At 69.7% G+C, this 57,671-nt stretch carries 47 protein-coding genes and 3 pseudogenes (2 of these 50 cut by a window edge); 33 read left to right on the top strand and 17 right to left on the bottom strand.

Annotation, left to right across the window (positions count from 1 at the left end):
- On the top strand, positions 1-1,572 hold the 3' portion of the coding sequence (locus G6N56_RS07655; RefSeq protein ID WP_085254756.1) for an FAD-dependent oxidoreductase. Its footprint begins 18 nt before the window's first position; only the last 1,572 of its 1,590 coding nucleotides appear in the window; its start codon lies off the left edge, out of view; the stop codon is at positions 1,570-1,572.
- Between the two features lie 106 nt (positions 1,573-1,678).
- Here the strand turns inward: G6N56_RS07655 and G6N56_RS07650 are convergent, their stop codons facing one another.
- Genes G6N56_RS07650 through G6N56_RS07630 form a run of 5 tightly spaced genes read right to left on the bottom strand, consistent with a single transcriptional unit; the run spans position 1,679 to position 6,107 of the window.
- Complete coding sequence (locus tag G6N56_RS07650; protein WP_085254755.1) at positions 1,679-2,830, bottom strand: acyl-CoA dehydrogenase family protein; 1,152 nt, start codon at positions 2,828-2,830, stop codon at positions 1,679-1,681.
- A gap of 3 nt (positions 2,831-2,833) precedes the next feature.
- A complete protein-coding gene (locus tag G6N56_RS07645) occupies positions 2,834-3,985 on the bottom strand; it encodes an acetyl-CoA C-acetyltransferase (RefSeq protein ID WP_085254754.1) in 1,152 nt (383 codons plus the stop codon).
- A gap of 59 nt (positions 3,986-4,044) precedes the next feature.
- Entirely contained in the window at positions 4,045-4,719 is a 675-nt protein-coding gene (locus G6N56_RS07640; protein WP_085254753.1) for a TetR/AcrR family transcriptional regulator, read from the bottom strand.
- A 55-nt stretch (positions 4,720-4,774) separates the two neighbouring features.
- Positions 4,775-4,936, bottom strand: a complete 162-nt coding sequence (locus G6N56_RS07635) for a hypothetical protein (protein WP_158090690.1) — start codon at positions 4,934-4,936, stop codon at positions 4,775-4,777.
- A gap of 7 nt (positions 4,937-4,943) precedes the next feature.
- Positions 4,944-6,107 carry an acyl-CoA dehydrogenase family protein gene (locus G6N56_RS07630; RefSeq protein WP_085254752.1) on the bottom strand — a complete coding sequence of 388 codons (1,164 nt, stop codon included), beginning with the start codon at positions 6,105-6,107 and terminating at the stop codon, positions 4,944-4,946.
- A gap of 280 nt (positions 6,108-6,387) precedes the next feature.
- On the opposite strand from G6N56_RS07630, the gene G6N56_RS07625 reads away from it, so the two are divergent.
- The 3 genes from G6N56_RS07625 to G6N56_RS07615 all read left to right on the top strand — a co-directional run bounded on the left by G6N56_RS07625 (position 6,388) and on the right by G6N56_RS07615 (position 7,952).
- Complete coding sequence (locus tag G6N56_RS07625) at positions 6,388-6,891, top strand: cytochrome c oxidase subunit 3 (protein WP_232069247.1); 504 nt, start codon at positions 6,388-6,390, stop codon at positions 6,889-6,891.
- A complete protein-coding gene (locus G6N56_RS07620) occupies positions 6,891-7,160 on the top strand; it encodes a cytochrome C oxidase subunit IV family protein (RefSeq protein WP_232069246.1) in 270 nt (89 codons plus the stop codon). Before G6N56_RS07625 ends, G6N56_RS07620 begins: the two co-directional genes overlap by 1 nt.
- Before the next feature lie 129 nt (positions 7,161-7,289).
- On the top strand, positions 7,290-7,952 hold the full coding sequence (locus G6N56_RS07615) for a TetR/AcrR family transcriptional regulator (protein ID WP_085254750.1): 663 nt from the start codon (positions 7,290-7,292) through the stop codon (positions 7,950-7,952).
- Positions 7,953-8,042: 90 nt separating this feature from the next.
- Here the strand turns inward: G6N56_RS07615 and G6N56_RS07610 are convergent, their stop codons facing one another.
- On the bottom strand, positions 8,043-9,041 hold the full coding sequence (locus tag G6N56_RS07610) for a phosphotransferase family protein (RefSeq protein WP_232069245.1): 999 nt from the start codon (positions 9,039-9,041) through the stop codon (positions 8,043-8,045).
- 572 nt (positions 9,042-9,613) lie between these two features.
- Between G6N56_RS07610 and G6N56_RS07605 the strand changes: the two are divergent.
- Positions 9,614-10,147, top strand: a pseudogene (locus G6N56_RS07605) (LLM class flavin-dependent oxidoreductase); the annotation flags it as partial.
- A 70-nt stretch (positions 10,148-10,217) separates the two neighbouring features.
- Here G6N56_RS07605 and G6N56_RS07600 read toward each other — a convergent pair.
- The gene (locus G6N56_RS07600) at positions 10,218-11,312 is read right to left on the bottom strand and encodes an NADH:flavin oxidoreductase (protein ID WP_085254749.1); all 1,095 of its coding nucleotides are present in this window, start codon (positions 11,310-11,312) and stop codon (positions 10,218-10,220) included.
- Positions 11,313-11,519: 207 nt separating this feature from the next.
- Between G6N56_RS07600 and G6N56_RS07595 the strand changes: the two genes are divergently transcribed.
- Positions 11,520-13,208, top strand: a complete 1,689-nt coding sequence (locus G6N56_RS07595; protein ID WP_085254748.1) for an MFS transporter — start codon at positions 11,520-11,522, stop codon at positions 13,206-13,208.
- Between the two features lie 33 nt (positions 13,209-13,241).
- Here G6N56_RS07595 and G6N56_RS07590 read toward each other — a convergent pair whose 3' ends face one another.
- A complete protein-coding gene (locus G6N56_RS07590) occupies positions 13,242-14,876 on the bottom strand; it encodes a (2,3-dihydroxybenzoyl)adenylate synthase (RefSeq protein WP_085254747.1) in 1,635 nt (544 codons plus the stop codon).
- A gap of 101 nt (positions 14,877-14,977) precedes the next feature.
- On the opposite strand from G6N56_RS07590, the gene G6N56_RS07585 reads away from it, so the two are divergent.
- From G6N56_RS07585 to G6N56_RS07545, 9 genes and pseudogenes are all read left to right on the top strand, one after another.
- Positions 14,978-19,222: a non-ribosomal peptide synthetase gene (locus tag G6N56_RS07585; protein WP_085254746.1), complete on the top strand. Its 4,245-nt coding sequence runs from the start codon at positions 14,978-14,980 to the stop codon at positions 19,220-19,222.
- Positions 19,212-20,528, top strand: a complete 1,317-nt coding sequence (locus G6N56_RS07580; protein ID WP_085254745.1) for a beta-ketoacyl [acyl carrier protein] synthase domain-containing protein — start codon at positions 19,212-19,214, stop codon at positions 20,526-20,528. Before G6N56_RS07585 ends, G6N56_RS07580 begins: the two co-directional genes overlap by 11 nt.
- Positions 20,525-23,522: pseudogene (mbtD, locus tag G6N56_RS07575) on the top strand (mycobactin polyketide synthase MbtD). The gene G6N56_RS07580 and the pseudogene mbtD overlap by 4 nt, the downstream one beginning before the upstream one ends.
- Positions 23,515-28,680: a non-ribosomal peptide synthetase gene (locus tag G6N56_RS07570; protein ID WP_085254743.1), complete on the top strand. Its 5,166-nt coding sequence runs from the start codon at positions 23,515-23,517 to the stop codon at positions 28,678-28,680. The pseudogene mbtD and the gene G6N56_RS07570 overlap by 8 nt, the downstream one beginning before the upstream one ends.
- Positions 28,677-33,041 carry a non-ribosomal peptide synthetase gene (locus G6N56_RS07565; RefSeq protein WP_197746660.1) on the top strand — a complete coding sequence of 1,455 codons (4,365 nt, stop codon included), beginning with the start codon at positions 28,677-28,679 and terminating at the stop codon, positions 33,039-33,041. The genes G6N56_RS07570 and G6N56_RS07565 overlap by 4 nt, the downstream gene beginning before the upstream one ends.
- Positions 33,038-34,342 (top strand): NADPH-dependent L-lysine N(6)-monooxygenase MbtG, encoded by a 1,305-nt coding sequence (gene mbtG, locus G6N56_RS07560; protein WP_085254741.1) that lies wholly within the window; start codon positions 33,038-33,040, stop codon positions 34,340-34,342. The genes G6N56_RS07565 and mbtG overlap by 4 nt, the downstream gene beginning before the upstream one ends.
- Positions 34,323-34,550 (top strand): MbtH family protein, encoded by a 228-nt coding sequence (locus G6N56_RS07555; protein WP_085254740.1) that lies wholly within the window; start codon positions 34,323-34,325, stop codon positions 34,548-34,550. Before mbtG ends, G6N56_RS07555 begins: the two co-directional genes overlap by 20 nt.
- Before the next feature lie 138 nt (positions 34,551-34,688).
- The gene (locus G6N56_RS07550) at positions 34,689-35,198 is read left to right on the top strand and encodes an MTB12 family secreted protein (RefSeq protein WP_085254739.1); all 510 of its coding nucleotides are present in this window, start codon (positions 34,689-34,691) and stop codon (positions 35,196-35,198) included.
- 170 nt (positions 35,199-35,368) lie between these two features.
- Positions 35,369-35,887, top strand: a complete 519-nt coding sequence (locus G6N56_RS07545) for an MTB12 family secreted protein (RefSeq protein ID WP_085254738.1) — start codon at positions 35,369-35,371, stop codon at positions 35,885-35,887.
- 35 nt (positions 35,888-35,922) lie between these two features.
- On the opposite strand, the gene G6N56_RS07540 is transcribed toward G6N56_RS07545, so the two are convergent.
- The 3 genes from G6N56_RS07540 to G6N56_RS07530 all read right to left on the bottom strand — a co-directional run bounded on the left by G6N56_RS07540 (position 35,923) and on the right by G6N56_RS07530 (position 37,795).
- Positions 35,923-36,795, bottom strand: coding sequence for a sigma-70 family RNA polymerase sigma factor (locus G6N56_RS07540; protein WP_085254737.1), 873 nt, complete (start codon positions 36,793-36,795; stop codon positions 35,923-35,925).
- A gap of 3 nt (positions 36,796-36,798) precedes the next feature.
- Positions 36,799-37,401 carry a carboxymuconolactone decarboxylase family protein gene (locus tag G6N56_RS07535; RefSeq protein ID WP_085254736.1) on the bottom strand — a complete coding sequence of 201 codons (603 nt, stop codon included), beginning with the start codon at positions 37,399-37,401 and terminating at the stop codon, positions 36,799-36,801.
- Between the two features lie 79 nt (positions 37,402-37,480).
- On the bottom strand, positions 37,481-37,795 hold the full coding sequence (locus G6N56_RS07530) for a type II toxin-antitoxin system VapB family antitoxin (RefSeq protein ID WP_085254735.1): 315 nt from the start codon (positions 37,793-37,795) through the stop codon (positions 37,481-37,483).
- Between the two features lie 193 nt (positions 37,796-37,988).
- On the opposite strand from G6N56_RS07530, the gene hrcA reads away from it, so the two are divergent.
- The 8 genes from hrcA (at position 37,989) to G6N56_RS07490 (ending at position 45,292) form a co-directional block, all read left to right on the top strand.
- Positions 37,989-39,020, top strand: a complete 1,032-nt coding sequence (gene hrcA / locus G6N56_RS07525; protein ID WP_085254734.1) for a heat-inducible transcriptional repressor HrcA — start codon at positions 37,989-37,991, stop codon at positions 39,018-39,020.
- A gap of 53 nt (positions 39,021-39,073) precedes the next feature.
- Positions 39,074-40,222 (top strand): molecular chaperone DnaJ, encoded by a 1,149-nt coding sequence (gene dnaJ, locus G6N56_RS07520; protein WP_085254733.1) that lies wholly within the window; start codon positions 39,074-39,076, stop codon positions 40,220-40,222.
- A gap of 22 nt (positions 40,223-40,244) precedes the next feature.
- On the top strand, positions 40,245-41,030 hold the full coding sequence (locus G6N56_RS07515) for a 16S rRNA (uracil(1498)-N(3))-methyltransferase (RefSeq protein WP_085254732.1): 786 nt from the start codon (positions 40,245-40,247) through the stop codon (positions 41,028-41,030).
- Between the two features lie 110 nt (positions 41,031-41,140).
- Entirely contained in the window at positions 41,141-42,190 is a 1,050-nt protein-coding gene (locus tag G6N56_RS07510) for a PhoH family protein (RefSeq protein ID WP_085254731.1), read from the top strand.
- Between the two features lie 40 nt (positions 42,191-42,230).
- Entirely contained in the window at positions 42,231-42,764 is a 534-nt protein-coding gene (gene ybeY, locus G6N56_RS07505) for an rRNA maturation RNase YbeY (RefSeq protein ID WP_085254730.1), read from the top strand.
- Positions 42,761-44,071: a hemolysin family protein gene (locus tag G6N56_RS07500; RefSeq protein ID WP_085254729.1), complete on the top strand. Its 1,311-nt coding sequence runs from the start codon at positions 42,761-42,763 to the stop codon at positions 44,069-44,071. The genes ybeY and G6N56_RS07500 overlap by 4 nt, the downstream gene beginning before the upstream one ends.
- 64 nt (positions 44,072-44,135) lie before the next feature.
- Complete coding sequence (era, locus tag G6N56_RS07495) at positions 44,136-45,035, top strand: GTPase Era (protein ID WP_085254797.1); 900 nt, start codon at positions 44,136-44,138, stop codon at positions 45,033-45,035.
- Positions 45,036-45,091: 56 nt separating this feature from the next.
- Complete coding sequence (locus G6N56_RS07490; RefSeq protein WP_085254796.1) at positions 45,092-45,292, top strand: DUF2795 domain-containing protein; 201 nt, start codon at positions 45,092-45,094, stop codon at positions 45,290-45,292.
- A gap of 90 nt (positions 45,293-45,382) precedes the next feature.
- Here the strand turns inward: G6N56_RS07490 and G6N56_RS07485 are convergent.
- The 3 genes and pseudogenes from G6N56_RS07485 to G6N56_RS07480 form a co-directional block, all read right to left on the bottom strand.
- Positions 45,383-45,745 (bottom strand): annotated as a pseudogene (locus G6N56_RS07485) (DEAD/DEAH box helicase); the annotation flags it as partial.
- Positions 45,745-45,876 (bottom strand): hypothetical protein, encoded by a 132-nt coding sequence (locus G6N56_RS29435; protein ID WP_264020585.1) that lies wholly within the window; start codon positions 45,874-45,876, stop codon positions 45,745-45,747. The pseudogene G6N56_RS07485 and the gene G6N56_RS29435, both read right to left, overlap by 1 nt.
- A gap of 72 nt (positions 45,877-45,948) precedes the next feature.
- Positions 45,949-47,448: an amidase gene (locus G6N56_RS07480; RefSeq protein ID WP_085254728.1), complete on the bottom strand. Its 1,500-nt coding sequence runs from the start codon at positions 47,446-47,448 to the stop codon at positions 45,949-45,951.
- 61 nt (positions 47,449-47,509) lie between these two features.
- On the opposite strand from G6N56_RS07480, the gene recO reads away from it, so the two are divergent.
- The 3 genes from recO to G6N56_RS07465 are packed head-to-tail and all read left to right on the top strand — an operon-like array spanning position 47,510 to position 49,618.
- The gene (gene recO / locus G6N56_RS07475) at positions 47,510-48,307 is read left to right on the top strand and encodes a DNA repair protein RecO (protein ID WP_085254795.1); all 798 of its coding nucleotides are present in this window, start codon (positions 47,510-47,512) and stop codon (positions 48,305-48,307) included.
- Positions 48,300-49,190, top strand: a complete 891-nt coding sequence (locus tag G6N56_RS07470) for a decaprenyl diphosphate synthase (RefSeq protein WP_085254727.1) — start codon at positions 48,300-48,302, stop codon at positions 49,188-49,190. The genes recO and G6N56_RS07470 overlap by 8 nt, the downstream gene beginning before the upstream one ends.
- A complete protein-coding gene (locus G6N56_RS07465; RefSeq protein ID WP_085254726.1) occupies positions 49,190-49,618 on the top strand; it encodes a hypothetical protein in 429 nt (142 codons plus the stop codon). Before G6N56_RS07470 ends, G6N56_RS07465 begins: the two co-directional genes overlap by 1 nt.
- Positions 49,619-49,623: 5 nt before the next feature.
- Here the strand turns inward: G6N56_RS07465 and G6N56_RS07460 are convergent, their stop codons facing one another.
- Positions 49,624-50,016 carry a Fur family transcriptional regulator gene (locus tag G6N56_RS07460; RefSeq protein WP_085254725.1) on the bottom strand — a complete coding sequence of 131 codons (393 nt, stop codon included), beginning with the start codon at positions 50,014-50,016 and terminating at the stop codon, positions 49,624-49,626.
- Positions 50,013-50,441 (bottom strand): ArsR/SmtB family transcription factor, encoded by a 429-nt coding sequence (locus G6N56_RS07455; RefSeq protein ID WP_408632694.1) that lies wholly within the window; start codon positions 50,439-50,441, stop codon positions 50,013-50,015. Before G6N56_RS07455 ends, G6N56_RS07460 begins: the two co-directional genes overlap by 4 nt.
- A gap of 229 nt (positions 50,442-50,670) precedes the next feature.
- Here G6N56_RS07455 and G6N56_RS07450 point away from each other — a divergent pair, with 229 nt between their 5' ends.
- From G6N56_RS07450 to G6N56_RS07420, 7 genes are all read left to right on the top strand, one after another.
- On the top strand, positions 50,671-52,056 hold the full coding sequence (locus G6N56_RS07450) for a glycine--tRNA ligase (protein WP_085254724.1): 1,386 nt from the start codon (positions 50,671-50,673) through the stop codon (positions 52,054-52,056).
- 432 nt (positions 52,057-52,488) lie between these two features.
- The gene (locus G6N56_RS07445; RefSeq protein WP_408632671.1) at positions 52,489-53,697 is read left to right on the top strand and encodes a PPE family protein; all 1,209 of its coding nucleotides are present in this window, start codon (positions 52,489-52,491) and stop codon (positions 53,695-53,697) included.
- Positions 53,698-53,773: 76 nt separating this feature from the next.
- Positions 53,774-54,070 carry a WXG100 family type VII secretion target gene (locus G6N56_RS07440; protein WP_085254723.1) on the top strand — a complete coding sequence of 99 codons (297 nt, stop codon included), beginning with the start codon at positions 53,774-53,776 and terminating at the stop codon, positions 54,068-54,070.
- Positions 54,071-54,081: 11 nt separating this feature from the next.
- Positions 54,082-54,366: a WXG100 family type VII secretion target gene (locus G6N56_RS07435; protein WP_085254792.1), complete on the top strand. Its 285-nt coding sequence runs from the start codon at positions 54,082-54,084 to the stop codon at positions 54,364-54,366.
- Between the two features lie 307 nt (positions 54,367-54,673).
- The gene (locus G6N56_RS07430; RefSeq protein WP_085254722.1) at positions 54,674-54,934 is read left to right on the top strand and encodes a hypothetical protein; all 261 of its coding nucleotides are present in this window, start codon (positions 54,674-54,676) and stop codon (positions 54,932-54,934) included.
- Positions 54,935-55,006: 72 nt separating this feature from the next.
- Positions 55,007-55,303 carry a WXG100 family type VII secretion target gene (locus G6N56_RS07425; RefSeq protein WP_163645094.1) on the top strand — a complete coding sequence of 99 codons (297 nt, stop codon included), beginning with the start codon at positions 55,007-55,009 and terminating at the stop codon, positions 55,301-55,303.
- A gap of 37 nt (positions 55,304-55,340) precedes the next feature.
- On the top strand, positions 55,341-55,625 hold the full coding sequence (locus G6N56_RS07420; RefSeq protein ID WP_085254792.1) for a WXG100 family type VII secretion target: 285 nt from the start codon (positions 55,341-55,343) through the stop codon (positions 55,623-55,625).
- Positions 55,626-55,767: 142 nt separating this feature from the next.
- Here G6N56_RS07420 and G6N56_RS07415 read toward each other — a convergent pair whose 3' ends face one another.
- A protein-coding gene (locus G6N56_RS07415) for a TPM domain-containing protein (protein WP_085258832.1) crosses the window boundary here: on the bottom strand, positions 55,768-57,671 show its 3' portion. Its footprint extends 73 nt past the window's final position; only the last 1,904 of its 1,977 coding nucleotides appear in the window; the start codon falls outside the window, past its right edge; the stop codon is at positions 55,768-55,770.

The following is a 57,671-nucleotide window of genomic DNA, read 5'->3' as shown; positions in this document are numbered from 1 at the left end:
CAGAATTGTTGTACCGACGCCAGCTGCGTTCCGGCATGCCCGGTCGATTGCATCCGTCCCGTGCCGGGGGAGGACGGCGTCGAGGCGCCGATGCTGTACATCGATCCCGAGACTTGCGTCGACTGCGGCGCGTGTGCCGAGGTGTGCCCGGTGGATGCGATCTACCACGAGGACGAGTTGCCCAACGACCAAACGCGATTCAGGGACGTCAATGCCGCCTACTTCGCCGCTCGGCCATTGGCAATTCGGTCGACGACGCCGCCGAGGTCCCAGGATCCCGTCCAGCGAGAACCGTTGCGGGTGGCCGTCGTCGGTACCGGCCCCGCCGCCTGCTATGCCGTGTCCGACCTCGTACGCACCCGCGGCGTCGAGGTCAACGTGTTCGAACAGCTGCCCACTCCTTACGGTCTGATTCGCTTCGGCGTCGCCCCAGACCACCAGCGCACGAAGGACGTCATCCACGAATTCGAGTCGGCGTTCGCGCACCGCGACGTGAGGTGTTTCTTCAACGTCGCGGTGGGTCGAGACATCAGCCACGCAGAGCTGTCGACTCACCATGACGCCGTGATCTACGCGGTCGGCGCGCCCCGCAGCCTCGAACTGGGAATCCCCGGCGAGCAATTGGCCGGTAGCCACGCCGCCGCTGATGTGGTCGGTTGGTACAACGGGCATCCCGGGCGCGCCGGTGACGATCTAGACCTGTCCGGACCTCGGGCGGTGATTGTCGGCAACGGCAATGTCGCGCTCGACGTGGCGCGAGTACTGGTGATGAATCACGACGATTTGGTCACTACCGACGTCGCCGACCACGCGCTGGCCCGGTTGTGGCGCAGCGGGATCGAGGAAGTCGTCGTGATGGGCAGGCGCGGTGCCGCAGACGCCGCCTTCTCCGTGGGGGAGTTACTGGCCCTGGGCAACCTGCGTGACGTCGACGTGGTCGTCGAAGGCGATATCGGCGACCGGCCCGATGGTTTCGAACGGGCACTGAAATACGACGTGATCGTCGAATATGCCGTCCGCCCTCGCCGGGCCGGGAACCGGCGGATTGTGCTGCGGTTCGGCTCTCGCCCTGTGCGGTTCGCCGGACAGGACCGCGTCGAAGGCCTCGTCATAGAAGATCGCAGCGGCACAACGACGATCGCGACACCGCTGGTTTTGCGGTCGATCGGCTATCGGGGGACGCCGATCGACGGGCTGCCGTTCGACGATGCCACCGGCATAGTGCCCAACGAGGGCGGCCGAGTGATGCGCGACCGAGCCCCGGTGCCGGGCGTGTATGTGACGGGCTGGATCAAGCGTGGACCTCGTGGCGTGATCGGCACCAACAAAACGTGCGCCCGCGAGACAGTCGCCAACCTTGTCTCAGACGCTCGCGCTGGAATTCTGCCTACCGCGCCATCCAACACCGCTTCCCTTGCAGCGCTGATCTCCTCACGTCGGCTCAACGTCATCGATTGGCCAGGTTGGCGCTGCATCGACGCGTTCGAACGCCAGCGCGGGACGGAAGTCTCGCGTCCGCGGGTCAAGGTGATTGACATTGACGCGCTGCTCGCCGCGGCGACGGCTGGTTAGGGCGTGTGGCGGTCAGCCGTTTTGCGGCCCACGAAGAGGTCTGTTCGACGGGGGTTGCTTGACCACTCCCAGCCGTGGTCGACGGCGGGGCTCGACCATCGCCTCCTCATCCGGCGGCTATGTCGCGTCCGATGATCTCCTTCATGATTTCGGTGGTTCCACCATAGATGGTCTGCACACGCGTATCCAGATACGCACGGGCAACCGGGTATTCGGTCATGTATCCATACCCGCCGTGCAACTGCAGGCAACGATCGACAACGCGCTTCTGTAGCTCGCTCACATACCACTTGCCTTTCGCCGCGTCGACCGCAGTGAGTTCGCCGGCGTTGTAGGACAGGACGGATTTGTCTACGTAGGCTTGGGCGACGTCAATCTCGGTGGACATCTCCGCGAGCTCGAACCGAATGTGCTGCTGGTCGGTGAGCGGACCGCCAAAGGCCTTGCGTAGCTTGCAGTACTCGACGGTCGACTGATAGATGGCGCGTGTCGTTGCCAGAGCCTTGGCAGTGACTCCGAGTCGTTCGCGCGGCAGGTGACCCATCAGGTACTGGAGGCCTTCTCCGGCAGTCCCGAGCATATTGGCCGCCGGCACCCGTGCGTCACGGAAGTACAGTTCGGCGGTGTCCTGCGCGGGCAGCCCGATCTTGTCCAGCTTGCGGCCGCGCTCGAAGCCCGGGGTGTCACGCTCGACGACGAAGAGACTGAACGAATGTGAACCGCCGTCGGCGTTTGTGCGCGCGGCCACCACCACGACGTCGGCCATGATGCCGCTGGAGATGAACGTTTTCTGCCCGTTGAGAATCCAGGCGTCGCCGTCGCGCCGAGCGGTGGTCCGCATTCCCCGCAGGTCGCTGCCCGCGCCCGGCTCGGTCATCGCGAGCGCGCCGATGATCTCTCCCGTGGCAAACCCGGGAAGCCATCGCCCCTTCTGCTCGTCGGTGGTCAGATCGAGCAGGTAGTGCAGGACCAGGTCGTCTTGCAGACTCACAGTCAGCCCGAACGAGAGCGCATTGATGCGCGCGATCTCCTCACACACCACCATGCGGTAGCGGTAATCCGGCTCGCCGGACCCTCCGTATCGCTCATCGATCTGTAGGGCGTAGATGCCCGCCTTGGCGGCTCGGACGAATACCGCGCGGTCGATCCAGCGGTCACGATCCCAGTCGTGTTGATGAGGCGCCACTTCGCGGGCCAGAAACTCCCGGACGGTATTGCGGTACGTCTCGTGGTCCTCCTCGTACAGCAAACGCCGCACGGCTTAGATCCGTTCGATGATCGTGACGTTGGCCTGCCCGCCGCCTTCGCACATCGTCTGCAACCCGAACCGACCCCCGGTGCGTTCCAATTCGTGCAGCATCGAAGTCATCAAACGCGCGCCGGTGCATCCAATCGGATGGCCCAGTGCGATTGCACCGCCGTTCGGATTGACCTTTTCCGGGTCGGCGCCCAGTTCGGTCAGCCATGCCAGCACCACCGGGGCGAAGGCCTCGTTGATCTCGACGGTGTCGATGTCGTCGATCGAGAGTCCCGTGCGCTTCAGGGCGTGCTGGGTTGCCGGGATCGGCGCCGTCAACATCATCACCGGGTCCGCACCGCGCACCGACATATGGTGGATCCTGGCCCGCGGGGTCAACCCGAACCGGTCGACGGCGCCCTGAGACGCGACGAGCAGTGCGGCTGCGCCATCTGAGATTTGGCTGGCCGCCGCGGCGGTCAGCACACCTCCCTCGACGAGGGTGGGTAGCGACGCCATCTTCTCCAGGCTCGTGTCTGCCCGAGGTCCTTCGTCGGCAGTGAGCCCGACGAAAGGAGTGATCTCTCGGGTGAAGCGGCCTTCGGAGATCGCGCTGACGGCACGCCGGTGGCTGGCGAGCGCAAACCGCTCGTTGTCCTCGCGGGACAACTTCCATTGGGCAGCAATCAATTCCGCGCCGCGGAATTGCGAGATCTCCTGATCGCCGTAGCGCGCCCGCCACCCGTCGCACCCTCTCCACGGATCAGTCGAACCATACGGCTCGCCGGCGCTGAACGCACTGAGGATGGGGAACTGGCTCATTTTCTGGACACCGCCGGCCACGATCAGGTCGCACGTTCCGCTCATCACCGCCTGGGCGGCGAAATGCACTGCCTGCTGGGCGGATCCACATTGGCGGTCGATGGTCACACCGGGCACCGACTCGGGCAGTCCTGCGGCCAGAGCGGCGGTCCTGGCGATGTCTCCGGCCTGCGCCCCGATGTTGTCGAGGCACCCCAGGATGACGTCGTCGATAGCTGCCGGGTCGATATCGTGGCGGCCCACGACCGTCTTGATCACATGGGCGGCGATGTCGGCTGGATGCGCTCCGGCCAGGCCGCCACCGCGCTTCCCGACCGCCGTGCGAACAGCGTCAACGATGTATGCCTCAGTCATGGATATAATTTAACATAGAATCAAAAATGGGCTCGGCTGCGATAACGTGAGCCGGCGGTCTAGCGGGCGGCGGGAGCTTTCGGTCGGCGCTTGGATTGCCGCTTCTTCGGCCGCGCCGCCGGGGCGAGGCTGTGCCGTACGAACACCTGGGCGTTGGCAACCATGGCTTCGACCGAAGTTCGGCGGGGGTCCCACCACTCGGCGGCCCAGTTCAATGCGCCCAACACCAGGGCCTGAGCCAGGGGCGCATCTAAGTCGCTGCGGATCTGGCCTTCGGAGACGGCATCGTCGAGCAGATCGCGCCAGATGCGGTTGTAGGCCGCCTGCTCCTTTTTCTGCCGAGTCTTGAGTCGGTCGGGGATCTGACCGGAGTTGCGGATCGAAGCCCGTGCGTAGTCGGACAATTCAAGCTCGTGACGCAGATGCGCCGAGACTGCGGCCATGATGCGATCCATCGGCGCCGTATCCGGAGGCAGTTCGTCGAGTCGCTCCCGCAGGAACCTGCGCATATCGCCGATGCCGGTATGCATGACCTCTTCGATGAGGTCCTCCCGGGAAGGGAAGTAGTAGTAGATGGCCGGTGCCTGCAGCTGGGCATACTCGGCGACATCGGTCAACCGCGTTCCGGCGTACCCTTTGACGCTCAGCACGTGGGCTGCCGCATCCAGGATGCGCGATCGGGTGCGTTGCGACTTCGAGTCGTCGGTCTCAGCATCTGTCGGCTTCCGCGGCATCATTCGATGATAGGAGTGCCACCCTCCGACACCGGTCATTGTGGTCGCAACCGCGTCACGAAACGGGTTTCGCCGACCAGTCGACGGCTTGCACCGCGACGCCGCGCGCGTCCGGCATTCCCGGTTCGATCAGTTCGATCTGGCGGCGAACATGTCGGGCGAGCAGCCGTGCGATAAGTCCGTGTGCGGCGCGAAGGTCTTCAGGCGGATCGCCCACGGGCGGCCTAAATGCCACCACGGGCCACCAGTTGTGCGGCGATGACGTTGCGCTGGATCTCGTTGGTGCCTTCCCCGACGATCATCAGCGGTGCGTCCCGGAAGTAGCGCTCGACGTCGTACTCGCATGAGTAGCCGTAGCCGCCGTGAATGCGCACCGCGTTCAAGGCGATTTCCATCGCTGCCTCAGAGGCGAAGAGTTTGGCCATGCCCGCCTCCATGTCGGCCCGCTCGCCGGCGTCGTAACGGTCGGCGGCGTGCAGTGTCAGTTGTCGCGCGGCCGTCAGCTTGGTCGCCATGTCGGCCAGGTAATTGCCGACTGATTGGTGCTGCCAGATCGGCTTGCCGAAGCTCTGCCGTTCCTGGGCGTACGCCAGGGCGTCTTCGAGTGCGGCCGTGGCGACGCCGAGAGCGCGTGACGCGACTTGGATGCGGCCCGTCTCGAGGCCCTTCATCATCTGTGCAAAGCCGCGCCCCGGCTCGCCGCCGAGGACCGCCGACGCGGGAACTCGGCAGTCATCGAACGACAGCTCGCAGCTTTCGACACCCTTATAGCCGAGCTTCGGCAGGTCCCGGGAGACACTCAGCCCCTGGCCGTGCTCGACTAGGACGACCGATATCCCTTTATGCTTGGGCGTGGCATGGGGATCGGTCTTGCACAGCAGCGCGATCAGGCCCGATCGGCGGGCGTTGGAAATCCAGGTCTTCGACCCGTTGATGGTCAGTTCGGCGTCGTTGTGGCCGACGGGCAGCGCGGTGGTGGTCATGTTCTGCAGGTCCGAGCCGCCCCCCGGTTCGGTGAGCGCCATCGTTGCCCGTGTTTCGCCGGTGGCCATGGAGGGAAGGTATTTCTGCTTTTGATCCTCGGTGCCGAACAGCGTCAGCAGTTTGGCCACGACGGTATGCCCGCCCATTGCCCCGGCCAGGCTCATCCATCCGCGCGCGAGCTCTTGAGTGACGAGGACGTAGCAGCGCGTCGAGACCGGTGAACCGCCGTATTGTTCGGGTATCGCCAAGCCGTATATGCCGATGTGCTTCATCTGCTCGATCCACGCCTCGGGATAAATGTTGGCGTGCTCGGCCTCGCGCACGGTCGGCTTGACGTCGCGGTCGACGAACGCCCGAACCGTTTCGACCAGCATGGTTTCTTCATCGCTGAGAAGGGGCGCCATATTTCACACCTTAGCTCTTATTTTATTCTGTGTTAAATTGTGAATGGAGGATCACCTCGACGTCGAAGGACCGCAGGATGGCAGGGGACAGGATGCGTCGGATAGCGGGGTTGCCGATGCACGCAGTCTGGAATCGGGTCATATCCGGCCATGTCATCGGCACATGCGCGGCGCAGTGACACCCTCGGACATCGCATCATCGACCGCGCATGGCCGCCCGTCGGCACCCTCGCGTCATCTGCCCGGGGAGGAGGGTGTTTGGGTCTTGATCTTCGGGGACATGACCGTCTTCGCTGTGCTGTTCGGAGTCTATCTGTACTACCGCGCCGGTCAGCCCCAGCTCTTCGAACGCTCCCAGTCGCACCTGAACCAGGCGTTCGGCGCGGTCAATACGCTTGTGCTGTTGACCAGTTCGCTGCTGGTGGTGACGGCGGTACGCGCGGTCCGTGCCGGCGCGCCCCGATTGGCGCGGCGGTTGGTCTACGGCGCCATGACATGCGGCGCGATCTTCGTGGTGAACAAGGCGATCGAATACGGTCAGAAGATCTCGCATGGACTGGTGCCTTCCTCAAACCAATTCTTCATGTACTTCTACGTCATGACCGGGCTGCACCTGCTGCACGTGGTGCTCGGCATGGCCTTGCTCGGCCTGATGGCGCACCTGACCCGCCGGGCAACTCTTACGGGACGCGAGCAAGGCTATCTTGAAGGTGCCGGTTGCTTCTGGCACATGGTGGACGTGCTGTGGATCGTCATCTTCGCGCTGGTATATCTGGTGAAATAGTGCTGACAAGCCTTGTGCGAGAGAAAATCTCCGTCGTCTGGCTGGCGCTGATCGTGGCCACCCTGACATCGTGGCTGCTCGGGGTCGGCCATGAGCTGCCCACGGCCTACGCCGCCGTCAGCATCATCATCATCGCCTTCATCAAGGTGCGCTTCGTCGGGCGATACTTCATGGAACTGCGCCACGCGCCCGCCTTCCTACAGGCGATCTTCGAGGGCTGGACGCTGATTGTCGCGAGCGTCCTGACCGGCCTCTACCTGTTCGCCTGACGGCTGCGCAGCCCGCGGTCACAAGCGGGCCGCACCGAGACGTCCGGCGCTGTGCCCTGGATTTAATCGCTGTTAGCCGCGCGGCACCGCCGTCGTCACATGCGCCCACCGGGGTCGTATCATGAGCGGATGGCAAGGCAAAGCGCCCGGTCGACGACGGTTCCCGTCTCGATCGACCAGGAGGACGCGACGTCGGAATCGAAGTCGGCGTTGACTCGGTCGCGAATCCTGGATGCGGCCGCGCGCGTGCTCTCCGAGCGTGGCTACGCGGGGTTGCGGCTCACGGACGTTGCGGCCGCGGCGCATCTGCAGGCCCCGGCGATTTATTACTACTTTCCTTCGCGCGACGACCTTATCGAGGAGGTGATGTGGTCTGGCATCGCCGATATGCGTGAGCATGTCGCAGCGGCGCTCAACGATGTTGCGGACGGCACCCCGGCGCTCGAGCGCCTCCTGGTAGCCGCCGAAGCGCATTTACGTCACGAGCTGGAGATATCCGACTACACCACGGCGTCGATCCGCAACGCGGGCCAGGTCCCGCTGGCGATCCGCAAGAGGCAGATCCTCGAGGAGGAGCGCTACGGTGATATTTGGCGCCGGCTCATCAATGACGTGGCCCGCGAGGGCATGCTGACGCCGGAGCTGGACCTCTACATCGCCCAAATGCTCGTCCTCGGTGCGCTGAATTGGGCGGTGGAATGGTGGAATCCGCGTCGCGGCTCGATCGAAGCCGTGGTTCAGAACGCGCAGTCGATTATCCGTCACGGTCTGGCCGGCGATCCCGCCGCATAACAGAGCACGGCACACCGCCTGGCGGCTACACGACAAAGCCCCGTCGCTGCGTGGTCGCAGGTACCGTGCACGCGCGGCGCTTATGTCAACTTATGCCAAACACGCGCCTGCCGAAGCCAGCAGCACCCCGATCGAATGGTCGAGCTCGTCGCAGCCCACGGCAGCGTGCGTCCCCATCGCGCCCCGGCGCCGACGGACGAGAACGCCCTGCAGCAGGCTCGCGGCGCGCCACTGGGAAAACGCCCGATAGTAATCGAGCGCGTCGAGGTTGAATCCGGTGAGCTCGCGGTAGACCCCCACCATTTCGTCGCGATCGGGGAAGCCGCCGGCGCGAGTGGGACTGGGCATCACGATTGCCGGCTCCTCGGGAGGGCGCCAATCGTCAAGCAGCCAAGCCAAATCGGCGAGCGGATCGCCGATTGTGCACAGTTCCCAGTCCAAGACCGCGGTGATGACCCCGTTGCCGACCAACAGGTTTGACAGTCGGTAATCGCCATGCACGATGACAGGCGCCGGCGCCGCGGGCGCGCGAACCTCCAGTCGTGCGCGCAGCGCACGCCATTCACCGGCATGTTTGCTGCCCTCGCCGTGCCGCTCCCATGCCGCGGTCAGTCTACGCAGCTGCCGCACGACGTACGGAATGGTCGAGACCGGGATCCCAAGAATGCCCGGATCCAGGCGGTGCAGCCGCGCCAGCGTCGCCGCCACCGAAAGGCCCAGCCGGCGGCGGCTATTCAGGTCAAGAGTGCGGGCGTCGCCCTCCATTTCCAGCGCCACGCCCGCGACTTTCTCCATGACCAGGAACGGCACCCCGACGGGGCCGTGGCCCGTTCCGACGACGCGGGGGACCGGCACACCGCTGGCCGCCAGCGACCGCAAGATTCGTGCCTCGCGCTCGATGTCGTGTGCCGCGGAAGCCGCCTCTCCCGGTGGTGGTTCGCGCATTACCCATTGTCGGCCGTCCGCGTCGACAATGACAGTGGTTATGTTCGACTGGCCGACGCCCACCCGCGTGATTTCGATCGGGGCTCTCACCTGCTGGCCGTAACGGGTCAACCACTCCACCACACCCGCCGGATACCGCCACATTTGGTCAGGGACAAGACTCGATCGATCCGCCATCTTTTCCTCGCGCTCTCGGATGACTTGCATTGGGTTCTCGGTACGCCGCTTGCCCGCCAGACTGCTTGTGCGGTCGATATTTAAAGGCAATTAGAACCCGACTATGCCGGACGAGCGCCCTCACCTTCGGGTATCGATAGCCGATAAATATACTGGTAAATAGGTAGTCTCACTCAGGCCACCGTCCGCTCCGTTGCCTCCGATCGCAGGCAGACCAAGGCCAGAGAAATCAATATCTATTGACTATTAGAATAGATCGAGGACATCAGCAAACGCCTACGGTCTGACAATCGCTGTGCCGGTCTGCGACTCGGCGCTTCAGGTCACTCCCGTGCCATGAACGGGCGATGAAGTTTGCGGACGCCGCCCCCTACATTGTCGTGGGCTATGAGCAGGTGGCGCTTCGACCCGACCTACAGCGCCTGGAACTTATGCGGCCGCAACTGGAAGGCGCGCTCGCGCCCGCTTTTCCCGCCCGCTATGTCGCGGTCGGCGAGGCCATCGGCGGTCCAGGCGAACACAACACCGGAGGTGGAAATATGAAACTCGGCATGCCGCTGCGCTACTACGGCAGCGATTTCGGCGACGTGGTCGCGCAGCTGACTTCGTGCGAGGCAATCGGCCTCGACCGAGTGATGATCGCCGAGGCATACAGCTTCGACGCCGTCAGCCAGATGGGATATGTGGCGGCCAAGACGCATCGTGTCGAACTCGCGTTCGGTCTCTTGCCGATGTACTCATGGACACCCACCAACTTGGCGATGACCGCCGCCGGCGCGGACTACGTCAGCGGCGCTCGTTGCATTCTGGGCACCGGCGCTTCAGGCCCACAGGTCATCGAGGCTCTTCATGGGGTGAAGTACGACGCGCCAGTCGCGCGTGCCCGCGAACACGTCGAGAGATCTGTCGTCGGATCTGGCGGAGGGAACCCAGCGAGTACCGCGGTAGCCACTATTCGTTGCCGTTGGGCCCCGATCAAGGAGGCTCAGGCCTCGGCAAACCACAGAAGATCATCGGGCGACCGGTCCGCGAATGCATCCCCCGTGCTGCTGGCAGCGATCGGCCCACGCAACGGCGGGGGGCTACCGACCCCCTGGGGGGTAGTCAGGAAGCAACAGCACATCTTCGAAGGCTGCGCCGCCGTCAGGTAAGCGAGGCCAGCGCAGTCTGCGGGTCGTAACCGATGAATCCGTCGAGGTCGCCGTTGCGCAGCCGATTCACCCACGCCGGCTCGGCGAGCAGCGCCCGGCCGATCGCCGCGATGTCGAATTCGCCGGCCTCGAACTGCTCGACCAGGCGGTCGATGGGGGCGGGCTGGATCACCTGACCTTGTTTCTCGCTGCGAAACTGCGTCTGTAGCCCGATGGAGCCGACCGCGATGACCGGCAGCCCGGTGACCTTCTTAGTCCAGCCTGCGAGACTCAGCTCGCGGTCGTAGTCGGGAAAGGCGGGCACGTAGTGTCTGCGCGTCGAGGGATGAAGCATGTCCACCCCCGCATCAGTCAGCGGGGAGAGTACTTCCTGCAGCTGTGTCGGATGATCGGCGATCGACGCCGAGTAATCGGTGCCCTTCCATTGTGAGAACCGAAAGATGATGGGGTAGTCCGGTCCGACCGCGGCACGCACCGCGGCGACCACCTCGGCCGGGAATAGGGTCCGCGCAGCCTGCGTCCCCCCGTAGCCGTCGGTGCGCAGATTCGTTCGCTCCCAAAGGAACTGGTCCAGCAGATAGCCGTGAGCGCCGTGTAACTCGACGGCGTCGAAGCCGATGTCTCGCGCGGTCGCGGCGCTCTTGGCGTAGAGCTCTGCGATCCAGGGGAGTTCGTCGGTTGTGAGCGCGCGGCCCCTTGGCTTGCCGAGCCCGTCGACGCCCGATGGGCTGACCGCCGCGACACCGTCGGCGTCGTCGCGTTGGGCGCCCTGGTGCCACAGTTGTGCAGCGATCGTGGCGCCCTCGCCGTGGACGGCGTCGACGACCCGAGTCCAGCCCGCGAGGACGTCGTTGCCCGCAAGCGTCGGAATCGCGTGCGGGTAACCCGCGGCCGGGTCGGGCAGTCGGATGCCTTCGGTGATGATCAGCCCGACGCCGCCGGCGGCGCGGCGCCGGTAGTACTCGGCGACGTCGGCGCCGGGTATTCCGCCAGGTGACGCCTGGCGCGTCATCGGCGCCATGGCGAACCGGTTCGGCACGGTCAGTGACCGAACGCTCAACGGTCGGAAGAGGTCGTCGATTGCCACGGACGGGTGTAACGCGACACCGCTCGAAGCTATTCCGGTCTGGAGCCCACCAATCCCTGATGGCCTGTTTAACCACCCGGCCAATTGCCTCATAGTCGGCCTCGGCGCTCGGGTCGACCCGAGCATGGTGGCGGCCCCGGCTGCCGTCGCGTCGGACGCGTGACTTAAACTTTTGCTTCCCTGCACAACGCGAAAGGCGTTGCCGCCATGTCAGATAATTGGCCGTTGCAAGAGGCTCGTCGTCCAGGGCCGGTGGGCCGGGCGGACGACCTGTCGCCGACCGAGCCGACGGCGACTGCAGGCCGGGGAAGCGCCGTCGGCCTCCAACCGGCAACGCCGTTGCGCAATCGCTTGTACCGCTCGCTGTTCATCGCGCAGTTCGTTTCCAACATCGGGACATGGATGCAAAGTGTTGCTGCGCAGTGGTTCCTGATCGAGGAACACAGCAACGCCGTCACGGTGGCACTCGTCCAGACGGCCAGTCTGGGGCCAACGCTCCTCCTGGGATTACTCGCCGGAGTGTTGGCCGACCTGTTCGACCGGCGGCGGTTACTGATCGTTCTGCAGTCGTATGCGGTCTTGGTCGGGCTGGCGCTGGCGTCACTGACCTTCGCCGGTCGCCTAACCCCCACGGCACTGTTGATGTTCACCGTCGCCATCGGCTGTGCCTCTGCGCTGACCGCACCCGCCTGGCAAGCGATTCAGCCCGAGGTAGTCCCCCGCGAGCAGATACCGGCCGCCTCGACGTTGTCCAGCGTCTCGGCCAACGCCGCCCTGGCGATTGGGCCGGCAATCGGCGGCGTCGCGGTGGCGCTGGCCGGCCCGGCGGCGGTGTTCGGGATCAACGCAATATCGTTTGCCGGGATCATCGTGGCACTGGTCCGGTGGAAGCGACCCCCGCCCGCCGTCTCCGTCGAACGAGAACACGTCCTCCAGGCCATCGGCACTGGCCTGCTGTACGTCGTCAACAGTCCTATCTTCCGCAGGATCCTGTTGCGTGCGGCGCTTTTCCTGTTTCCCGCGTCGGCCATGCTGGCTCTGTTGCCGGTAGCCGCCGCCCACCGGTGGCACCTGGGAGCCAGTGGCTACGGTATGGCGCTGGGCGCCATAGGTTTCGGCGCGACGCTCGCTGTCGTGGTCGCCACGCCGTTGCGCCGGAAAGTGTCAGCCAACGTGTTGCTGGCGGGTTGCGCTGGCGTGTACGGCTGCGCACCGCTGGCGGTGGCCTGGCTGCCTTTCGCCGCGGCAACGCCCATTCTGGTGTTTTCGGGCATGTCCTGGCTGATCACGCTGGCGACATTGAACGCGGCGGCACAGCTGCACCTGCCGAGGTGGGTCCGGGCCCGCGGGCTGTCTGTGTATCTGTTGGTTTTCACGGGATCTCAGGCCGCGGGCTCGTGGCTCTGGGGCGTCGTTGCGACGCGAGCGGGGCTGGTTCTCGCGCTGACCTGGTCGGCGGCGTTGCTGGGGGCAGTCGCCGTCAGCGTCGCCGCGCTTCCGTTGCGGGCGTCTACCGGCCTGCTGAGCCGCGATATCTCCACGTGTTGGGCTTCACCGATGATCGTGTTCGAACCGCGTCCCAACGATGGACCGGTGCTTGTCACCGTGCAGTATCAGGTGTCGTCTGAGAACCTCAACGACTTCGTCGCCGCGATGACGGCGGTGAGGCGATCACGACTGCGGACCGGTGGTCATAGCTGGCAGCTGTATCGGAGTGCGGAACGCCCCGACGTGGTCCTGGAGAGATTCACCGTGTCGTCCTGGGCCGAGTTCAAGCGGCAGCGCACCGAGCGTTGGCTCGATTCCGACCACGACGCCGTCGCACAGGCGCAGCGCTACACCATTGACAACGCCCACCGTCACGATTATTACCTCGCTTTACGGGTCCATCGGTAGAGGAGCCCGCGAAAGGGGTGCGGTCGCGGAGACTCATCTCCCGCTGACGTGCCGCGCGATGGCCTTCTTGTCCACCTTGCCGATCGGCGTGGTCGGCAGGGCCGCCATCGGGACGAGCACATCGGGGCGGGCATGCGCCGCGACGCCGCGTTCGTCGAGGTGGGCGTTGAGTTCCGCCAGGGTGATCGCCGGTCCGGCGAACACGGCCGCGGCGCAGATCTTTTCGCCTAGGTAGGGATCAGGTAACGCGACCGCGGCGGCCGCGAAGATCGCCGGGTGGCTCAGCATGTGCTCCTCGAGGTCCGCCGCGGAAATCGTTTCCCCGCCGCGGCAGATGACGTCCTTGACGCGCCCGGTGACCAGCAGGTAGCCGTCGTCGCGGAGCCGGACGAGATCGCCGCTTCGGTAGAAGCCGTCGGGGTCGAAGCAGCGTTCGTTGTCGCGCTGGGCGCGGAAGTAGCCGTTGAACGTATACGGCCCGCGCACCAACAACTCGCCCTCGCCGCCCGGCGGCGCGGGGTTGCCGTCGCCGTCGACGATGCGCAGCTCGTCGGCGGCGCACAGCGGTCGCCCTTGGGTGTGGTCGAGCAGCTCCGGCGGGTCGTCGAGGCGGGTGAAGTTCAGCAACCCCTCGGCCATGCCGAACACCTGCTGCAGCCCCGGGGTCAACGCCGCGCGCACCAGGGCCGCGTCCTCAGGTTCCAGCCGGGCCCCGCCAACCTGCAACAGCCGCAACGACTTCGGCGGCAAAGGTTCCCACTCGCAGGCGTGCGCCCACAGCTTGGCCAGCGCCGGCACCAGCGCGGTGACCGTGACACCGTGGCGCGCGATCGCTTCGAAGGCGGCCTCCGGGCTGGGGTCGGTGCCGAACACGGTGGTGGCCCCGACGGTCATCGCCCCGAGCAGGCCCGGACACGCCAGCGGGAAGTTATGCCCGGCGGGAAGCGCCACCAGGTAGACGTCGTCGGCGGTCAGTCGGCACAGCTCGGCGCTCGCCGTCGCGTTGAACACATAGTCGTCGTGCGTGCGGGGGATCAGTTTGGGGACGCCGGTGGTGCCTCCGGAGACCAACAGCAACGCGGGTGAGCCCGGATCGGCGGGCGGCGCGGCCGGTCCGGCCGGGGCCGACTCGCACACGCCGCGCCACGACGTGAACGGGCCAGGATCGCCGTCGACGAAAACATGCTGGAGGCCGGGATGGTCGGCGACCAGCCCGCGCGCCATCGCCCGGTAGTCGAACCCCCCCACGATGTCGGCGATGATCAGCCCGACGGCCTGGCTGACCGTCGCGAAGTGAGCCAGTTCGCCCGCCCGATGGCCCGGCAGGCACATCACCGGAATGGCGCCCGCGCGCAGCACGCCGAAGAGCGCCACCGCGAATCGGCTGCCGTTCGGCAGCTGCAGCAGCACGCGATCACCCGGCGCGATGCCCGCGTCGCGCAACCCGGCTGCCGCCCCATCGGCCTGCGCGTCGAATTCGGCATAGCTCAGTCCGCGCTCGGCGAGAGCGTCGACGACGGCGATCCGCTCGGGCCATCGCTGCGCCGCGTCGCTCAAGATCGTGTCCAGGGTTCGTCCCGACCAGTAGCCGGCCGCCCGGTAGGAGGCGGCGCGCTCGGCGGGAAACGGGACGAAGCCGGCCAAGCCTGGCGGCGTGCTCGAAGCCATTGGGCTCCTTCTTGAGGTGTAGCCGGGGGCGTAGTAGCGGGACGCAGGGCTCAACGATAGGGTAACGAGAAAATTAGGCAAGCCTTTGCTAAGGAGGGTTCGTGGTGCATGCCCCGGCCTGCGTGGAGGAGATCCGTGCGGAGGTGGCCGACCTGCTTGGCGTCGAGGCCGGCGCCGTGCGGCCGGACGGCAACCTGATCAGCCAAGGCCTGGACTCCATCCGGATGATGACGCTGGCCGGACGCTGGCGGCGCCAGGGCATCGCCGTCGATTTCGCGACGCTGGCCGCCGAGCCGACCATCGCGGCCTGGGCGCAGCTGGTGGCGACCTCTGCGCCCGCCACCGAAGCCGCGCCGCCCACCGCGCCGGACGGCGCGCCCTCGCACGCCGGTGAGCCCTTCCCGCTGGCCCCCATGCAGCACGCGATGTGGGTCGGCCGCCATGACGACCAGCAGCTCGGCGGCGTGGCCGGGCACCTCTACGTCGAATTTGACGGCGGGCCCATCGATCCCGACCGCCTGCGTGCGGCAGCCACCGCGCTGGCGGTCCGGCACCCGATGCTGCGGGTGCGGTTCCTGCCCGACGGCACCCAGCGGATACCCGAGCCGGACGAATGCGGCGATTTTCCGGTCGGCGTGGAAGATCTCCGCTTCGACCGGGATGTCGACCGGCGGCTGGCCGCCATCCGCAACGCCAAATCGCACCAGCAGCTCGACGGTGCGGTCTTCGAGCTCGCGGTGACGCTGTTGCCCGGCGAGCGCTCGCGCCTGCACGTCGACTTGGACATGCAGGCCGCCGACGCGATGAGCTACCGCACCCTGATGGCCGACCTGGCGGCGCTGTATGGCGGCCGGGACCTCCCGGAACTGGGCTACACCTATCGCGAGTATCGCGTGACCGTCGAGGCGGCCGAGACGCGGTCGCACCCGGCGCGCGACGCCGACCGCGACTGGTGGGCGCGGCGCATCCCGGAACTGCCCGACCCGCCGGCCCTGCCGTCGATCGGCGGGCGGAAGTCGCGGCAGAGCACCCGGCGCTGGCACTGGCTGGAGCCGACCATCCGCGACGCACTGTTCGCCCGCGCCCAGGCGCGGGGCATCACCCCGGCCATGGCGCTGGCCGCGGCGTTCGCCAACGCGCTGGCGCGCTGGTCGACCACGCCTCGATTCCTCCTGAACGTGCCGCTGTTCGGGCGCCAGGCCCTGCACCCCGACGTCGACTCGCTCGTCGGCGACTTCACCTCGTCGCTCCTGCTCGACGTCGACCTGACCGGGGCGCAAACCGCATCGGCGCGCGGACTCGCGGTGCAGGACGCGATGCGAACGGCGGCCGCCCATTCCGCCTACCCCGGGCTGTCCGTGCTGCGCGATCTCAGCCGCCATCGCGGCACCCAGGTGCTGGCGCCGGTCGTCTTCACCAGCGCGCTGGGCCTGGGGGAGCTGTTCAGCGCCGAGGTCACGGGGCAGTTCGGCACCCCCGCCTGGATCATCTCGCAGGGGCCGCAGGTGCTCCTTGACGCGCAGGTCACCGAGTTCGGCGGCGGGGTGTTGGTGAACTGGGACGTGCGCGACGGTGTCTTCCCGCCGGGCGTCATCGACGCCATGTTCGCCGCCCACGTCGACGAACTGGTCCGGCTGGCCTCCGCCGACGACGCGTGGGACGCGCCGGATATCTCATGCCTGCCGGCCGGGCAGCGGGCGGTGCGCGACGCGGACAACGACCGCGCCGCCGAGCCCAGCGGAGATGCGTTGCACGACGGGTTCTTTCGGCGGGCCGCCGCCCGGCCGGACGCGCCCGCGGTGTTCGCGTCCTCCGGCGACCTGACGTATGCGCGGCTGCGTGACCAGGCGCTGGCGGTGGCGGCGGCCCTGGGCGCGGCGGGGGTCGGCGCCGGGGACACCGTCGCGGTGATGGGTCCGAAGACCGCCGAGCAGCTGCCGGCGCTGCTGGGCATCCTCGCCGCCGGCGCGGTCTACCTGCCGATCGGAGTCGACCAGCCGAGCGACCGCGCGGAGCGGATCCTCGCGACCGGCGGCGTGCGGCTGGCGCTGGTCTGTGGCGGGCGGCGCCTGTCGGTGCCGGTGACCGAGGTGATGCTCGCCGATGTGATCCGCGACGCGCCCGCCGCGGTCGACGTCCACCTTCCGGCGGTGGACCCCGCGGGCCTCGCGTATGTCTTGTTCACCTCCGGCTCGACCGGCGAGCCCAAGGGTGTCGAGATGACGCACGACGGCGCGATGAACACCGTCGAATTTCTCAGCGGCCATTTCGATTTCGGTCCGGCCGACCGCTGCCTGGCCCTGTCGCACCTGGAATGCGACCTGTCGGTGTTGGACGTCTTCGCCACGCTGCGTTCGGGCGGTGCGATCGTGGTGGTGGACGAAGCACAGCGCCGCGATCCCGACGCCTGGGCCCGGCTCATCGACAACCACCGGGTCACCGTCCTGAATTTCCTGCCCGGCTGGCTCGAAATGCTCGTCGAGGTCGGCCACGACCGGCTGTCGTCCGTGCGGGCCGTGCTCACCGGCGGCGATTGGGTGCGGCCCGGCCTGGCCCGCCGGCTGCGGGAACAGGCGCCGGACCTTCGCTTCGCGGGACTCGGCGGTGCCACCGAAACCGCGGTGCACGCAACCCTTTTCGAGGTGACCGAGGAGCTGCCTTCGGACTGGACCGCGGTGCCCTACGGCCGGCCGTTCCCCAACATGGCCTGCCGGGTGGTCAACGACGCGGGCGCCGACTGCCCGGACTGGGTCGCGGGTGAGCTGTGGTTCTCCGGGCGGGGGATCGCCCGCGGTTACCGGGGGCGCCCCGAACTGACCGCGCAGCGGTTCGTCCACCACGAGGGCCGGACCTGGTACCGCAGCGGCGATCTGGCCCGCTACTGGCCCGACGGCACCCTTGAGTTCGTCGGCCGGGCCGATCACCGGATCAAGGTCAGCGGGTACCGGGTCGAACTCGGCGAGATCGAGTCCGCGCTGCGCCGGGTGGCCGGGGTGCGCTCGGCGGTGGCGGCCCTGTTGCCGGGCACCGACGTGCTCGCCGCCGCCGTCTGCCTCGACGACGGTTCGCTGACGACCCAGGGGATCCGCGAGGCGGTCGCCGATCTCGTTCCGGCGCACATGGTTCCGAAACACGTCTGTGTCGTCGAGCGCATCCCGTTCATCGGCGGCAAAATCGACCGGCGCGCCGTCACCGCCCACCTCGCGGCGGCGATCACCGATCAACCGGGTGGCACGTCGGCCTCGTACGAGGCGCCCCGGTCGCGGCTGGAGCGGGCGCTCTGCCATATCGTCGCGGGTCTCCTCGACCGGGACGCGGAGACCGTCGGCATCCACGACGACTTCTTCTCCCTCGGTGGCGATTCCGTGCGCGCTACGCAGGCCGTCGCGAGCATCCGGCAGTGGCTCGATTCGCCGAGCCTGATGGTGGCCGACGTCTTCGCCGCCCGGACCCCCGCCACCCTTGCCCGGCTGCTCGTCGGCCGGGAACCCGACGGCGAACGCCTCGAGCTGGTCGCCGAGGTCTACCTGGAGATCGTGGACATGTCGAGCGTCGACGTGCTGACCGAGCTCGACTCGGACGCCGGCCAACCAGCGGCAACCGAACCCGACAAGCGGGAGTTCCAACCCTGGATCAAGCGATTCACCGGCGGCGCGACACGCGGCTCGGTGGTGGTGTTCCCGCATGCCGGTGGCGCCGCTGCGGCCTACCGACCGCTGGCCAAAGCGCTGTCGGCCAACGACGTAGACGCCTATGTGGTGCAGTACCCGCAGCGCGCCGACCGGCGAAGCCACCCCGCGGCGGACAGCATCGAGGCGCTCGCGCACGAGCTGTTCGAGGCGGGCGACTGGGCTTCGGTGGCCCCGCTGAGCCTGTTCGGCCATTGCATGGGGGCGGTGGTCGCCTTCGAATTCGCCCGCGTCGCCGAACGCAACGGGGTGCCGGTGCGCGTCCTGTGGGCATCCGCCGGGCAATCCCCGTCGACCGCATCCGGGTACGGGCCGCTGCCGACCAGTGCCGACGGCGTGCTGGCCGACATGGTCGACCTCGGCGGCACCGATCCCGCGCTGCTCGACGACGAGGAATTCGTCGACCTGCTGGTGCGTGCGGTCCAGGCCGACTACCGCGCCCTGAACACGTATTCCTGTCGACCCGACGTCCGGATCGGTGCCGACATCCACGCGATCGGTGGCCATCACGACCATCGGATCAGCCGAGAGGTGTTGGCCAGCTGGGAGACTCACACCTCCGGCCGATTCACGGTGTCCGAATTCGAGGGCGGCCACTTTTACCTCAACGATCACCTCGACGCGGTGGCCCGGATGGTGAGCGCCCATGTCCGATAACGACCCCGTCGTCATCGTGGGCCTGGCGCTCGAGGCGCCGGGCGGGGTCGAAACCCCGGAGGACTACTGGGCGTTGCTGTCCGAACAGCGGGAGGCGCTCAGCCCGTTCCCCGCCGACCGCGGCTGGGCGCTGCGCGAGCTCTTCGACGGATCGCGGCGGGACGGCTTCAAACCGATCTGTGATCTCGGCGGATTCCTCTCCAGCGCAACGACATTCGATCCCGACTTCTTCGGCATCTCCCGCCGCGAAGCGGCCGCCATGGACCCCCAGCAGCGGGTCGCGCTGCGGGTGGCGTGGCGCAGCCTGGAAAACGGCGGCATGAACCCCGACGACCTCGCCGGGCACGACGTGGGTTGTTACGTCGGTGCCTCCGGACTCGAATACGGCCCGGGCCTGTCCGAGTTCTCCCACCACAGTGGCCATCTGATCACCGGGACGTCGCTGGCGGTCATCTCCGGGCGCATCGCCTACACGCTGGACCTGGCGGGGCCGGCGGTGACGGTCGACACCGCCTGCTCGTCGGCGATATCGGCGATCCACAGTGCCGTGCAGTCGATCCGCTCCGGCGACTGCGATCTCGCGCTTGCGGGCGCCGTCTGCGTGATGGGCACGCCGGGGTATTTCGTCGAATTCTCCAAGAAGCACGCCCTGTCCGACGACGGCCACTGCCGGCCCTACAGCGCGCATGCCAGCGGAACGGTCTGGGCCGAGGGCGCGGCCATGTTCGTGCTGCAGCGCCGGTCGAGGGCGCTGGCCGACGGGCGGCGCATCCTCGCCCAGGTGCGTGCCAGTGGCCTGAACTCCGACGGACGCAGCAACGGCCTGATGGCTCCCAGCGGTGAGGCGCAGCTGCGGCTGTTTCGGCGCGCGCTGGTGCAGGCGGGGGTCGAGCCCGCCGGGGTCGGGATGGTCGAGGGGCACGCGACCGGAACCCGCCTCGGCGACAGGGCCGAATTGCTCTCGCTCGCGGCCAGTTACGGCACCGCGCCGGCCGGACGGGGCCCGCTCCTCGGATCGGTCAAGTCCAACATCGGGCATGCGCAGGCCGCGGCGGGCGCACTGGGCCTGGCCAAGGTCATCGTGTCGGCCGAACACGCCGCGATACCCCCGACCCTGCACGTCGACGAGCCCAGCCGCGAAATCGACTGGGAGAGCCAGGGCTTGCGGCTGGCGGACAAGCTGACGCCATGGCCGGCCGTCGATGGCTGGCGCACCGCGGCGGTGTCCGCGTTCGGGATGAGCGGCACCAACACCCACCTGATCGTCTCGATGCCCGACGACGCGCCCGGGGGCAAGGTCGCGTGACAGTCCTCAAACGGCTGCCCGACGGGCGAATCCCGGTGCTGCTCAGCGCACACGGCGATGACCTGGTCGCCGCGGACGCGCGGGCGATCGCCGACTACCTCGACCGCCACCCCGAGGCGACTGTGGCCGACGTGGCCGGGCAGCTGCGCTCCACCCGGCGCGTCCGCAAGCACCGCGCGGTGTTACGGGCCGGGGACCGCCGCGAGCTCGCCGACGGGCTGCGCGCGCTGTCCGCAGGGCGCGAGCATCCGCTCGTCTCCAGATCGGCCCTCGGCGCCGCCCCGCGCCAGGCGTTCGTGTTCCCGGGCCAGGGCCGGCACTGGCCGGGCATGGGCGCCGCCGCCTACCAGACGCTTGCGGACTATCGCGCCGCGGTCGACCGCTGTGCCGAGGCGTTCGCGGCCGCCGGCGCCGGATCGGCGCTGCGCTATCTGACGGCCGCCGACGAAACAGAAGCCTTCTCGGAGATCGAGGTCCAGACGGCGCAATTCGTGCACGCCGTCGGCCTGGCGGAGGTGTGGCGCGGCTGCGGTGTGCGCCCCGACCTCACCGTCGGCCAGAGCCTCGGCGAGGTCGCCGCGGCGTACGTCGCCGGCAGCATCACGCTGCCGGACGCCGTCGCCGTCGTCGCCGCCCGCGCGAGCGTGGTCGGCCGCCTCCCCGGGCGCTACGCGATGGCGACCCTGGGCGTCGACGCCGGGGCGGCCGAGGCCCTCATCGCGGCGACCGACGGCTGGGCGGAGTTGTCGGTCGTGTACTCCGGATCGAGCGTCGCGGTGTCTGGCGATCGCGACGCGGTGGCCGCACTCGTCGACGCGGTGCACGCCGGCGGTCGGTTCGCCCGCGAGATCACCGCGGGCTTCCCGGGACACACCAGCCTGCTCGATGGGCTCCGCGACGAATTCCTCGCCCTGCTGCCCGCCGCCGAATTCGCCGACACACCCGTGCAATTCATCGGTGGCGCAAACGGCGACGTCGTCACGCCCGGCACCCCGTTCGGCGACTACTGGTTTGCGAACCTCCGCAACACGGTCCGGCTGGACCGGGCGTTCTCCTCGGCGATCCGCTGCGGCGCGCGGTCGTTCGTCGAGGTGTCGCCGCATCCCGCGCTGCTGGTGTCGATCGGCCAGGTCTTCGAGGACCGTCAGGCCGAGGACGCGGCGGTACTGGTCGGCTCGGCGCGCCGCGGCGAGCCGCTGGCCGACGCGCTGTCGGCGAACATCGCCACCGTGGCGGTGGCCGATCCGGGCCACGCCTGGGGCGACTACCTTGATGGCGACGGCGCTTTCCTGCACGGTTTTCCGAACGCGCCGATGCGGGCCATCCCGCTGTGGGCGCACCCCGAGCCGCTGCCTCCCCTGCCCGGCGCCGGCCTCGCGCTCAAGGCCACCGTCGAGCGCTGGGAACCGGCGCCGCGGAACTTGGCGTACGCCGGGCCGCGCGTGCGCGTCGCCGTGATCGATCTGGGCCGTGACGGCGCGCTCGGCGGGGCGCTGCGCGCGGCGATCGGGTCGCACCCGTTGGCCGAGCTCGGCGGGCCGCGGGAGTCCGACGTCGTCGTGGCGGTTGCGCCCGCGCTCGACGTGCCCGACGCCGGCCGGGCCGCCGATACCGTGACCGACCTGATCGGGACCGGCCTGCTCGGCTACGCGGACGCGCTCGGGCCGCGGTGCCGCGCCGTCTGTCTGGTCACCGTGGCCGCCGAGCGCGTCGGCGGCCAAGGCGCCCCCCCGTCGGCCGTGCAGGCGGCGCTGGCCGCTATGCACCGCAGCGTCGGGTACGAGCATCCCGAGCACGCCTTCACACAGATGGATCTGCCGTCATGGGAGCTGACACCGGCGGCCGCCGAGGTCGTCGTGGAGGCGTTGCTGTCCGGTCGCGGTGACGCCGCGCTGCGCGACTTTGCCGACGGCTGCGCGTTGTTCGAGCGCACGTTCCGCGACGTGCCCGCCCTGCCGCGGCCGTTGGATCCCGGCGCGCTGGAGGATGTCGTCATCACCGGCGGGTCGGGCACTGTCGGCACCCACTACGCCCGCCACCTCGCCGACCGCGGCGCCGGGCGCATCGTCCTGCTGAGCCGCCGCCCGGCGGACCCCGAAGTGCTGCGGGGCCTGACGGGCCGATACGGCACGCGGGTCGTGGCGGCGCCGTGCGACATCACCGACGCCGCCGAACTGTCCAGCGTCGCGGCGCAATACGGCGGTGGCGGTGCTTCGCTGATCGTGCATGCCGCCGGCGCCGCCGCGTTCGGTGCCCCCGCCGGATTGTCGGCGGCCGCCGTCGCGGACACCTTCGCCGCCAAGGTCAAGGGGCTGGAGCAGCTGGCCGAACTGTGGCCTCTGCGGGGCGACGCGCGAATGCTGTTGTGTTCCTCTGTCTCCGGGGTGTGGGGCGGGCGCGGACACGCCGCGTATTCGGCCGCCAACCGCCTGCTCGACGTGCTGGCCGCCCAGATCCGGTCCCGGGGCAGGCATTGCGCGGCGGTGCGCTGGGGGCTGTGGCAGGGCCAGGCGACCCTGGGCCGGGGCATCGCCGACGCGGCCGGCGTCGCGGACGTCGAACGGTCCGGACTGCGCCCGATGGAGCCGGGCAAGGCGATCGAGGCGAGCCTGCGCGAGTGGGGCGACGACCCGCTGGTGTTCGCCGCCGACGCGGGCCGGTTGCGAATCTTCCTGGACGGCAGGCGGTCTGAGACTCTCACCGAGCGGCCGACGCCCGAGCTACGGGTTCCGATCATCGATGCGGTGCGCCGCGAGTTGGCAGACGTGCTCGGCACCGGGCGGCCCGGCGAGATCGACCTGACCGAATCGCTCTTCGACCTGGGCATCGACTCGCTGATGGCGCTCGACCTACGAAAGCGTCTCCAGCGCACGACCGGCCGGACGGTGACCCTGGCGACGCTGATGGGCGAGATCACCGGCGAGGGACTCGTCGACCAACTCGAGGGCGCGAACGAGCGCCCGAGCACAGAAGGTGGATATTGCGCGTGACTGAGATCGCCGACACCGGCGCCCGGCTGGAGCTCCTCCGGCGCAGGCTCGCGGAACGCGGCCTGTCCTCGGGTACCGAGGACCGGGGCTCCCGGCCCGACGACCAGCTGTCCGACGGCCAGGCGCGGATGTGGTTCGTGCAGATGGCCGACCCCAGCGGCGCGTTGCTCAATGTCTGCGTCTCCTACCGGATTACCGGCCACGTCGACCTCGCCCGGCTGCACCACGCCGTCGACGAGGTCGCCAGGCGCCACCGGATACTGCGCACCACGTACACGGTCAGCGACGAGGGCGACCCCCGCCCGACGGTGCACGATGCTCTGCGGCCCGGATGGGCGCAGCACGATCTGAGCGACCTGCCGGACCATGCGCGCCGACTCCGGCTCGAAGTGCTGGCCCAGCGGGAATTCGCCACGCCCTTCGACCTTTCCGCAGACGCGCCGCTGCGGATCACCGTCGCCCGCACGGCACCCGACGAACACGTCCTGCTGCTGGTCGCCCACCACATCGCCTGGGACGACGGCTCCTGGCGGGTGTTCTTCGCCGACCTGACTACGGCTTACACCGGTGCCGGTCTGGGACCGGAGCGCCATGCGTCAGCGCCCGCCGGCCCCGACACCACCGAGGCCGACCTCGACTACTGGCGGGCCGTGATGGCCGACCCGCCCGAGCCGCTGGAACTGCCCGGGCCCGCCGGGACGAACATGCCGGGCAACTGGCGCGCCGCCCGCAGCACGCTGCGGCTCCCGGCCGACGTCGCCCAGCGGGTGATTTCGATGGCGCGCGACACCGGCTGCACCCCCTACATGGTGCTGTTGGCCGCGTTCGGCGCCCTGATGCACCGCTACAGCCACAGCGACGACTTCCTGGTGGCCGCGCCCGTGCTCAACCGCGGTGCCGGAACCGACGACAGCATCGGGTATTTCGGCAACACGGTGGCGCTGCGGCTGCGGCCACGCCCGGCGATGACCTTCCGCCAGTTCCTGACCGCGACGCGCGACGTCGCCACCGGCGCGTTCGCGCACCAGCGGGTCAGCCTGGATCGCGCGGTGCGCGAGCTGAACCCGGACCGCCGCCACGGGGCCGAACGGATGACCCGGGTCAGCTTCGGCTTCCGCGAGCCCGACGGTGGCGGGTTCCGGCCGCCCGGGGTCGAGTGCGAGCGTTACGACCTGCGCAGCAACCTCACCCAGCTCCCGCTGGGCTTCATGGTCGAATTCGACGGCGCCGGTGCGCTGGTCGAGGCCGAGCACCTGCTGGACATCCTCGAGCCGGCCCTGGTGCGCCAGCTGCTCGACCACTTCGCCGTGCTGCTCGACGACGCCCTCGCCGCGCCGGACAAGCCGCTGGCCCGGCTAAACCTGATGGGCGAGGCCGACGCGGCGTGGCTGCGCCAGGTGTCGCGCGGCGAATCCTTCGACGCCGCACCCAACACGCTGGCCGAGCTGGTGTCCGCTCAGGCCGCGCGCACCCCCGACGCCGTCGCCGTCAGCTACGAGGGCAGGCGGTTCACCTACCGCGACATCAACGAGGCCGCAAATCGCTTGGCGCACTGGCTGATCGAGCGGGGGATCGGCGCCGAGGACCGGGTCGCCGTGCTGCTGGACAAGTCGCCGGACCTGGTCATCACCGCGCTGGGGGTCGCCAAGGCCGGCGCGGTGTATGTGCCCGTCGACCCCACGTACCCGCCCGATCGCCTGACGTTCATCCTCGGCGACTGCGACGCGAAGCTGGTGCTGCGCGAGCCGGTCGGTGGCCTGGCCAGCCAGCGTGCCGACGACCCCACGGACGCCAACCGCGTCCGGCCGCTGAGGCCGGACAACACCGCCTACGTGATCTACACGTCGGGGACCACCGGGTTGCCGAAAGGCGTTGCGGTGTCGCACCGCCCGGTCGCGGAGTACTTCGCCTGGTTCCGGGGTGAATACGGCGTCGACGACACCGACCGACTGCTGCAGGTGGCCTCGCCGAGCTTCGACGTGTCGATCGCCGAGATCTTCGGCACGCTGGCCTGCGGCGCGCGGATGGTGATCCCGCGCCCGGGCGGCCTCAACGACATCGGCTACCTCACCGCCCTGCTGCGCGACGAGGGCATCACGGCGATGCATTTCGTGCCGTCCCTGCTGGGCCTGTTCCTGTCGCTGCCCGGGGTCAACGAGTGGCGCACGCTGCAGCGGGTACCCATCGGGGGCGAGCCGCTGCCCGGCGAGGTGGCCGACAAGTTCCACGCCACCTTTGACGCGCTGCTGCACAACTTCTACGGACCCACCGAGACCGTCATCAACGCCAGCCGGTACAAGGTCGAGGGCCCGCAGGGCACCCGCATCGTGCCCATCGGCCGGCCCAAGATCAACACCACCATGTACCTGCTCGACGACGCGCTGCAACCGGTACCGGTCGGCGTCATCGGCGAAATCTACCTCGGCGGAACGCATCTGGCGCACGGTTACCATCGCCGCCCCCGGCTGACCGCCGAACGCTTCGTCGCCGACCCCTTCAGCCCGGGCGCCCGCATGTACCGCACCGGGGACCTCGCTCGCCGCAATGCGGACGGCGACGTCGAATTCGTCGGGCGCGCCGACGAACAGGTCAAGATCCGCGGGTTCCGCATCGAATTGGGTGACGTCGCCGCGGCGATCTCGGTCGACCCCAGCGTCGGGCAGGCCGTTGTGGTGGTGAGCGACCTGCCCCGCCTGGGCAAGAGCCTGGTCGGCTACGTGACGCCCGCGGTGGGCGACGACGGCAGGGCCGACGTGTCGGCCGTCGACCTCGACCGGATCAGGGCCCGGGTGGCCGCGGCGCTGCCCGAATACATGGTGCCGGCAGCGTACGTCGTGCTCGACGAGATCCCCATCACCGCGCACGGCAAGATCGACCGGGCCGCGCTGCCCGAACCCGAGGTCACCGCCGGCGCCGAGTTCCGCGAACCGGGGACGGCGACCGAACGGCGGGTCGCCGAACTGTTCGCCGAGCTGCTCGGCCGGGACCGGGTGGGCGCCGACGACTCGTTCTTCGACCTCGGCGGCCACTCGCTGGTGGCGACGAAGTTCGTTGCGGGGGTGCGCAATGCGTTCGGGGTCGACCTCGGAGTGCGGGAGATCTTCGAGCTCGCGACGGTGGCGCGGATCGCCGGGCACATCGACACGCTCGACGCCGGGGCGGCCCGGCCGCGGTTGGTGCCGACCGCGCGGGACGGTGCCGCGCCGCTGTCGTCGTCGCAGCTGCGGACCTGGTTCACCTATCGGTTCGACGGCGCCAACGCCGTCAACAACATTCCGTTCGCGGCCGCCCTGCGCGGCCCCTGCGACGCCGACGCGCTGGCGGCGGCCATCACCGACGTCGTGGCGCGGCACGAGATCCTGCGCACCACCTACCGCGAGATCGACGGGGTGCCGCACCAGATCGTGCACTCACCCGCCGAGGTGCCGGTGCGCCGCGCCGACGGGCCCGACGAAGACTGGCTGCGGGCGCGGCTCGACGACGAGCGGCGCCACGTCTTCGACCTCGAAACGGACTGGCCGATCCGTGCGGCGCTGCTGCGGGTACCGGGTCAGAGCGTGCTGTCCCTGGTGGTGCACCACATCGCCGGCGACCAGTGGTCCGCGGGAGTGCTCTTCACCGATCTGCTGACCGCCTACCGGGCCCGGACCCGGGGCCAGCGTCCGGCCTGGGAGCCGCTGCCGGTGCAGTACGCGGATTACGGGGCCTGGCAGGCGGCGCTGCTGGACGAGGCGGCGGATGTCGCCGGCCGCCAACGTGATTACTGGGTGCGCCAGCTGGCGGGGTTGACCCCCGAGGACGGCCTGCGCCCGGACTTCGAGCGCCCGGCGTTGCTCAGCGGCGCGGGCGACGCCGTCGAGTTCGAGTTCGGGCCGGCGACCCGCCGGAAGCTGACCGCCCTGGCCCGCGACCTCGGCGTCACGGAGTTCATGCTCCTGCAGGCCGCCGTCGCCGTCGTGCTGCACAAGGCGGGGGGCAGCACGGACGTCCCCATCGGTACCCCGGTGGCCGGCCGTGGCGAGGCCGACTTGGACCGGCTGATCGGGTTCTTCGTCAACATCGTGGTGCTGCGCAACGACCTGCGCGGCGACCCGACGCTGCGCGAGGTGCTGCGGCGGACCAGGGAGATGGCGCTGGCGGCCTACGCCCACCAGGACCTGCCGTTCGACCGGGTGGTGGACGCCGTCCGGCCGGGGCGGTCGCTGTCGCGCAACCCGCTGTTCGACGTGGTGGTGCACGTGCGCGAGCAGCTGCCGCAGGCCCAGGTGATCGACAGCGGGCCCGACGGTGACACCACGTTCAGTGCGCTGGAGCCGACGTTCGACGTCGCGCACGCCGACATGTCCGTCAACTTCTTCGCGTCCGAAAACGGCTACCGCGGCCACGTCATCTACCGCCCCGAACTGTACAAACGCGGGAGCGTCGAACGGTTCGCCGGGTGGCTGGGGCGCGTCCTCGACGCGTTCGCTGACCACCCCGATCAGCGGCTGCGCGACGTCGAGATCGGCGGCGCCGAGGAGAGGCGGCGCATCCTCGACCGCTCGGGCGCGGCGCTGGTGTACCTGCTGGACGCCGCGCTGAAGCCCGTCCCGGTCGGTGTGGTGGGCGACGTGTACTACGGCGGTGGCGCGGCCGCGAGCGCCCGGCTGCCGGAGGCGGCGTCGACCGCCACCCGCTTCGTCGCCGATCCGTTTGCGGCGCAACCGGGTTCGAGACTCTACCGCACCGGTGAGCGCGGGGTGTGGGACGACGCCGGCCTGCTGGTGTTGCTGCCCGGGGCCACGGCCTCGCGGCAGCCGGCGCCCACACCGGCCCCCGGGCCCGCCGAGCCGCCCGGCACCGCCACCGAGCGCACCCTGGCCGCCATCCTCGCCGCCGTGCTCGACGCCGGGGAGGTCGGGCGCTCCGACGAGTTCTTCAGCCTTGGCGGAGATAGCATCTGCGCCGTACGGGTGGCCGCACAGGCGCGCGACGCCGGCCTGCCGCTGACCCCGCGGATGGTGTTCGAGCATCCCGTGCTCCATGAGCTCGCCGCCGCCCTCGACGCCAAGTCGGAAAGCGAAACCGATTCGGCAGACACGCACCACGCGCCGATGAGCGCGTCGGGGCTGTCCGCCGACGAACTGGCGGAGCTGACCTCGTCGTGGGGTCACCAGCCGTGACGCGGGCCGACGAGCGACCGGCCATTGAGGACGTGCTGGCACTCAGCCCCCTCCAGCAGGGGCTGTTCTCGATGGCGGCGCTCAGCGACACCGAATCCGGCGACGCCGACCCCTACGTCATCGCGATGGCGGCCGATGTTGCCGGGCCGCTCGACGTCGCCCTCCTGCGCGGGTGCGCCGCGGCGATGCTGACCCGGCACCCGAACCTGCGGGCGAGCTTCGTGCACGGCAACCTCAGCCGGCCCGTACAGGTGATCCCCGCCAGCGTGCAGGTGCCCTGGCGCTGCGTGCGCGCCGAACCCGGCGACGTCGGGGCGCTGGAAGCCGAAGAGCGCAATCGACGTTTCGATCTGGGCCGCGGCCCGCTGATCCGGTTCCTGCTCATCGAACTGCCCGGGCAGCGGTGGCGGCTATCGGTCGTCGCGCATCACATCGTCATCGACGGTTGGTCGCTGCCCCTGTTCGTCTCCGAGCTGCTCACGCTGTACCGGGCCGCTGGTGACCCCGCCGCCCTGCCGCCCGCGCCCCGGCCCTACCGCGACTACATCGGCTGGCTGGCCGCCCGCGACCAGTCGGCCAGCCGGGCGCTGTGGGCCGAACACCTCGACGGCCTGGACGGCCCGACGCTGCTGTCGCCGGCGCTCACCGCCGCCCCGCCCGGGGCGGGCATCCCGCGGCGCACCACGCTGGATCTCGACACCGGCGCCACCGCCGCGCTGGCCGAGGCCGCCCGGGACCGCGGCGTAACGCTCAACACGCTGGCTCAGATGGCCTGGGCTATAACCCTTTCGGCGCTCACCGGTCGCGACGACGTGACCTTCGGCGTGACGGTGTCCGGCAGGCCCGGCGAACTGTCCGGCGTGGAGACAATGGTCGGCCTGTTCATCAACACCGTCCCGTTACGGGTGCGGCTCGACCCCCGGCACCCCGTCGGTTCGCAATGCCTTGCCCTGCAACGGGAATCGGCCACGCTGCGCGACCACAGCTATCTGGGGCACGCCGAACTGCGTTCGATCGCCGGCGTCGGCGAGCTGTTCGACACCCTGCTGGTGTACGAGAACTTCCCACCGGGCGAGGTGGTGGGCGCCACCGAGCTCGCCGCCAACGGCGCGATCTTCCGCCCGATGGCCCTGGACAGCGTGTCGCATTTCCCGGTGACCATCGCCGCGCACCTGACGGCGGGGCGGCTGACCGTCCTGGTAGAGGTGCTCGACGGCGCGCTGGGCGCCATGAAGCCGGCGGAACTCGGCGGCCGCCTGCTGGCGGTGTTGCAGCGGTTGGTGGCGTCGTGGGACCGGCCGCTGCGTGAGGTCGACGTCCTGCTCGAGGCCGAGCGCGCCTCCGCCGTGGCCGGGCCGGCCCACCCCCGCGCGGCGGGCGGCGCGGTGCACCTCCGATTCTCCGAAGTCGCCGCCGCTCAACCGGATTCGGTCGCTCTGCGGTGGGCCGACGGCCGGCTGACCTACCGGGAGCTCGATGCGCGGGCCGACCGGCTGGCCGCCACGCTCAGCCGGGCAGGCGTGGCCGACGAAGCCCCCGTGGCGATCGTGCTGCCCCGGGGCCCGAGTTACGTCGTCGCCATGCTGGCGATCCTGAAGGCCGGCGGCATGATCGTGCCGCTGGACCCGTCGATGCCGGCCGAGCGGCTGAGCGAAATCCTGCGGCAGACGTCTGCCTCGGTGGTCGTCGACGAGGAGGCGATGGCGGCGGCCGAAACCCAAGGGCCGCCTGATGATTACCTCGCGGCCATCGTGGCCCCCGACGGGGCCGCCTACGCGGTGTTCACCTCGGGAACCACCGGCGCACCCAAGGGCGTCGTCGGCACCCACGGCGCCCTCCTGGCCTACGCCGACGACCACATCGACCGCGTGCTGCGGCCGGCGGCGGCCCGAATTGGGCGCCCGCTGTGCGTCGCGCACGCGTGGTCCTTCACCTTCGACGCGGCGTGGCAACCGCTGGCGGCCCTGCTCGGCGGCCACTCGCTGTACATCGTCGACGACGCCCGCCAGCGCGACGCCGAGGCGCTGGTCGACGTGATCGACCGGTGGGGCCTTGACATGATCGACACCACGCCGTCGATGTTCGCCCAGCTGTACAGCGCGGGACTGCTCCGACGGGTGCCACTGGCGGTCCTCGCGCTCGGGGGGGAGGCCCTGGGCACCGCGGCGTGGAACGGGATCCGCGCGGAATGCGCGCGCACGGACATGACGGCCTTCAACTGCTACGGGCCGACCGAAACTACCGTCGAGGCCGTCGTCGCCGCCATCGACGAGCACCCGCGACCCACCATCGGGCGCCCGACCCGCACCACCCGGGCGTACATCCTGGACTCCTGGCTGCGGCCGGTGCCGGACGGCGCCGCGGGTGAGCTCTACCTCGCGGGCGACCAGTTGACCCGGGGCTACCTCGGGCGCGCGGCCGAGACGGCCACCCGCTTCGTTGCCGACCCGCACGGCCGGGGCGGCCGCATGTACCGCACCGGAGACGTGGTGCGCCGCCTGCCCGACGGCGGGCTGGAGTTCCTCGGCCGCAGCGACAACCAGGTGAAGATCCGCGGTTTCCGCGTCGAGCCGGGAGAGATCGCCGCGGTCCTGAGCGCCCACCCGGGGGTACACGGAGCCCACGTGACGACCCGGCCCCATGCGAGCGGTCCCCGGCTCGTCGCCTACGTCGCGGGCGGGACGAACCCGCCGGCGCCGGCCGAACTGCGCTCGATGCTGACCGACCGCCTGCCCCGCCACCTGGTTCCCCACCACATCGTCGTCCTGAGCCAGTTGCCCCTGACCCCACACGGCAAGGTCGACGAAAAGGTTCTGGCGGCAATCGATCTGGCCGAGGGTTCCGCGACGCCGCCGGAGACGCCCACCGAGACGGCGCTGGCCGAGGCGTTCGCCGACGTCCTGGGGGCGGACACCGGCGACGTCGACATCACGGCCGGCTTCCTGCAGCTCGGTCTGGACAGCATCGTGGCCCTGTCGGTCGTGCAGGCCGCACGCCGGCGCGGCATCGCGCTGCGGGCCAGGCTGATGGTGGAATGCGAAACGATCCGGGAGCTCGCCGCGGCCGTCGACTCGGCCGCGGCGCAGCCGCTGACCACGGGCGACGCCGAGACCGGCGAGCCGATCCCGGTGCTGCCCAACGTCCATTGGCTCTACGAGCACGGGGACCCGCGCCGCCTCGCGCAGACCGAAGTCATCACGCTGCCCGAGGCCATCACCCGCCAGGGCCTGGACGCGCTGCTGTCCGCCGTCGTCGACGGGCACGAGGTGCTACGGTGCCGGCTGGACCGCGGCGCGATGGCGCTTGTCCCGCAACCGAAGTCGGGCCTCCTCACCGAGGCGTGGGCCGAAGGCGACCTGATCGACGAGGTCGCGAAGGAGGTGCTGAACGCGACCGAGGGCCTCGACCCGGAGGCCGGTCGGCTCGTGTCGGCGGTGTGGCTGCGCGCGCCCGGCGTGCTGGTGCTGACGGCCCACGTGATGGCGATGGATCCGGCCTCATGGCGCATCGTGCTGAGCGAGCTCGACGCCGGTCTGCACGCTCTCGCCGCGGGGCGGGAACCCGCACCCGCGCGTGAGCACACCAGCTACCGGCGGTGGTCGGGGCTGCTGGCCGAACGGGCCCGGACCCTGGACACCGAGGGCTTCTGGGCCGCCGAAATCGCAGGCCCCGACCCGCGACTGGGCGCCCGCCGGCTGCGGCCGGAGACCGACCGGGTCGGCGATCTGACGATCAGCGTCGCGGCCTGTGGCGCCGACCTGACCGCCCGCTTGCTGGCCAAAGCGTCGGCGGCGCAACCGATCGACGAGCTGCTGGTCACCGCGGCGGCGCGCACGGTGACCGCGTGGCGGCGCCGGCGCGGCCAGGCCACACCGGCGCCCCTGCTGGCGCTCGAGACGCACGGCCGCGCGGAGGTCGACATCGACGGGGCCGCCGATACCAGCGACACCGTCGGCCTGCTCACCGCGATCTTCCCCCTGCGCATCCACTCCGACGGCCCCACCGACCTGGCCCGCATCCCGGGCAGCCGCGTCGACTACGGCCTGCTGCGGTACCTGCGGCCCCACGGCGCGCTCCGCCACCACCCCGAGCCGCAGCTGTTGCTCAACTACCTCGGCAGCCTCCACGTCGGTGTCGGCGACCTGAACCTCGATCGCGAACTACTGTCGGGCGTGCGGTGGGCGCCGGAACCACACCAGGCGGTGCGCCACGAGCTGACCGTGGTGGCGGGCATCCTCGGGACGGGCGATGCGCGCGTGCTGGCCACCCAGTGGCGGACGCTGCCCGACATTCTCAGCGACACAGATATTGCTGCGCTGCAACAGATTTGGACTGAAGAGCTGGAGGAGTTGGCGCGATGAGCACACTGGCGATCCTGGGCGCGGGGGCGAAGGCGGTGGCCGTGGCCGCCAAGGCATCGGTGTTGCGCGACATGGGCGTCGAGGTGCCCGAGGTGGTCGCGGTCGAGCGCGCCGGCGTGGGGGCCAACTGGCGGGCCAGCGGCGGCTGGACCGACGGGGCGCACCGGCTGGGCACCAGCCCCGAAAAGGACGTCGGCTTCCCCTACCGCTCGGCGCTGGTTCCCCGCCGCAACGCCGAACTCGACGAACGGATGACCCGCTACAGCTGGCAGTCCTACCTGATCGCGACGGGGTCGTTCGCCGAGTGGGTCGACCGCGGCAGGCCGGCCCCGACCCATCGCCGATGGAGCCAGTACCTGGCCTGGGTGGCCGACCACGTCGGCCTCAACGTGGTGCACGGAGAGGTGGAGGGTCTGGCCGTGACCGGTGATCGGTGGGCGCTGCACACGCGGGAAGCCACCGTGGACGCCGACGCGCTGATGATCACCGGGCCGGGCCAGGCAGAGAAGTCGCTGCTGCCCGGCAATCCGCGGGTGTTGTCGATCGCGCAGTTCTGGGATCGCGCCGCGGGCCACGACCGCATCACCGCCGAGCGGGTGGCGGTCATCGGTGGCGGGGAGACGGCCGCCTCGATGCTCAACGAGCTTTTCCGGCACCGTGTTTCGACCATCACGGTCATCTCCCCGCAGGTGACGCTGTTCACCAGGGGGGAGGGCTTCTTCGAGAACTCGCTGTTCTCGGACCCGACCGATTGGGGGGCCCTGACGCTGGACGAACGCCGCGACGCGCTGGCCCGCACCGACCGCGGCGTGTTCTCGGCGAGCGTGCAGGAGGCGCTGCTGGCCGACGACCGCATCCATCACCTGCGCGGCCGGGTCGCGCACGCGGTGGCGCGGCAGGGACAGATCCGGTTGACACTGTCGACCAATCGGGGCAGCGAGCACCTCGAGACCGTGCACGGCTTCGACCTCGTCATCGACGGGTCGGGCGCCGACCCGCTCTGGTTCACCTCACTGTTCCGTCAGGACGCCCTCGACCTGCTCGAGCTGGCGCTGGGTCGGCCCCTGAATGCGGATAGCCTGCAGGAAGCGATCGGCCACGACCTGTCCGTCGTCGACCTGACGCCGAAGTTGTTCCTGCCCAACCTGTCCGGGCTCACCCAGGGGCCCGGATTCCCCAACCTCAGCTGCCTCGGACTACTGTCCGACCGGGTGCTGGGGTCTACCCTGAACGCCGCGGGCCCGGGCGACGCGTCCAGGCACCACACGACAAGGAGACGCGATGAGCACCAACCCCTTTGACGACGACAACGGCGCCTTCCTGGTGCTGGTGAACGACGAGGAGCAGCACAGCCTGTGGCCCGCGGCCGCGAGCGTGCCGGCCGGCTGGCGGGTAGCTTTCGGCGAGGCCGACCGCGCCGCGTGTCTCGACTACGTCGAACGCCACTGGACCGACCTGCGTCCGAAGAGCCTGCGCGAGGCCATGGCCGGCGACCTGGCCCACGAGTGACCGTCCGAGCGTGCCCGTACCGTGACCCGCCCGAGACCCGGGACCGCGGTGGGGCAGGCAGAATTGCGGCTGTTGGGTGATCGCGCCGTCCCGCGAGGACGCACGTCAGCCCATGCAAACCAAGGGGAGGAACCAACCATGCGAATCACTGTCGCCGCCACCGGGATGGCGGCTTTGGGCGCCGTCGGCGCGGCGGCCGTCGGCGTGACCTGCGCCGCCACCGGTACCGCGGCGGCTCAGCCGGCCGCGATCGGCGCCGCCCACGGGCCGGCGTTGCCGCAGGACCCGCCGCCCCCACCGGGCTTGCCGACCCCCGACCAGCTGTCGAACCTCTGCAACCAGGTCACCGACCCCGGCGTCTCGTACACCACCAAGATGAACCTGGTCGAGAACGGCATCACCCCGGACGAGGGCCATCTCGCCGATCACGACCTGAGGAAGGCATATCGAGACGGCAAGTTCCCGGAGACCTTCGCCGTGACGAACATCGCGCCGGCCGGCCCGAACGCCGCCCAGGCCGACGTGGCGATCTCGGGCCCGAAGTTCGCCGGGCCGGTCTCCAAGCACCTGGCGTTCATCGACCAGGGCGGCAACTGGATCCTGCAGCACGATTCCGCGATCGCGCTGCTGCAGGCGGCGACGGGTTAGCGGCCCACGAACCCGCCGGCTTCCTGGGCTGCCACACAGCTGCGGCACAGAATCCTCTGTGCGCGCACACAGGGCTCGGCCGTAACGTCACCGGCCTGAGTCGCGAAACACCAGTCACAGCAAGCACAATCACTCGCGGCACCCGCGAATCGGAGGGGGAGGACCTACCCGTGAAGCTCACCATCACATCGCTCGCCACCAGCGTGGCGGCCGTCGGCGCCATCGGGGCGGCGGCCATCGGGTTCGCGGCCCTGACGCCCTCGGAGGCGGGCGGTGCCGCCGCCCAGGTGCGGCTCGTCGCGGTCGGCGCCCCCTTGCCGCAGGACCCGGCCCTGGCCGCCAGCGTTCCGACCGCCGCCCAGCTGACCGGCGTACTGACCAGCCTGGCCGATCCCAACGTGCCGTTCGCCAACAAGAGCAACCTGGTCGAGGGCGGCATCAGCGGGATGGAGGCGCATGTCGCCGACAAGAAGCTGAAGAAGGCCGACAAGAACGGCGACCTGCCGCTCGCGTTCAGCGTCACCAACATCCAGCCCGCCGCCGCCGCCGGCTCGGCGACCGCCGACGTCGCCGTGTCGGGCCCGAAGCTCCCGACCCCGGTCACCCAGAGCGTCACCTTCGTCAACCAGGGCGGGTGGATGCTGTCGCGGTCCTCGGCCATGGAGCTGATCCAGGCCGCCGGCCAGTAGCCCCCGCCCGGGCGGGTAGCGGACGCGAGCCGTCGCTACCCGCCCGTCGCGTTTGCGGCCAGCCTGGCGACGCGCCCGGGGTCGGACAGCACGTCGATCGCCGCAACCCGCCCGTGGCGCACCAGGAACGCCATGATCGCCGTCGGCGCGCCGGCGACCAGGATCACCGCGCCCGCGGCGCCGTTGACGGTGGCCGCGCGCACCTCCCGCTCGGGCCGCCCGTATCCGCGGGCCAACTCGGCCACCGACGCGGCGCCTTCGGCCCGGAAGCCCGGGGCCCGGGGGCCGAAGTCGCCCCGCAACACCACGTCGGGGTGCAGCACCGCCACCAGCCGATCGAAATCGCCCGTGCGGCCGGCCGCGAAGAAGGCGTCGACGGCCTCGCGCTGCGCCGAGATGTCGCCGTCGGGGGCGGGGTCGGCGCGCTCGATGCGCCGGCGCGCCCGGCTGGCCAGCTTGCGAGCCGCCTCCGGCGTGCGCTCGACGATCGGGGCGATCTGGTCGAACGGGACGCCGAACACGTCGTGCAGGACGAACGCCAGCCGCTCCGACGGCGGCAGCGTGTCGAGCACCACGAACAGGGCCAGGCCCACCGCGTCGGCCAGCATGGCCTGGTGTTCCGGATCGAACTCGCCCTCGGCGGCCACGATCGGGTCAGGCAGGCGGCGGGCCGGTTCCTCCCGCCCGCGGGCGTGCCGGTCGCGCAACGCGTTGAGGCAGACGCGGGCGACCACGGTCGTCAGCCAGGCGTCGGGATTGGCGATCTCCTCGCCGACGCTGCCGGACCAGCGCAGCCACGCCTCCTGCACGGCGTCCTGCGCGTCGTCGACCGAGCCCAGCATGCGGTAGGCGATCGCGCCGAGCCGCGGCCGGGCCGCCTCGAACCGCGCGGTCAGCGACGCGTCCATCGATCACCTGCCACCGGCGCCGGGCAGCGCGCACACCCTGTCACCGGAGAATCCGGCCGCCCCGATCCCGAGCGGGATGTTGAAGCGGGCCCGCAGGTTGCCCAGCCCGATGACGTGGGTGAGCCCGACGAGCTGGGCGGTGTCGAAGTGGGCGTGCAGGGCGTCGAAGAGGCGGTCGCTCACCTCGACCGGGGTGCGGCTGACCGCGGTGGCGTAGTCGAGGATCAGCTTGTCGACCTCGGAGAAGCAGGGCGCGTCGCGGTGGTCCGACAGGGCCAGCAGCTCCTCGTCGGTGATGCCCCACCGGCGGGCGATCTGCGAGCCCAGGTCGATGCAGTACTCGCAGCGCACCGTCGTCGCGGCCTTCAGCTCGGCCAGGGCGCGGTGGCGGGGAGTGAGGATGTCCAGCCTGGATTCGGCCTGCTCCAGCCTTCCGTACGCGGTGAGCAACCGGGGGATGTGCGCGTACATGCGCAGCGGCTCGAGCATCCCCGCCGCGTCCGGGCCGAGCCCGGTCAGCCGCGCCAGCTTGCGCCGGGTGAAGAAGAAGGCGATCTTGGCGCCGAAACCGGCGTCGCGGTCGGAGACTCCCGGTAGCCGGGACATGGCAAACCTCCTTGAGGGTGTGGCTCGACGGTTCTGACTACGTCGACACCCGGCGAGGCCTAAACGTGACCGAGCCCTCCTACCGGTGTTGGCTCACCAGCGCGTCCATGTCGAACACCCGGGCGTGCAGCACCGTGCGGTTCCGCAGGGCCGCGCGGACCGCCCGGTGCAGCCCGTCCTCGAGATAGGTGATGCCCTTCCACTTCACGGCGTGCGGGAACAGGTCGCCGTAGAAGGTGGAGTCCTCCGAGAGCAGCCGGTCGAGCGCGAGCACCGTTGTGGTGGTGACCAATTCGTCGAGCCGGATCTGCTGCGGGGGGATCTGCGACCAGTCGCGGTAGGACAGCCCGTGCTCCGGATACGGCTTGCCTTCGCGCACGCCCTTGAAGATCATCGCCGCGCCTTCCCCGCTGCCCGCCCCGACGCGTCACCGCGGCCCGACCGGTTCATGCACGACAGGCTAGCCCGAAACGGTTTGCGCAGCGATCGCTGGCCGGAGGCATCCGCGGGTTGCTGTGTGGCGGTCAGCCCGCCTCAACACCGTAAAATGAACCGGTCAGGGCGGGATCAAGGGAGGTGACACGCCGATGGGAAGCGCCGACGACCGTCGCTTCGAGGTGCTGCGTGCGATCGTCGCCGACTTCGTCGCCACCAAGGAACCGATAGGGTCCAAGTCGCTGGTGGAGCGCCACAACCTCGGGGTGTCGTCCGCGACCGTCCGCAACGACATGGCGGTGCTGGAGGCCGAGGGCTACATCACCCAGCCGCACACCAGCTCCGGGCGCGTGCCGACCGAGAAGGGCTACCGCGAGTTCGTCGACCGCCTCGACGACGTCAAGCCGCTGTCGTCGGCCGAGCGCCGGGCGATCCAGCACTTCCTCGAGTCCGGCGTCGACCTCGACGACGTGCTGCGGCGCGCGGTGCGGTTGCTGGCCCAGCTGACGCGCCAGGTCGCCGTCGTGCAGTACCCCACGCTGACCTCGTCGACGGTGCGGCACCTGGAGGTGATCGCGCTGACCCCCGCCCGGCTGCTCATGGTCGTCATCACCGATTCCGGCCGGGTCGACCAGCGCATCGTCGAACTGGGTGACGTCATCGACGACCACCAGCTTTCCCAGCTGCGCGACATGCTCGGCCAGGCGCTGGTGGGCAAGAAGCTGTCGGCTGCCTCGATCGCGGTGGCCGACCTCGCCGGTCAGCTGCGCAGCCCGGACGGCCTGGGCGACGCCGTCGGCCGCTCGGCGACGGTGTTGCTCGAGTCGCTGGTCGAACACACCGACGAGCGCCTGGTGATGGGCGGCACCGCGAACCTCACCCGCAACGCCGCGGATTTCGGGGGTTCGCTGCGCTCCATCCTGGAGGCGCTCGAGGAGCAGGTGGTGGTGTTGCGGTTGCTTGCGGCGCAGCAGGAGGCCGGCAAGGTGACCGTGCGCATCGGCCACGAGACCGCGGTCGAGGAGATGGCCGGCACGGCGATGGTGACCACCGCCTACGGCACCTCGGACACCGTATACGGCGGCATGGGTGTGCTGGGACCCACCCGGATGGACTATCCGGGAACTATCGCCAGTGTTGCTGCGGTTGCTCTTTATATCGGCGAAGTCCTGGGTGCCCGATGAGCGCGCACCCGGCCGCGATCACGCGGCAAGAAAAGGCATAAGAAAGGTCAAGCGTGGCACGCGACTATTACGGGCTGCTCGGCGTGAGCAGAAACGCCAGCGACGCGGAGATCAAGCGCGCGTACCGCAAACTGGCGCGCGAACTGCATCCCGACGTCAATCCCGACGAGGCCGCGCAGGCGAAGTTCAAGGAGATCAGCGCCGCCTACGAGGTCCTCAGCGACCCCGAGAAGCGCCGGATCGTGGACCTCGGCGGCGACCCGCTGGAGAACGCCGCCGCGGCCGGCGGCGGGTTCGGCGGCTTCGGCAACCTGGGCGACGTGTTCGAGGCCTTCTTCGGCGGCGGCTTCGGCGGGGGTTCGGCCTCCCGCGGCCCGTCGGGCCGGGTGCGGCCCGGCTCGGATTCGCTGCTGCGGATGCGGCTCGATCTCGAAGAGTGCGCCACCGGGGTCACGAAGCAGGTGACCGTCGACACCGCCATCCTCTGCGACCGCTGCCAGGGCAAGGGCACCAACGGCGACTCGGCGCCGATCCCGTGCGACACGTGCGGCGGCCGCGGCGAGGTGCAGACGGTGCAGCGCTCGCTGCTGGGCCAGATGGTGACGTCGCGGCCCTGCCCGACCTGCCGCGGCGTCGGCACCGTCATCCCGGACCCCTGCCACCAGTGCATGGGCGACGGCCGCGTCCGCGCCCGCCGGGAGATCAGCGTCAAGATCCCTGCCGGCGTCGGCGAGGGCATGCGGGTTCGGCTCGCCGCCCAGGGCGAGGTCGGGCCGGGGGGCGGGCCGGCCGGCGACCTATACGTCGAGGTCCACGAGCAGGCCCACGACATCTTCGTCCGCGAGGGCGACGACCTGCACTGCACGGTGTCGGTGCCGATGGTCGACGCGGCGCTGGGCGCGACGGTCACCGTCGACGCCATCCTGGACGGCATGAGCGAGATCACCATCCCACCGGGGACCCAGCCCGGCGCCGTGATCACGCTGCGCGGCCACGGCATGCCGCACCTGCGCTCCGGGGTGCGCGGCAACCTGCATGTGCACGTCGAGGTCGTCGTCCCCACCCGGCTGGACCACCACGACACCGAACTGCTGCGCGAGCTGAAGAACCGCCGCAGCCGCGACGTGCCCGAGGTGCGCTCGACGCACGCCGCCGGCGGCGGGCTGTTCAGCCGGCTGCGCGAGACCTTCACCGGGCGCTAGCCGGGCTTACGGACCCGCGCACATGGTGGCGACGCTGTTCTACGTCGACGCGCTGCCCGCCCCGGGCGAACTGGCCGCGGTCGAGGGCGAGGAGGGCTTCCACGCCGCCACCGTGCGGCGCATCCGCCCTGGCGAGGAGCTGGTGCTCGGGGACGGCGCCGGGGCGCTCGCCCACTGCCGGGTCGAGCACGCCGGGCGAGACGGGCTACGCGCGCGGGTGCTGGAGCGCTGGCACGTCGCACCCCCGCGGCCCCCGGTCACGGTGGTGCAGGCGCTGCCCAAATCGGAGCGCTCGGAGTTGGCGGTCGAGCTGGCGACCGAGGCCGGCGCCGACTCGTTCCTCGCGTGGCGGGCCGCCCGCTGCGTGGCGAACTGGGAGGGATCCCGGGTGGAGAAGGGCCTGCGCCGCTGGCGCGCCGTCGCCCGATCGGCGGCGCGGCAATCGCGCCGGGCGCACATTCCGCCCGTCGACGGTGTCCTGTCCACCGCGGCGTTGACCCGGCGGATCCGCGATGAGGCGGCCGCGGGCGCGGCAGTGCTGGCCCTGCACGAGTCGGCGACCGAGCGGCTCACGGATGTCAAACTGGCACAGGCGGATTCGGTGCTGCTCTTGGTGGGTCCGGAGGGCGGCATCGCGCCGGACGAGATGGCCGAACTGGCCGATTCCGGGGCGGTCGCCGTCCGGCTCGGCCCGCAGGTGCTGCGGACGTCGACCGCCGCGGCGGTGGCGCTCGGCGCGCTGGGCGTGCTCACGCCGCGGTGGGACTCGAGCGCCGACTGCGAAATCGGCGACGCAACACGCCGATGAAGCCTGACCAGATTCCCGGTCGAGCCTTGGGACCCGCTGCTGACCAGCGGTAGACTGGCTTTTCGAGCATTCCCGCACCGAAACTTCAGGAAGCAGGCATCGGAAACCACGTGACGCCCCGCGAAACCAGCGCCGGTGACGCCTCATCGACCTCTGCTCAAGTTCGCAGCAGCATTGACGTTCCGTCCGATGTCGTCGTGGGCTTGCTGGGCTCGGCCGACGAAAACCTGCGCGCCCTCGAACGCAACTTGAAGGCGGACCTGCACGTGCGCGGCAACTCCGTCACCCTGACCGGCGAGGCTGCCGAGGTGGCGCTGGCCGAGCGGGTGATCTCCGAATTGGTCGCCATCGTCTCCCGCGGTCAACCGTTGACCCCGGAGGTGGTGCGCCGCAGCGTCGGCATGCTCGTCGGCACCGACAACGAATCGCCCGCCGAGGTGCTGACGCTGGACATCCTGTCCCGACGCGGAAAGACCATTCGGCCCAAGACGCTCAACCAGAAGCGCTACGTCGACGCCATCGACGCCAACACCGTCGTGTTCGGGGTGGGGCCCGCCGGCACCGGGAAGACGTACCTGGCGATGGCCAAGGCGGTCAGCGCCCTGCAGAGCAAACAGGTCAGCCGCATCATCCTGACCCGGCCGGCGGTGGAAGCCGGTGAGCGCCTTGGCTTTCTGCCAGGCACGCTGAGCGAGAAAATCGACCCCTACCTGCGGCCGCTGTACGACGCGCTCTACGACATGATGGACCCCGAGCTGATCCCGAAGCTGATGTCCGCCGGGGTCATCGAGGTGGCGCCGCTGGCGTACATGCGGGGCCGCACGTTGAATGATGCCTTCATCGTCCTCGACGAGGCGCAGAACACCACCGCCGAGCAGATGAAGATGTTCCTCACCCGGCTCGGGTTCGGGTCGAAGATCGTGGTCACCGGGGACATCACCCAGGTCGACCTGCCCGGCGGCGCACGGTCGGGTCTGCGGTCGGCGATGGACATCCTCGATGACGTCGACGACATCCACATCGCCGTGCTGACCAGCGTCGACGTGGTTCGCCACCGGCTGGTCTCGGAGATCGTCGACGCCTACGCGAAGTTCGAGGAGCCGGGCCTGGGGATGAACCGGGCGGCTCGGCGCGCGTCGGGCTCCCGCGGTCGTCGATGATAGGGGCCGTGAGCATCCCCGTGCGCCCTGTGAGCGCCCCGTGAGCATCGAAGTGTCCAACGAGTCGGGGATCGACGTCGCCGAAGCGGAGCTGGTCAGCGTCGCGCGCTTCGTCATCGCCAAGATGGACGTCAACCCCGCCGCCGAGCTGTCGATGGTGCTGCTGGACATCGCGTCGATGGCCGACCTGCACATGCGTTGGATGGACCTGCCCGGCCCCACCGACGTGATGAGCTTCCCCATGGACGAGCTCGAGCCGGGCGGACGCCCCGACGCCCCCGAGCCGGGCCCGTCCATGCTGGGCGACATCGTGCTCTGCCCGGAGTTCGCCTCCGAGCAGGCGGCCGCGGCGGGGCACAGCCTCGGGCACGAGTTGGCGCTGCTGACCATCCACGGTGTGCTGCACCTGCTCGGCTACGACCACGGCGAGCCGGCCGAGGAGAAAGAGATGTTCGATCTCCAGAACCGGCTGCTCGAGGAGTGGGTCGCCGAGCAGGTCCACGCGTACGAACAGGACCGTCAGAAGGAACGCGACCGCCGATTGCTCGACAAGTCAAGGTATTTCGAGAATTGACCGGTGTTCCTCAGCTGCTCGGTGCGATAGCCCTGATCGCCCTGGGCGGGCTGTTCGCGGCGATGGACGCCGCCATCAGCACGGTCTCGTTGGCCCGGGCCCAGGAGCTGGTCCGCGACGAGCGTCCGGGGGCGGTATCGCTGGCCGCGGTGGTGGCCGAGCGGCCCCGCTACATCAACCTGGTCGTGCTGCTGCGGATCACGTGCGAGGTCACCGCGACCGTACTGCTGGTGGTGTTCCTCTACGACAACTTCGGCATGCGATGGGCGCTGTTCGGCGCCGCGGCCATCATGGTGGTGACCAGCTTCGTGGTCATCGGCGTGGGTCCGCGCACCCTCGGGCGGCAGCACGCCTACTCGATCTCGTTGACGACGGCCCTTCCGCTGCGCGCGATCTCGTGGCTGCTGATGCCGCTCAGCCGGTTGCTCGTCATCCTGGGTAACATGCTTACCCCGGGCCGCGGCCTGCGCAACGGGCCGTTCGCGTCCGAGATCGAACTGCGCGAAGTGGTCGACCTTGCCCAGCAGCGCGGCGTGGTCGCCGCCGACGAGCGCCGGATGATCCAGTCGGTCTTCGAGCTCGGCGACACCCCGGCCCGCGAGGTGATGGTGCCCCGCACCGAGATGATCTGGATCGAGAGCGACAAACTGGCCAGCCAGGCGATCAACCTCGCCGTGCGCAGCGGCCATTCCCGCATCCCGGTGATCGGCGAGAACGTCGACGACATCGTCGGGGTGGTGTATCTGAAAGACCTTGTGCAGCACACCGTCCGGTCGGGCGACGGCGGCCGGGGGGCCACCGTGGCCCAGGTGATGCGGCCCGCGGTGTTCGTGCCGGACTCCAAGCCGCTGGACACCCTGCTGCGCGAAATGCAGCGCGACCGCATCCACATGGCGCTGCTGGTCGACGAGTACGGCGCGATCGCCGGCCTGGTCAGCATCGAGGACGTGCTGGAGGAGATCGTCGGCGAGATCGCTGACGAATACGACCAGGCCGAGACGGCCCCGGTGGAAGACCTGGGCGACAAGCACTTCCGCGTCTCGGCCCGGCTGCCGATCGAAGACGTCGGCGAGTTGTACGGGGTGGACTTCGACGACGACCTCGACGTCGACACCGTGGGCGGCCTGCTGGCGCTGGAATTGGGCCGCGTGCCGCTGCCCGGCGCGGAGGTCGTCTCGCACGGCCTGCGCCTGCACGCCGAGGGCGGCCCCGACCACCGCGGCCGGGTGCGGATCAGCACCGTCCTGCTGAGCCCGGCGGAATCCAACGGCTCGGCCGACGGCTCCGACGGCGAGGGCCCGTCATGACGCCGAGCGTGAAGCCACGGCGAAAAATCGGCCGAAAACTCGCCACAGTTTCACGGTGGGCGACATGACCGGATTTCATTCGGGCTTCGTGTGCTTGGTCGGGCGGCCGAACACCGGCAAGTCGACACTGACGAATGCGCTGGTGGGCGCCAAGGTGGCGATCACCTCGATGCGCCCGCAGACCACCCGGCACACCATTCGGGGCATCATCCACCGCGACGACTTCCAGATCGTCCTGGTCGACACCCCCGGACTGCACCGCCCCCGCACTCTGCTGGGCAAACGACTCAACGACCTGGTGCGCGACACCTACACCGAGGTCGACGTGATCGGGCTCTGCATCCCCGCCGACGAGGCGATCGGCCCCGGCGACCGTTGGATCGTCGAGCAGATCCGGTCCACCGCCCCCAAGACGACGCTGGTCGCGATCGTCACCAAGATCGACAAGGTGCCCAGAGACCGGGTTGCGGCGCAATTAGTCGCGGTCAGCGAGCTGGTCGGCGACTCGGCCGAGATCGTTCCGGTGTCGGCCGCGACGGGGGAGCAGGTCGACGTGCTCGTCGGCGTGCTGGCGGCGGCCCTGCCCGAGGGTCCGGCGTACTACCCCGACGGCGAGCTCACCGACGAACCCGAAGAGGTTTTGATGGCCGAGCTCATCCGCGAGGCCGCCCTCGAGGGCGTGCGCGACGAGCTGCCGCACTCGCTGGCGGTCGTCATCGACGAGGTGAACCCGCGGGAGGGGCGGGACGACCTCATCGACGTGCACGCCCTGCTTTACGTCGAGCGGGACAGCCAGAAGGGGATCATCATCGGCAAGGGCGGGGCGCGGCTGCGGGAAGTTGGCACCGCGGCGCGCGCCCAGATTGAGAAGTTGTTGGGCACCAAGGTCTATCTCGACTTAAGGGTGAAGGTGGCCAAGAACTGGCAGAGCGACCCCAAACAGCTTGGCCGGCTAGGGTTTTAGAACGGGCCGGGTTTATCCGTCCCGCGCCGCTTAGCCCGCACGGCACGCCATCTCAAGTGACCGATCTTCAGAAGTCGCTGTCCGGATTCGACTACCCGGGTGCGCCGGCGGACCTGGCCGCACATGCCGAGCAGCAGGGCGCCGACAGCGAGCTCGTCGAGACGCTGCGCGGTTTGGAGAAAGACAGCTTCGCCGGACCCAGCGCCGTCATGCACGAGCCGGGCTACCAGGACGTGGTTGGCGGCTCGAAAACCTAGCGCCGGCGGCTTGTTTCGGCGCACGACCACCGACGCGGTCGCGGTCAAAGCGACGATCGGGATCGACTCCCCGAGCCGGCGGAAGACATCGGCCAGGCGCCGATAGTCCGGCCGGAAGTCGTGGCCCCACGCCGACACGCAGTGCGCCTCGTCGACCACGATCAGCGACAGCCAGGCTTCGCTCAGCCGGGCGACCACCTCGTCGTTCGCCAGCTGCTCGGGGGCGATGAACACGAAGTCGCCCTCCGAGGAGTCGACGGCCTGCCAGCCGCGCCGGCGCTCGGCCGCCCGCAGGCCCGAATTGATGGCCACGGCGGTGCCCGCGCCGCTGCCCTCGATGGCGCTGACCTGGTCCTCCTGCAGCGCGATCAGCGGCGACACCGCCAGGGTCACCCCGTCGATGAGCAGGGAGGGCACCTGGTAGATCGCCGACTTGCCGGACCCGGTCGGCATCACCGCAGCACGTCGCGACCCCGCAGGACCGCCCGCATCGCGTCGCGCTGGTCGTCGGTGAGGATTTCCCAGCCAAAGTGGCTACGCGCAACCGCGTCCAGGTCGGGGTCGTCCCGCCCGAATCCGCCCACTGCGGACCACTACCCGGTGTCGCGGTCGGCAAACGCCCACCGCGGCGCTTCGGCGCTGTGCCGCTTGGGGTTTCATCTCCGGGGCGGGGGAGCGCCGGGCACCGGCGGGGTGTCCGTGTGGTGATTCCACCACGCCTTCGGCTGCTTGCTCGCCCAGCCGCAGACGGCCTCGAGCTCGGCGGCCAGCGAGATCAGCATGCCTTCGCTGTTCGCCGGACCCATCAGCTGCACGCCGATCGGCAGGCCCTCGGAGGTGAACCCCGCCGGCACGCTGATCGACGGCCAGCCCAGCACGTTCCACGGCCAGGTGACCGGGCACGCGGCGATCATCGCCCGGTCGGTGCCGTAGCTGCCCATGCGGTCGAAGGACCGCGCCAGCGGGGGTGGCTGCGCGGTGGTCGGCGCCAACACCACGTCGACGATGTCGAAGATCGAGCCGACCCGGCGCTGGTCGGCGACTTCGTGCAGGCGCGCGCTGCGCAGGATCGCCTGCCCCAGGATGTGGCCGAGTCGCAGGTTCGCCACCGTGCGGGGGTCCAGGACGACGTCGTCACCGAGCCGCTCCTCCCAGTCCCGCAGGCCGGCGGTCGACCGGACCAGGAAGTCCCACGACAACCGCATGCCGTAGTCGGGGTTGCCGGTCACCACCTTGTGGCCGAGCAGTTCCAGTTGCTTGCCCACCGCCCGGGTGGCGGCCAGGATCTCCGGATGCAGCTTCGCGCGAAACCCGGTGTAGGGGAAGCGCGTCGACAGCGCAATGTTCAGCGGTCCCGGGGCGATTCCCACATAGTCGGACGCCGTGAGCGGGGGCGGCTTGTGCCGGTCACCCTCGACGTTTCCCGACGCGGCGTCCAGCACCAGCGCCGCGTCGGCCACCGTGCGCGCCAGCACGCCGTTGACGGTGAGGCCGTTGAACGCCTCGGGCAGCGGCCACGTCGAGATGCGGCCGCGCTGCGGCTTGATGCCCACCAGGTGCGTCCAGGCGGCGGGGATGCGGACGCTGCCGGCCCCGTCGGAGCCGATGGCGGCGGTCACCAGTCCCGCGGCGACGGCGGCGGCGCTGCCGCCCGATGATCCGCCCGGCGTGTGCCGGCGCGACCAGGGATTGTGGGTGTGGCCAAAGCCCGGGCCGCTGGTGAACGGCCACTGGCCCAGCTCGCACGTGTTGGTCTTGCCGACGATGACGGCGCCGGCCTTCTTCAGGCGGCGCACCACCTCGGCATCCTGCGTGGCCGGCCGGACGTGCCCCTGGGTTCCGAAGGCGGTCGGCACCCCAGCAACGTCGACGTCATCCTTGACCGCGATCGGGATGCCCAGCAACGGCGCGGTATCACCGGCGGCGCGGCGCCGGTCGGCCTTGGCCGCGTCGGCGAGCGCGGACTCGGTGAGCACCACCCGGAAGGCGTTCAGGGTGGACTGGCTGGTGTTGATGGCGTGTAGGGATCGGCGTACCAATTCGTCCGACGTCACCGCCCTGCTGGCCAGCTGATAGAGCAGGTCAGTCAAGGTGGGCAGGCGTCGGCCACCGGATCCGGAAACGGATCCGAAACCGGAGCCAGACGTGCCAACCACGGGTTGAGAGACTATCGGCGCGGATGCCCGCATTGTCGCGGCGGGGTGCAAAACTATGGGGATGCGGCTGTATCGAGACCGGGCTGTTGTGCTGCGCCAGCACAAGCTCGGCGAAGCCGACCGCATCGTCACCCTGCTGACCCGCGATCATGGGCTGGTCCGCGCGGTGGCCAAGGGCGTCCGCCGCACCCGCAGCAAATTCGGCGCGCGGCTCGAGCCGTTCGCGCACATCGACGCGCAGCTGCACCCCGGCCGCAACCTCGACATCGTCACCCAGGTCGTCGCGATCGACGCGTTCGCCACCGACATCGTCAGCGACTACGGCCGGTACACCTGCGGCTGCGCGATGCTGGAGACCGCCGAACGCCTCGCCGGCGAGGAGCGGGCGCCCGCCCCGGCGCTGCACCGGCTCACGGTCAGCGCGCTGCGGGCGGTGGCCGACGGGCGCCGCTCCCGTGACCTGCTGCTGGACGCCTACCTGCTGCGCGCCATGGGCACCGCCGGATGGGCCCCGGCGCTGACCGAGTGCGCGCGCTGCTCCACCCCCGGCCCGCACCGGGCGTTCCACATCGCCGCCGGGGGCAGCGTGTGTGCGCACTGCCGCCCCGCCGGTGCGACGACGCCCCCGCCCGGGGTGCTGGATCTGATGTCGGCGCTGCACGACGGTGATTGGGAGTTCGCCGAACAGACCCCGCAATCGCACCGCAGCTACGTCAGCGGGCTGGTGGCCGCGCACCTGCAATGGCACTTGGAACGGCATCTCAAGACGTTGCCGCTGGTGGAGCGGACCTACCACGTCGATCGGGCCATCGCCGACCGGCGCGCGGCGCTGCCCGGGCAGGATAGGGACTGTGGTTAGCAGAGCCGAGCGCAAGGCGGCATCCGACTTCCCGCAGCTCCCGCCCGCTCCCGACGACTATCCGACCTTCCCCGACACCTCGACGTGGCCGGTGGTGTTCCCGACGCTGCCGCCGTCACCCGACGGCGGCCCGCGCCGCCCACCGCAGCACGTGTCCAAGGCGGCCCCGCCCCGCATCCCGGCCGACCGACTGCCCAATCACGTCGCCATCGTGATGGACGGCAACGGGCGCTGGGCCACCCAGCGCGGCCTGCGGCGCACCGAGGGCCACAAGATGGGCGAGGCCGTGGTCATCGACATCGCCTGCGGCGCGGTGGAACTCGGGATCAAGTGGCTCAGCCTCTACGCCTTCTCCACCGAGAACTGGAAGCGCTCGGCCGAGGAGGTCCGCTTCCTGATGGGGTTCAACCGTGACGTGGTCCGACGGCGGCGGGAAGTCCTCAACGAGATGGGGGTGCGGATCCGGTGGGTCGGCTCGCGTCCGCGCCTGTGGCGCAGCGTCATCAACGAGCTGGCGATCGCGGAGCAGCTGACGAGGAACAACGACGTGATCACCATCAACTACTGCGTCAACTACGGCGGCCGCACCGAGATCGCCGAGGCGGCCAGGGAGATCGCCCGCGAGGCCGCCGCGGGCCGGCTGAACCCGGAGCGGGTCAACGAGTCCACGATCTCGCGGCACCTGCAGCGCCCCGACATCCCCGACGTCGACCTCTTCCTGCGGACATCGGGGGAGCAGCGGGCCAGCAACTTCATGCTGTGGCAGGCCGCTTACGCCGAGTACATCTTCCAGGACAAGCTGTGGCCCGACTACGACCGCCGCGACCTGTGGGCCGCCTGCGAGGAATACGCCTCGCGCAACCGTCGGTTCGGGAGCGCCTGATGCCGTCGCTGCAGGATCGCCTGGCGCACATCCTGGGCGACGCCCTTCCCGTCGAGGCCGAACCCGACGGCGCGCTCACGGTACGGCACAACGGCACGTTCGCGTCGCTGCGCGTGGTGAACATCGCCGAGGACCTGGATCTGGTGTCGCTCACGCAGGTCCTGGCCTGGGACCTGCCGCTGACCAAGAAGGTCAGCGACCAGGTAGCCAGGCAGGCGCGCGACCTCAACTTCGGCAGCGTCACGATGACGGAGAAGGTCAACGACAAGGCGGTGCGGCGCAACTCCGGCAGGGGCGCGGCCAAGGCCGCCGACGTGATGCTGCGGTACAACTTTCCCGGCGCCGGCCTGACCGACGGCGCGCTGCGCACGCTGATCCTGCTGGTGCTGGACACCGGCGCGCAGATCCGGCAGGCCCTGACGTCCTGATCCGCTCAGGACCGGCAGTCGCTGCAGGTGCCGAAGATCTCGATCGTGTGGCTGACGTCGGAGAAGCCGTGCTTGGCGGCCACCTGGGCGGCCCAGTCCTCCACCTCGTGGTCGCCGATCTCGATGGTCGAACCGCAGCAGCGGCACACCAGGTGGTGGTGATGGTGCTGCGAGCAGCTGCGGTAGACCGACTCCCCGGTGTCGGTGCGCAGGGTGTCGACCGTCCCCGCGGCCGCCATCGACTGCAGCGTCCGGTAGACGGTGGTCAGCCCGATGTTCTCGCCCCGGTGCCGCAGCTCGTCGTGCAGGTCCTGGGCCGAACGGAACTCGTCGAGCGAGTCCAGCAGGGTGGCGATGGCCGTGCGCTGGCGGGTGGAGCGCACGCCGGCGCCCGTCACGGGGTGTCCTCGCCCGCGTGCGCGACGGCGTCGACCACGATGTGCGCCAGGTGGTGATCGGCGAGCCGGTACAGCACTTCCCGGCCGGAACGCTCGCCGGCGACCACGCCTGCCGACTTGAGGATCTTCAGGTGCTGGCTGACCAGCGGCTGGGGCACACCGAGCGCGTCGACGAGTTCGTGCACGCAGCGGTGGGACTCCCGCAGCTGCAGCACGATCGCGATCCGCACGGGTGCGGCCAGCGCGCGCAGCAATTCGCCGGCGGCGTCCAGGATCTCCCTCGGGGGCGGCACGGGATATCCCGGCTCGGGGCGGTCACCGGATCGCCCACCGGCGTGCTCGTGGGCGGGGCCGAGGACGCTCAGGCTCGCATCCAGGTCGCCGTCGGCGGCGGTCGGCCCCGCAGGGGGCCCGAAAGAAGGCATCACCATGGGAAAGAGAGCCATCACCTCGAGAAGTGGCAGGTAGGGGGGTCGGCCGGCCGAAGAGGGCGCCGACCCATTGCCCTCCACTGTCACATGCATGATGACGCATGTCAAAGACCACCGCGCAGCTCGCTACCATGACTGGTGCTCTGCGCGCGGCGGTCGACCGCCGCAGCCGTTCGCCCCTCGACCCCGAAGGCTCGACCCCAAGAAAGGAGCGGACCACCCCGTGGCGTCCGTCATTGACACCGTCGTGAACCTGGCCAAAAGGCGGGGCTTCGTCTACCCCTCGGGCGAGATCTACGGCGGCACCCGATCGGCATGGGATTACGGTCCGCTGGGCGTCGAACTCAAGGAGAACATCAAGCGGCAATGGTGGCGGTCGGTGGTCACCGGCCGCGACGACGTCGTGGGCCTGGACTCGTCGATCATCCTGCCGCGACAGGTGTGGGTGGCGTCCGGCCACGTCGAGGTGTTCAACGACCCGCTGGTCGAGTGCCTGAACTGCCACCACCGGCACCGCCAGGACCACATGCAGGAGGCGTACGCGGCCAAGAAGGGCTTGGACGACCCGGACTCGGTGCCGATGACGGAGATCGTCTGCCCGGACTGCGGCACCAAGGGGCAGTGGACCGAGCCGCGCGAGTTCAACATGATGCTCAAGACCTACCTCGGGCCGATCGAGACCGAGGAGGGGTTGCACTACCTCCGTCCCGAGACCGCGCAGGGCATCTTCGTCAACTTCGCCAACGTCGCGACGACCGCACGCAAAAAGCCGCCATTCGGCATCGGCCAGATCGGTAAGAGTTTCCGCAACGAAATCACCCCTGGCAATTTCATCTTCCGCACCCGTGAGTTCGAGCAAATGGAGATGGAATTCTTCGTCGAGCCATCCACCGCTAAGGAATGGCATCAGTATTGGATCGACACCCGGCGGCAATGGTATGTCGACCTGGGTATCGATCCCGAGAACCTCCGGCTGTTCGAGCACCCGGCGGAGAAGCTGTCGCACTACTCCGATCGCACCGTCGACATCGAGTACAAGTTCGGCTTCGCCGGCAACCCGTGGGGCGAGCTGGAGGGGGTGGCCAACCGCACCGACTTCGACCTGTCGACGCACTCGAAGCACTCCGGGGTCGACCTGTCGTTCTACGACCAGGTCACCGACAGCCGCTATGTGCCATACGTCATCGAGCCGGCGGCCGGGCTGACCCGGTCGTTCATGGCGTTCATGATCGACGCCTACGTCGAGGACGAGGCCCCGAATGCCAAGGGCGGCATGGACAAACGGACGGTGCTTCGACTCGATCCGCGGCTGGCGCCCGTCAAGGCGGCCGTGTTGCCGCTGTCGAGGCACGCCGACCTGAGTCCCAAGGCCCGCGACTTGGCCGCCGAATTGCGCAAGTGCTGGAACATCGACTTCGACGACGCCGGCGCCATCGGCCGCCGCTACCGGCGTCAGGACGAAGTCGGGACGCCCTTCTGCGTGACGGTGGATTTCGATTCGCTCGAGGACAACGCCGTCACGGTGCGCGAGCGTGACCACATGACCCAGGAACGGGTTGCGATGGACGCCGTCGCCGATTACCTCGCGAAGCGGCTCAAGGGCTGCTGACCGCATCCGAATCCGGGCCTCCGCGTCCGCGAGACAGCAAATGCCGGCGCGCGCATCGGCGATGCGCTGAACTTCGGATCGGCCGGCGATGCGTGTTCGAATTCCGAAGGGCCGGCGGTGGCGCGGAATTTCGCCGCAGCCCGGGCGTCGCCGTCTGCGGGCCGCGCGGGGGAGCGGATCCCGCGCCTGAACATCGCATTAACCCGGTGAGAATTGTGTGGGGCGGTCGCCATGCGCCTCGCTACCTGGACAGATATCCGTCGGCCAGCGCGTCGGACCGCCGCCGTCCGGTGCTGGAAATCAATTAACGAAAGCCCCTGTTTTCGCCGCGGAATTGGCTTACGATCCAACAGTGGTTGTCAGCGCAGGTCGAACGGCCGCGCACGTGCCGTGTGATGTCGAAGCCGTTTTTGCGGCTGGAGGTGTTGACTAGTGACGTTTCCTTCCTTTCCGTGGTTTCCCCCGGAGATCAACTCAGCGTTGATGTTCGGCGGGGCGGGCTCAGGGCCGATGTTCGCCGCCGCGGCCGCGTGGGACGGGCTGGCGGCTGACCTGGCGGCCGCGGCATCGTCGTTCAACTCGGTGGTCACGGGATTGACCAGCGGGCCCTGGGCGGGTCCGGCGTCGTTGGCCATGGCGGCCGCGGCGACACCGTATGTCGGGTGGTTGAGCGCGGCGGCGGGGCAAGCCGAGTCGGCGGCCGCTCAGGCGCGGACGGCGGCGACGGCCTTCGAGGCGGCGCAGACGGCAACGATCCCGACCCCGGCGGTGGTCGCGAACCGCGTCCAGCTGATGGCGCTGATCGCGACGAACATCCTCGGCCAGAACACGCCCGCGATCGCGGCGACCGAGTTCGAGTACATGGAGATGTGGGCCCAGGACGTGGCGGCGATGTTCGGCTACCACGCGGGGGCCATGACCGTGGCGTCCGCATTGCCGGCGTTCAGCCTCCCCCCGGTGAGTCTGGCGGGTCTCTCGTCGATCCTGGCGGCGCCGCTGACGGGTGTGGCCTCGCAGGCGGCGACGTTCGCATCGTCGGTCGGAGGCGCGATATCGGCTCCGGTGAGCGGCGTCATGTCGGCGGTCGCACCCGCCGTGTCGCAGGTTTCGGCGCTCGCATCCGCGGCGCCGATTTCTTCGCTCTCCACGGTCGCCCAGGTGGGCATGATGCCGGTGAGCATGATGATGTCGCCGATCATGATGGCCGCCCAGGCGGGGATGAGTGCGTCGAGCCCGGCGGCGCTGGCGAGTGCGAACACCGCGGCCGCGGCCGTGCCCAAGATGGTCGACGCCACCGCGCCCATCGGGAAGGGATTCGGTGGCGGCGTGGGCGGCCTCGGCGACGCGGCGGCCGGCCTCGGGAAGGCTCGGCTCGTCGGGGCGATGTCGGTGCCGCCGACGTGGCAGGGATCGGCGCCGTCCCGGATGGTCAGCGCCGCGATGTCGGGGCTCGGCGAGGGGCCGGCCGCCGCGGCGGCCGGTGCCCCGATGGGCGGCGGCATGCCGATGATGCCGATGCCGATGGGCGGAATGGGAGCGGGCGGCGGCATGCCGGGCGGGATGCTCGGCCGCGGCGGCGCCAGCCCGACCCACGTGGTTCAGCAGCGGCCTAGCGTCGTGCCGCGCACCGGGGTCGGATAACCGGCCCGCTTAGACGTTGCCCGCCGTAGCGGCGGCGGGTGATGACATTCCAATTCAGTGTGAAGGGAGCATTTCAGTGACTACTCGGTTCATGACCGACCCGCACGCGATGCGTGCGATGGCCGGTCGTTTCGAAGTGCATGCGCAGACGGTGGAGGACGAGGCCCGCAAGATGTGGGCGTCGTCGATGAACATCGCCGGCGCGGGGTGGAGCGGCCAGGCCCAGGCCACGTCCTACGACACGATGGGGCAGGTCAACCAGGCCTTCCGCAACATTGTGAACATGCTGCACGGGGTTCGCGACGGCTTGGTCCGCGACGCGAACAACTACGAGCAGCAAGAGCAGGCTTCGCAGCAGATCTTGAGCAGCTAGGGGATATGACGATGACGATCAATTACCAGTTCGGTGACGTTGACTCCCACGGTGCCCTGATCCGGGCCCAGGCGGCGTCGTTGGAGGCCGAGCACCAGGCCATCGTTCGCGATGTGCTGGCCGCCGGTGACTTCTGGGGTGGCGCCGGTTCGGTGGCGTGCCAGGAGTTCATCACCCAGTTGGGTCGTAACTTCCAGGTGATTTACGAGCAGGCCAACTCCCACGGCCAGAAGGTGCAGACCGCCGGCAGCAACATGGCGAGCACCGACAGCGCCGTCGGGTCCAGCTGGGCCTGATCGACCGCTCGAGGGGCGCGGGTAACACCTGGAGGATTCCGGTGCTACCCGCGCCTTCGCGCTTTTGCCCGTATCGACCGCCGCTCGCGCCAGTCGTGCTCGAGGTGGTTCGTACCGGACAAAGCGAAAATCGGGAATTCCCAGATAAGGTCTTCGGAGTTAACTTACGATTCGATAGTGCTCGGTGGCGACTGAGTCGCCGCCGGGTCCGGGATGAAATCGGGTGTGGAAGGGGGCTAAGGTGTTACTCCCTCTCGGTTCGCCGCTGCCAGACGATTCGGTAGCGGCGGCCCGCGGTGAGTCGGGAATGCTCGGCGGATTGTCCGTCCCGCTCAAGTGGGGCGTGGTGGTACCGCCGGACGACTATGACCATTGGGCGCCGGAAGACGGCGTGGAGGCCGACTCTGCGGCCGAACCGGTCCCGGGGTTGATAACCAACGAGCCCGAAGAGGCTTTCGACGAGTGGGCCGAGCAGGCCGAATGGGGCGGCTGGGAACCCGAACCCGAGCCCCGCTTCGACTTGCCCCGGACGAGCCGCATCGTTCCCCACTCTCCAGCGGCGGGTTAAGTCCCCCGCGCCGGCAATCACGACGTCCATCTGTACAAGTCCAAGTAATCAATCCAAAAGGAGACAGCCACCATGGCAACACGCTTTATGACTGACCCGCACGCGATGCGGGCGATGGCGGGTCGTTTCGAGACCCACGCGCAGACCGTTGAGGACGAGGCCCGCAAGATGTGGGCGTCGTCGATGAACATCGCCGGTGCCGGCTGGAGCGGCCAGGCCCAGGCGACCTCCTACGACACCATGGGCCAGGTCAACCAGGCCTTCCGCAACATCGTGAACATGCTGCACGGGGTTCGCGACGGCTTGGTCCGCGACGCGAACAACTACGAGCAGCAAGAGCAGGCTTCGCAGCAGATCCTCGGCAGCTAGTACCGGCTACCGTCCACTACTTGAAAAGGAGCTAGACATGACCATTAACTACCAGTTCGGCGATGTGGACTCCCACGGCGCCCTGATCCGCGCGCAGGCCGCCTCGCTGGAGGCCGAGCACCAGGCCATCGTTCGCGATGTGCTGGCCGCCGGTGACTTCTGGGGCGGCGCCGGTTCGGTCGCCTGCCAGGAGTTCATCACCCAGTTGGGTCGTAACTTCCAGGTGATTTACGAGCAGGCCAACTCCCACGGCCAGAAGGTGCAGACCGCCGGCAGCAACATGGCGAGCACCGACAGCGCCGTCGGGTCCAGCTGGGCCTGACGCACCGCTTTCTCGAACCCGGGGCCGCACACCGATCGGTGTGCGGCCCCGGCGTTTTTGCTCATCCCGTCAGCGTGCGTGTCAGCACAGCGACACGCCGCCGAGCACGCACCCTCGCGAACCACGAGAAGACTGAGAAAACTCAGAAGCGGCCGCCGCCGCCCATCATCCCGCCGCCGGATCCTCCCGATGAACCCCCGAAGGACGTCGGGCTCCAGCCGCCGAAACCGCCCCGCATGCCGCCGCTGAGCAGGTCGCCGATGATGATGCCGCCGAGCATCGCCCCCATGTCGCTGCCCCCGCGACCAGCGAAGGCCTGCTGGGCCGACTGCACGTCGGCATTGGCGAGGGACTGGGCCTGGGCCGCCAGCGTCGACGCCGCGTTGGCGTGAGAGATCGCCTCGCTGACGTTCGTCGCCCCCTGGTCCCTCGCCGCCTGAAGGTGCCGGCTGGCCTCGGCGAGCCTGGTGCGGGCTTCCGGGCCGATGCTGCCGCGACGGGTGTCGATGTAGTCGGACACCGCGCGCACCCGCGACTCCGCGGTGAACAGGGCCTGCTCGTAGGACCGGCGCAGCCGCTCGGCGCTGGCCTGCTCCTCGGCGAGTACGGCCAGGATCCGGTTGAGGTCGGCGTCGGCCCGGGTCAGTTGGCCGAACGCGCCCAGCGGATCGGTGGACCCGTTGGCGCGCGCGGCATTCAGCGCCTGCGTCGCCGCGTCGCGGGCCGCGGCCAGCTCGCCCCCGCGCGCCGACTTGGTGCTCGCGGCTTTCTGCAGCAGTTCGTTCGTTCGGGCGATGCCCGCCTCGACGTCCGCCATCACCGCCGGCAGCGCGTCGACCGCGTGCCGGATGTCGGCGGCCGCGTTGTCGACCGCGTCGAACAGCGCACGCGCCTGTCCCAGCGCCGATTCGGCGGCGCGCACCGCGTCCACCAGCGCGCTCTGCCGGCCGCTCACCGCCTGGCCGGCCAGCTCCCGGGCGGCGGCGATGTTGCGGTCGGCGAAGGCCAGCCGCTCCTTCGCGGCGGTGACGTTACCCGAGACCGAAGTCATTGCGGCAGAATCGAATTGGTTGTGCAGCTCGATCAGCCGCTGCGTTGCGGGGTCGACGCGCGCGGTCAGCTCCACGTACTGCTGCGTCAGCCCGTCGAGCCGCGACGCGGCGTTGATCACGAGGTCGCGCAGCTGCTCGAACGCCTCGGTCTGCGCGTGGAGTTCGCGGTCGGCGCGCGCGGCGGACACCACCACCCGGGTGAGTAGCTCGCGGCGCTGCGCCGGTGTCTCGGGGGTCTCGTCGTCGAGCTGCTGGCGCACCGTGAACGCTTGCGACAGCGCAGCTTTGGCGTTGTCGACGGCCTGGGTGAAAGGTTGCGTCCGCTCCGCGCCGAACTCGTCGACCGCCAGGTCCAGTTCGTTCGCGCTGGTACGCACCGCATTGTCGACCTCGACCACCATCGAACGGGACAGGTCCTCGAGCGCCTCCAGCGGCACCGCGGCCAGCGCGGTGGCATCGGTGGGATCGACCCGCCGGGCCGCGGCCAGCTCGGCGGCGCGGCGCCGCCGCCGACGGTAGCGCATGACGACGAGCAGGAGCACCACGGCGACGCCGATGACGCCGAGCGCGGCCAGCAGGACCAGGGGGGCCGAGGAATGGGCCGAGGGGTCGAGGCCCTTGGCCGCCGCGACGGCCGCGCCGCTCCAGTCGTTGTTGTGCAGCGCCGGCTCGATCTTGTTGCGCCGCAGATCATCCACCTGCGTGGCGTTGACGCTCTTGACGGCGGACGGCACCAGGAAGGCATAGGCGCGAGCGGTCGTGGCCACAGCCAGCAGCGCGTCGTAGTCACCCAGGTCGCTCATCGCCCGGGTGCGCATGCCCCAGCCGGTAGGGTTGTCCCCGGAGAAGTCGTCGACGTAGACCACCCACAGGCGGACGTGGCGGTCGGAGTACAGCTTGTCGACCGCCGAGGTGACCGCTGCGCGGCCGGAGTCCGACAGCGCCCCCACATTGTCGGTGACGTAGTCCGACAGCCGGAGTGGCGGCTCGGCCC

The organism is Mycobacterium saskatchewanense (assembly GCF_010729105.1).
In the GTDB taxonomy this organism is placed as follows: domain Bacteria; phylum Actinomycetota; class Actinomycetes; order Mycobacteriales; family Mycobacteriaceae; genus Mycobacterium; species Mycobacterium saskatchewanense.
This window is presented reverse-complemented; position numbering and strand designations above follow the sequence as displayed.

Bases quoted from the DNA above. Each gene is read 5' to 3' on its own strand.
- G6N56_RS07640 (WP_085254753.1), bottom strand. From the start codon at position 4,719: ATGCCGCGGAAGCCGACAGATGCTGAGACCGACGACTCGAAGTCGCAA.
- G6N56_RS07530 (WP_085254735.1), bottom strand. From the start codon at position 37,795: ATGATCTTCAAGGGCGTGCGCGAAGGCAAGCCGTATCCGGAGCACGGG.
- hrcA (WP_085254734.1), top strand. From the start codon at position 37,989: ATGGGAAGCGCCGACGACCGTCGCTTCGAGGTGCTGCGTGCGATCGTC.
- G6N56_RS07455 (WP_408632694.1), bottom strand. From the start codon at position 50,441: ATGCCTTCTTTCGGGCCCCCTGCGGGGCCGACCGCCGCCGACGGCGAC.
- G6N56_RS07610 (WP_232069245.1), bottom strand. From the start codon at position 9,041: ATGTGGCGGTATCCGGCGGGTGTGGTGGAGTGGTTGACCCGTTACGGC.
- G6N56_RS07625 (WP_232069247.1), top strand. From the start codon at position 6,388: ATGACCGTCTTCGCTGTGCTGTTCGGAGTCTATCTGTACTACCGCGCC.
- G6N56_RS07550 (WP_085254739.1), top strand. From the start codon at position 34,689: ATGCGAATCACTGTCGCCGCCACCGGGATGGCGGCTTTGGGCGCCGTC.
- G6N56_RS07555 (WP_085254740.1), top strand. From the start codon at position 34,323: ATGAGCACCAACCCCTTTGACGACGACAACGGCGCCTTCCTGGTGCTG.
- G6N56_RS07590 (WP_085254747.1), bottom strand. From the start codon at position 14,876: ATGGCTTCGAGCACGCCGCCAGGCTTGGCCGGCTTCGTCCCGTTTCCC.
- G6N56_RS07540 (WP_085254737.1), bottom strand. From the start codon at position 36,795: ATGGACGCGTCGCTGACCGCGCGGTTCGAGGCGGCCCGGCCGCGGCTC.
- recO (WP_085254795.1), top strand. From the start codon at position 47,510: ATGCGGCTGTATCGAGACCGGGCTGTTGTGCTGCGCCAGCACAAGCTC.
- G6N56_RS07580 (WP_085254745.1), top strand. From the start codon at position 19,212: ATGTCCGATAACGACCCCGTCGTCATCGTGGGCCTGGCGCTCGAGGCG.
- G6N56_RS07420 (WP_085254792.1), top strand. From the start codon at position 55,341: ATGACCATTAACTACCAGTTCGGCGATGTGGACTCCCACGGCGCCCTG.
- G6N56_RS07645 (WP_085254754.1), bottom strand. From the start codon at position 3,985: ATGACTGAGGCATACATCGTTGACGCTGTTCGCACGGCGGTCGGGAAG.
- G6N56_RS07535 (WP_085254736.1), bottom strand. From the start codon at position 37,401: ATGTCCCGGCTACCGGGAGTCTCCGACCGCGACGCCGGTTTCGGCGCC.
- G6N56_RS07595 (WP_085254748.1), top strand. From the start codon at position 11,520: ATGTCAGATAATTGGCCGTTGCAAGAGGCTCGTCGTCCAGGGCCGGTG.
- G6N56_RS07425 (WP_163645094.1), top strand. From the start codon at position 55,007: ATGGCAACACGCTTTATGACTGACCCGCACGCGATGCGGGCGATGGCG.
- G6N56_RS07435 (WP_085254792.1), top strand. From the start codon at position 54,082: ATGACGATCAATTACCAGTTCGGTGACGTTGACTCCCACGGTGCCCTG.
- era (WP_085254797.1), top strand. From the start codon at position 44,136: ATGACCGGATTTCATTCGGGCTTCGTGTGCTTGGTCGGGCGGCCGAAC.
- G6N56_RS07630 (WP_085254752.1), bottom strand. From the start codon at position 6,107: ATGGCGCCCCTTCTCAGCGATGAAGAAACCATGCTGGTCGAAACGGTT.
- mbtG (WP_085254741.1), top strand. From the start codon at position 33,038: ATGAGCACACTGGCGATCCTGGGCGCGGGGGCGAAGGCGGTGGCCGTG.
- G6N56_RS07430 (WP_085254722.1), top strand. From the start codon at position 54,674: ATGCTCGGCGGATTGTCCGTCCCGCTCAAGTGGGGCGTGGTGGTACCG.
- G6N56_RS07465 (WP_085254726.1), top strand. From the start codon at position 49,190: ATGCCGTCGCTGCAGGATCGCCTGGCGCACATCCTGGGCGACGCCCTT.
- G6N56_RS07515 (WP_085254732.1), top strand. From the start codon at position 40,245: ATGGTGGCGACGCTGTTCTACGTCGACGCGCTGCCCGCCCCGGGCGAA.
- G6N56_RS07615 (WP_085254750.1), top strand. From the start codon at position 7,290: ATGGCAAGGCAAAGCGCCCGGTCGACGACGGTTCCCGTCTCGATCGAC.